General features: G+C 62.3%; 43 protein-coding genes and 4 pseudogenes (2 of these 47 cut by a window edge). 21 read left to right on the forward strand and 26 right to left on the reverse strand.

What is annotated here, in order from left to right:
* The 6 genes from RBRH_RS08240 to RBRH_RS08265 form a co-directional block, all read left to right on the forward strand.
* Positions 1 to 582, forward strand: partial view of a YadA family autotransporter adhesin gene (locus tag RBRH_RS08240; RefSeq protein ID WP_013435710.1) — the 3' end only. 1,611 nt of this gene lie to the left of the window's left edge; only the last 582 of its 2,193 coding nucleotides appear in the window; its start codon lies beyond the left edge, outside the window; it ends in the stop codon at positions 580 to 582.
* Positions 583 to 669: 87 nt separating this feature from the next.
* The gene (locus tag RBRH_RS08245; protein ID WP_157864403.1) at positions 670 to 1,872 is read left to right on the forward strand and encodes a regulator; all 1,203 of its coding nucleotides are present in this window, start codon (positions 670 to 672) and stop codon (positions 1,870 to 1,872) included.
* A 10-nt stretch (positions 1,873 to 1,882) separates the two neighbouring features.
* A complete protein-coding gene (recJ, locus tag RBRH_RS08250) occupies positions 1,883 to 3,586 on the forward strand; it encodes a single-stranded-DNA-specific exonuclease RecJ (RefSeq protein WP_041753681.1) in 1,704 nt (567 codons plus the stop codon).
* A gap of 45 nt (positions 3,587 to 3,631) precedes the next feature.
* Positions 3,632 to 4,736 (forward strand): peptide chain release factor 2 gene (gene prfB / locus RBRH_RS08255; RefSeq protein ID WP_173362423.1). Its coding sequence is split into 2 segments (ribosomal slippage): positions 3,632 to 3,703 and positions 3,705 to 4,736, totalling 1,104 coding nucleotides; the frame shifts between segments, so codons are not numbered across the junction.
* 18 nt (positions 4,737 to 4,754) lie between these two features.
* Positions 4,755 to 6,287, forward strand: a complete 1,533-nt coding sequence (gene lysS, locus RBRH_RS08260) for a lysine--tRNA ligase (protein ID WP_013435714.1) — start codon at positions 4,755 to 4,757, stop codon at positions 6,285 to 6,287.
* A gap of 223 nt (positions 6,288 to 6,510) precedes the next feature.
* On the forward strand, positions 6,511 to 7,239 hold the full coding sequence (locus RBRH_RS08265; protein ID WP_049786467.1) for a glycine zipper 2TM domain-containing protein: 729 nt from the start codon (positions 6,511 to 6,513) through the stop codon (positions 7,237 to 7,239).
* 138 nt (positions 7,240 to 7,377) lie between these two features.
* On the opposite strand, the gene iscX is transcribed toward RBRH_RS08265, so the two are convergent.
* The 12 genes and pseudogenes from iscX to RBRH_RS21340 form a co-directional block, all read right to left on the reverse strand.
* Positions 7,378 to 7,575 (reverse strand): Fe-S cluster assembly protein IscX, encoded by a 198-nt coding sequence (iscX, locus tag RBRH_RS08270; protein WP_041753682.1) that lies wholly within the window; start codon positions 7,573 to 7,575, stop codon positions 7,378 to 7,380.
* A gap of 20 nt (positions 7,576 to 7,595) precedes the next feature.
* A complete protein-coding gene (gene fdx / locus RBRH_RS08275; protein ID WP_013435717.1) occupies positions 7,596 to 7,937 on the reverse strand; it encodes an ISC system 2Fe-2S type ferredoxin in 342 nt (113 codons plus the stop codon).
* A 38-nt stretch (positions 7,938 to 7,975) separates the two neighbouring features.
* Entirely contained in the window at positions 7,976 to 9,841 is a 1,866-nt protein-coding gene (gene hscA, locus RBRH_RS08280; protein WP_041753683.1) for a Fe-S protein assembly chaperone HscA, read from the reverse strand.
* A gap of 64 nt (positions 9,842 to 9,905) precedes the next feature.
* The gene (hscB, locus tag RBRH_RS08285; RefSeq protein WP_013435719.1) at positions 9,906 to 10,436 is read right to left on the reverse strand and encodes a Fe-S protein assembly co-chaperone HscB; all 531 of its coding nucleotides are present in this window, start codon (positions 10,434 to 10,436) and stop codon (positions 9,906 to 9,908) included.
* Between the two features lie 82 nt (positions 10,437 to 10,518).
* On the reverse strand, positions 10,519 to 10,842 hold the full coding sequence (iscA, locus tag RBRH_RS08290; RefSeq protein WP_013435720.1) for an iron-sulfur cluster assembly protein IscA: 324 nt from the start codon (positions 10,840 to 10,842) through the stop codon (positions 10,519 to 10,521).
* 95 nt (positions 10,843 to 10,937) lie between these two features.
* The gene (gene iscU, locus RBRH_RS08295; protein WP_013435721.1) at positions 10,938 to 11,363 is read right to left on the reverse strand and encodes a Fe-S cluster assembly scaffold IscU; all 426 of its coding nucleotides are present in this window, start codon (positions 11,361 to 11,363) and stop codon (positions 10,938 to 10,940) included.
* Positions 11,364 to 11,407: 44 nt separating this feature from the next.
* Positions 11,408 to 12,631, reverse strand: a complete 1,224-nt coding sequence (locus RBRH_RS08300; RefSeq protein WP_013435722.1) for an IscS subfamily cysteine desulfurase — start codon at positions 12,629 to 12,631, stop codon at positions 11,408 to 11,410.
* Positions 12,632 to 12,687: 56 nt separating this feature from the next.
* Positions 12,688 to 13,218, reverse strand: a complete 531-nt coding sequence (iscR, locus tag RBRH_RS08305) for a Fe-S cluster assembly transcriptional regulator IscR (RefSeq protein ID WP_041753684.1) — start codon at positions 13,216 to 13,218, stop codon at positions 12,688 to 12,690.
* Positions 13,219 to 13,368: 150 nt separating this feature from the next.
* The gene (locus RBRH_RS08310; protein WP_041754350.1) at positions 13,369 to 13,851 is read right to left on the reverse strand and encodes a low molecular weight protein-tyrosine-phosphatase; all 483 of its coding nucleotides are present in this window, start codon (positions 13,849 to 13,851) and stop codon (positions 13,369 to 13,371) included.
* Between the two features lie 313 nt (positions 13,852 to 14,164).
* On the reverse strand, positions 14,165 to 15,301 hold the full coding sequence (locus RBRH_RS08315) for an enoyl-CoA hydratase/isomerase family protein (protein ID WP_041753685.1): 1,137 nt from the start codon (positions 15,299 to 15,301) through the stop codon (positions 14,165 to 14,167).
* A complete protein-coding gene (locus tag RBRH_RS21335; RefSeq protein WP_370645083.1) occupies positions 15,294 to 15,560 on the reverse strand; it encodes a lactate utilisation protein LutB domain-containing protein in 267 nt (88 codons plus the stop codon). The genes RBRH_RS08315 and RBRH_RS21335 overlap by 8 nt, the downstream gene beginning before the upstream one ends.
* Positions 15,549 to 15,743: pseudogene (locus RBRH_RS21340) on the reverse strand (heterodisulfide reductase-related iron-sulfur binding cluster); the annotation flags it as partial. The gene RBRH_RS21335 and the pseudogene RBRH_RS21340, both read right to left, overlap by 12 nt.
* Before the next feature lie 223 nt (positions 15,744 to 15,966).
* Here RBRH_RS21340 and RBRH_RS08325 point away from each other — a divergent pair.
* On the forward strand, positions 15,967 to 16,767 hold the full coding sequence (locus RBRH_RS08325) for an IclR family transcriptional regulator (RefSeq protein WP_041754352.1): 801 nt from the start codon (positions 15,967 to 15,969) through the stop codon (positions 16,765 to 16,767).
* Between the two features lie 116 nt (positions 16,768 to 16,883).
* Here RBRH_RS08325 and pbpG read toward each other — a convergent pair whose 3' ends face one another.
* Positions 16,884 to 18,053 carry a D-alanyl-D-alanine endopeptidase gene (pbpG, locus tag RBRH_RS08330; RefSeq protein ID WP_041753686.1) on the reverse strand — a complete coding sequence of 390 codons (1,170 nt, stop codon included), beginning with the start codon at positions 18,051 to 18,053 and terminating at the stop codon, positions 16,884 to 16,886.
* A 601-nt stretch (positions 18,054 to 18,654) separates the two neighbouring features.
* On the opposite strand from pbpG, the gene RBRH_RS08335 reads away from it, so the two are divergent.
* A complete protein-coding gene (locus RBRH_RS08335) occupies positions 18,655 to 19,221 on the forward strand; it encodes a phasin family protein (RefSeq protein ID WP_013435729.1) in 567 nt (188 codons plus the stop codon).
* Between the two features lie 179 nt (positions 19,222 to 19,400).
* On the opposite strand, the gene lpdA is transcribed toward RBRH_RS08335, so the two are convergent.
* The 3 genes from lpdA to aceE form a co-directional block, all read right to left on the reverse strand.
* Positions 19,401 to 21,230, reverse strand: coding sequence for a dihydrolipoyl dehydrogenase (gene lpdA, locus RBRH_RS08340; RefSeq protein ID WP_013435730.1), 1,830 nt, complete (start codon positions 21,228 to 21,230; stop codon positions 19,401 to 19,403).
* Positions 21,231 to 21,273: 43 nt separating this feature from the next.
* Positions 21,274 to 23,034 (reverse strand): dihydrolipoyllysine-residue acetyltransferase, encoded by a 1,761-nt coding sequence (gene aceF / locus RBRH_RS08345; RefSeq protein ID WP_041754354.1) that lies wholly within the window; start codon positions 23,032 to 23,034, stop codon positions 21,274 to 21,276.
* 91 nt (positions 23,035 to 23,125) lie between these two features.
* Complete coding sequence (gene aceE / locus RBRH_RS08350) at positions 23,126 to 25,825, reverse strand: pyruvate dehydrogenase (acetyl-transferring), homodimeric type (protein ID WP_013435732.1); 2,700 nt, start codon at positions 25,823 to 25,825, stop codon at positions 23,126 to 23,128.
* Positions 25,826 to 26,121: 296 nt separating this feature from the next.
* On the opposite strand from aceE, the gene fixL reads away from it, so the two are divergent.
* The 4 genes from fixL (at position 26,122) to RBRH_RS08370 (ending at position 32,428) form a co-directional block, all read left to right on the forward strand.
* Entirely contained in the window at positions 26,122 to 28,635 is a 2,514-nt protein-coding gene (fixL, locus tag RBRH_RS08355) for an oxygen sensor histidine kinase FixL (protein ID WP_013435734.1), read from the forward strand.
* Entirely contained in the window at positions 28,632 to 29,255 is a 624-nt protein-coding gene (gene fixJ / locus RBRH_RS08360; protein WP_013435735.1) for an oxygen response regulator transcription factor FixJ, read from the forward strand. Before fixL ends, fixJ begins: the two co-directional genes overlap by 4 nt.
* Positions 29,256 to 29,408: 153 nt before the next feature.
* On the forward strand, positions 29,409 to 30,260 hold the full coding sequence (gene folD / locus RBRH_RS08365; protein ID WP_013435736.1) for a bifunctional methylenetetrahydrofolate dehydrogenase/methenyltetrahydrofolate cyclohydrolase FolD: 852 nt from the start codon (positions 29,409 to 29,411) through the stop codon (positions 30,258 to 30,260).
* A gap of 77 nt (positions 30,261 to 30,337) precedes the next feature.
* The gene (locus tag RBRH_RS08370) at positions 30,338 to 32,428 is read left to right on the forward strand and encodes a M3 family metallopeptidase (protein WP_013435737.1); all 2,091 of its coding nucleotides are present in this window, start codon (positions 30,338 to 30,340) and stop codon (positions 32,426 to 32,428) included.
* Positions 32,429 to 32,473: 45 nt separating this feature from the next.
* Here the strand turns inward: RBRH_RS08370 and RBRH_RS08375 are convergent, their stop codons facing one another.
* From RBRH_RS08375 to RBRH_RS20240, 5 genes and pseudogenes are all read right to left on the reverse strand, one after another.
* Positions 32,474 to 33,748: an amidohydrolase family protein gene (locus RBRH_RS08375; protein ID WP_013435738.1), complete on the reverse strand. Its 1,275-nt coding sequence runs from the start codon at positions 33,746 to 33,748 to the stop codon at positions 32,474 to 32,476.
* Positions 33,749 to 34,339: 591 nt separating this feature from the next.
* A complete protein-coding gene (locus RBRH_RS08385) occupies positions 34,340 to 34,591 on the reverse strand; it encodes a DUF378 domain-containing protein (protein ID WP_013435739.1) in 252 nt (83 codons plus the stop codon).
* Positions 34,592 to 34,985: 394 nt separating this feature from the next.
* Positions 34,986 to 35,186 (reverse strand): annotated as a pseudogene (locus RBRH_RS21345) (DDE-type integrase/transposase/recombinase); the annotation flags it as partial.
* A 111-nt stretch (positions 35,187 to 35,297) separates the two neighbouring features.
* On the reverse strand, positions 35,298 to 36,017 hold the full coding sequence (locus tag RBRH_RS18935; protein WP_157864406.1) for a hypothetical protein: 720 nt from the start codon (positions 36,015 to 36,017) through the stop codon (positions 35,298 to 35,300).
* 170 nt (positions 36,018 to 36,187) lie between these two features.
* Positions 36,188 to 36,340, reverse strand: a pseudogene (locus RBRH_RS20240) (2-hydroxycarboxylate transporter family protein); the annotation flags it as partial.
* Between the two features lie 389 nt (positions 36,341 to 36,729).
* On the opposite strand from RBRH_RS20240, the gene xth reads away from it, so the two are divergent.
* On the forward strand, positions 36,730 to 37,509 hold the full coding sequence (gene xth / locus RBRH_RS08395) for an exodeoxyribonuclease III (RefSeq protein ID WP_013435743.1): 780 nt from the start codon (positions 36,730 to 36,732) through the stop codon (positions 37,507 to 37,509).
* Positions 37,510 to 37,531: 22 nt separating this feature from the next.
* On the opposite strand, the gene ntrC is transcribed toward xth, so the two are convergent.
* The 3 genes from ntrC to glnA form a co-directional block, all read right to left on the reverse strand.
* Positions 37,532 to 39,091, reverse strand: a complete 1,560-nt coding sequence (ntrC, locus tag RBRH_RS08400; RefSeq protein WP_041753689.1) for a nitrogen regulation protein NR(I) — start codon at positions 39,089 to 39,091, stop codon at positions 37,532 to 37,534.
* Positions 39,092 to 39,165: 74 nt separating this feature from the next.
* Positions 39,166 to 40,296 (reverse strand): nitrogen regulation protein NR(II), encoded by a 1,131-nt coding sequence (gene glnL / locus RBRH_RS08405; RefSeq protein ID WP_049786468.1) that lies wholly within the window; start codon positions 40,294 to 40,296, stop codon positions 39,166 to 39,168.
* Positions 40,297 to 40,466: 170 nt separating this feature from the next.
* A complete protein-coding gene (glnA, locus tag RBRH_RS08410) occupies positions 40,467 to 41,882 on the reverse strand; it encodes a type I glutamate--ammonia ligase (protein WP_041753690.1) in 1,416 nt (471 codons plus the stop codon).
* Between the two features lie 355 nt (positions 41,883 to 42,237).
* Here glnA and RBRH_RS08415 point away from each other — a divergent pair, with 355 nt between their 5' ends.
* From RBRH_RS08415 to RBRH_RS08440, 6 genes and pseudogenes are all read left to right on the forward strand, one after another.
* Positions 42,238 to 42,702: a rhodanese-like domain-containing protein gene (locus tag RBRH_RS08415; protein WP_041753691.1), complete on the forward strand. Its 465-nt coding sequence runs from the start codon at positions 42,238 to 42,240 to the stop codon at positions 42,700 to 42,702.
* Between the two features lie 311 nt (positions 42,703 to 43,013).
* The gene (locus RBRH_RS08420; protein WP_013435750.1) at positions 43,014 to 44,378 is read left to right on the forward strand and encodes an MdtA/MuxA family multidrug efflux RND transporter periplasmic adaptor subunit; all 1,365 of its coding nucleotides are present in this window, start codon (positions 43,014 to 43,016) and stop codon (positions 44,376 to 44,378) included.
* Between the two features lie 48 nt (positions 44,379 to 44,426).
* Positions 44,427 to 47,540 carry an MdtB/MuxB family multidrug efflux RND transporter permease subunit gene (locus RBRH_RS08425; RefSeq protein ID WP_013435751.1) on the forward strand — a complete coding sequence of 1,038 codons (3,114 nt, stop codon included), beginning with the start codon at positions 44,427 to 44,429 and terminating at the stop codon, positions 47,538 to 47,540.
* The gene (locus RBRH_RS08430; protein WP_013435752.1) at positions 47,537 to 50,857 is read left to right on the forward strand and encodes an efflux RND transporter permease subunit; all 3,321 of its coding nucleotides are present in this window, start codon (positions 47,537 to 47,539) and stop codon (positions 50,855 to 50,857) included. The genes RBRH_RS08425 and RBRH_RS08430 overlap by 4 nt, the downstream gene beginning before the upstream one ends.
* A gap of 328 nt (positions 50,858 to 51,185) precedes the next feature.
* Positions 51,186 to 51,458: pseudogene (locus tag RBRH_RS08435) on the forward strand (hypothetical protein); the annotation flags it as partial.
* A 693-nt stretch (positions 51,459 to 52,151) separates the two neighbouring features.
* Positions 52,152 to 53,096, forward strand: a complete 945-nt coding sequence (locus RBRH_RS08440) for a transglycosylase SLT domain-containing protein (RefSeq protein WP_013435754.1) — start codon at positions 52,152 to 52,154, stop codon at positions 53,094 to 53,096.
* 554 nt (positions 53,097 to 53,650) lie between these two features.
* On the opposite strand, the gene RBRH_RS08445 is transcribed toward RBRH_RS08440, so the two are convergent.
* Positions 53,651 to 53,917 carry a hypothetical protein gene (locus tag RBRH_RS08445; protein WP_013435755.1) on the reverse strand — a complete coding sequence of 89 codons (267 nt, stop codon included), beginning with the start codon at positions 53,915 to 53,917 and terminating at the stop codon, positions 53,651 to 53,653.
* A gap of 150 nt (positions 53,918 to 54,067) precedes the next feature.
* Positions 54,068 to 54,319, reverse strand: a complete 252-nt coding sequence (locus RBRH_RS21350; RefSeq protein WP_041753692.1) for a hypothetical protein — start codon at positions 54,317 to 54,319, stop codon at positions 54,068 to 54,070.
* Between the two features lie 109 nt (positions 54,320 to 54,428).
* Between RBRH_RS21350 and RBRH_RS21085 the strand changes: the two genes are divergently transcribed.
* Together RBRH_RS21085 and RBRH_RS08460 are read left to right on the forward strand one after the other, a co-directional pair.
* Positions 54,429 to 54,764 carry a LysR substrate-binding domain-containing protein gene (locus RBRH_RS21085; RefSeq protein WP_041753693.1) on the forward strand — a complete coding sequence of 112 codons (336 nt, stop codon included), beginning with the start codon at positions 54,429 to 54,431 and terminating at the stop codon, positions 54,762 to 54,764.
* 576 nt (positions 54,765 to 55,340) lie between these two features.
* Positions 55,341 to 57,671, forward strand: the 5' portion of a protein-coding gene (locus tag RBRH_RS08460; protein WP_041753694.1) for a hypothetical protein. Its footprint extends 57 nt past the window's final position; only the first 2,331 of its 2,388 coding nucleotides appear in the window; its start codon is at positions 55,341 to 55,343; its stop codon lies beyond the right edge, outside the window.

A 57,671-nucleotide genomic window follows, 5' to 3' on the forward strand; every position in this document is an offset into this window, starting at 1 on the left:
CCAATGCCCGCCGGCGACGTCAGCGCCGCTCGGCATCCGCTCCTGGATAGCGGCGGCCATCCCAAGCCGATGCTCGCGGACGAAGTCGCGTCGGATCGCCACGACATTTCTTCCTGCAATCGGCCCGGCGAGTGCGGGGGCGGATCTGCGCGTGAGCGGCTGCGCGAACTCATCGGGGCTGACCTGCCTTCGCTTGTAGCCGAAAAACTGCATATTCACGTCGACGAGACCCGAGTCTCAGTCGGCGAGCCCGGCCATGAACGCAGAATTACCGACGTCGCACGCGGCACGCAGCTCACCGACGCAGTGAACAAGGCGCAAATGGATGAGGCAGTGGCACAGGTGGACCGCAACGCATCGGCGGGCACCGCGGCAGCCATGGCAGTAGCGGGGCTGCCACAGCCAACCTTGCCCGGCAAGAGTTTGATGACGTTCGCCGGTGCGACTTACCGCGGCCAGTACGGTGTGGCGCTTGGCATATCGCACGTGACGCCGAATAACCGCTGGGTGTTGAAATTTGCCGCCAACGCGAACGGCCGTGGCTACGTTGGAATGGTTGCGGCAGGCGGTTTTCAATGGTGAAGATGTGGCACAAAGCGTGCGCTCGCGCGACAGAGATGACGCGCGAGGGGCAAACGAGATCGATATGACCGGGTGGATTGCCCTACAATGCGCTCCATCATGCATGTCGCACACTCCGTTTCCCGCCTCCACCTACTGCTGCCCTTTGCGTTGCCCACCGCGGCCAGCGCACAGCCGGCGCTGCAGGACCTAGATAAGCCGGCGCTGGACAGGTTGCTCGAACGCGCGACGCTCGTCGAACGCGTGATCGGGGACGATTTCCAGCGCACCTTGCCACACGAGCGATGGGTCGCCCGCTGTTTCGGCGTCGGCCATGCCGCTGCACCTACTGCGTCGCGCCAGCAGGCAGACGATGCCGCATCGAGCGAGCGCGCAGCCCAGTCGGCTGCCGCGACCGACGACGAGGCCCCGCTTGCCCCGTACATGCTGCTTGCGGACGGCGGCGAACCGCGCGATGCCGTCTGGGCATGCGTCGAGCCCGTCCATGTACAGGTCGCGCACGATCATCTGGTGCTAATCGATCCCGCGACGCTGCAGCTTTCGACGGATGACGCGGCCGCGCTACTTGCCGTCGCACGGCCCCTTATCGAGGCGCTCGGCGTAGAGGTGGCTGCCCCAACGCCGCTGCGCTGGTACTTGTCGAGCGAGCAACTCGGCTCGTTAGCCAGCGCGGCGCCCCTGCGCGCCGCCGGCCGCAGCATCGAGATCTGGCTGCCGCATGAGGCCCATACCGGCCGCCGGCCACGCACGTGGATGAAGCTGCAGAACGAGGTCCAGATGGCCTGGTTCGAGCATCCAGTCAACCAGGCTCGGGAAGCACGCGGGTTGCCCGCCGCCAATTCGATCTGGCTTCACGCACAAGGGCGCATGACGCCGGTGTCGCGGCCCTTCGAGCGCGTGCTATCGCAGGCAGCGGCCACGCGTGGGCTCGCGCTCGCGTCCGGCGCGGCGTTGGCGATACCACCTGCCACTTTCGACATGCTGCGGCAGCAAACCGGCGGCCAGACCGCGGCCCGCGCCACAGGTCGCGGCACAGCCGGTGTGACGTTGGTCGAGCTCGATCAACTGAGCGCGCCATTCGTGCAGCAGGACTGGCCACGCTTTCGCGCCGCATTCGCGGCGCTGGAGCGCGACTGGTTCGCGCCGGCGCTCGCGGCGTTGCAACGCCGCGAACTCGCGGAACTCTCGTTGACGCTGTGCAGCGACACCGGCACGACGACGCTCATCATGCGCCCCATCGACATGAAAAAATTTTGGCGACGCCGGTCATTTGCGTCGCTGTTGCCGTGAGCCCGCCCCCATGACCCGAATCGTCACCCGAACCTGCCCGCCCGCCGACGCGCATGCCCTTGCACAGCATGGCATCCATCCGGTGCTCGCGCGGCTGTATGCGTCGCGCGGCATCGGTACGCCCGCCGAGGTGGAAACCGCGCTGGCGCGACTACTGCCGCCAGTGCAGCTTTCAGGCGCCAGCGCCGCAGCCGCGCTGCTGGCCGATGCGATTGCCGCGCGACGGCAGATCCTAGTGGTGGCCGACTATGATTGCGATGGCGCGACCGCATGCGCGGTGGCCGTGCGCGGCCTACGCCTGTTCGGCGCGCACGTCGACTACCTGGTGCCAAACCGATTCGAATACGGCTACGGACTGACACCGGAGATCGTCGAGCTGGCCGCCCGCCGCCCTGGCGCACGCCCCGACCTGCTGATCACTGTCGACAATGGGATCGCCAGCGTAGACGGCGTGGCGGCCGCCAACGCGCTCGGCATCGACGTGCTGATTACCGATCACCACCTGCCCGGTGACACGCTGCCCGCGGCACGCGCGATCGTCAACCCGAACCAACCGGGCTGCGCGTTCCCGAGCAAGCACCTGGCCGGCGTCGGCGTGATGTTCTACGTGCTACTGGCGCTGCGCGCGCTATTGCGCGAGCGCGGCGCCTTCGACGGCCGTCCCGAGCCGCGGCTGGACGGTCTGCTCGACCTGGTCGCGCTGGGCACGGTGGCCGACGTCGTGCGGCTGGACGCGAACAACCGCGTGCTGGTTGCGCAGGGCCTTCAGCGCATCCGCACCGGCAAGATGCAACCGGGCGTGGCCGCGCTTTTCCGGGCGGCCGCGCGCGATGCGCGCAACGCATCCGCATTCGACCTGGGGTTTGCGTTGGGGCCGCGACTGAATGCGGCAGGTCGGCTCTCCGACATGTCGCTTGGTATCGAATGCCTGGTCACCGACGATGCACAGCGCGCCGATGCGCTGGCGCAGCAACTCGATGCAATGAACCGCGAACGGCGTGAAATCGAGGCAGGGATGCAGGAACAGGCGCTGGCCGAACTCGCACAGCTCGATCCGCGCGACGCGGCCACGATCACGCTGTTCAACCCGGCGTGGCACCAGGGGGTGATCGGCATCGTCGCTGGCCGGCTCAAGGAGCGCTTCCACCGGCCGGCAATCACGTTCGCACCGGCCGACGAGTCGGGCGAGCGCGTGAAAGGCTCGGGACGCTCGATTCCGGGATTTCATTTGCGCGACGCGCTGGACTTGATCTCCAAGCGGGAGCCCGGACTGATCGAGCGCTTTGGCGGCCACGCGATGGCCGCCGGCCTCACGCTGCGCACCAGCGACGTGCCGCGCTTCACGGCGGCATTCGAGGCGCTGGCACGCGAATGGCTGAACGAGGACGCGCTCGCGCGACAGATCGAGACCGACGGCGAGCTGGAGGACGCATATCACACACCATCGTTCGTCGAGCTGATCGACAACGCGGTATGGGGCCAGGGCTTCCCGGCGCCGGTTTTTTCAGGGGAGTTCGACGTGCTGTCTCAGTCACTCGTCAAGGAGCGGCACCTGAAGCTGCAGCTTGCCCGCGGGCGCCTGCGCTTTGCGGCCATCTGGTTCAACCACATCGACACGCTTCCGGCACGGGCGCTGTTCGCCTACCGGCTCGTGCGCGACACTTGGAACGGTGTGTCGCGTGTGCAGCTGGTCGTCGAGCATGCGGCGTCCTGATGTCGATCCGCTATAATTTACCCTTTTTGCAAGGCCCCGATCGACATGGAAGCAGAACGTCTGAACGCGATCGAAGCGACCCTCGCCGACCTGCGCAAGCGCGCGGGAGAGCTACGGGGGTATCTTTGACTTCGATGCGAAACAAGCCCGCCTAACGCAAGTCAACACGGCGCTCGAAGACCCGAACGTGTGGAGCGACTCGAAGCAGGCGCAGGCGCTCGGTCGCGAGAAGAAGCTGCTCGACGCGGTCGTGCAGATGCTCTCGGCACTGAACGGCGACCTGACAGACACGCAGGAGCTGTTCGAGCTGGCCAGCGAGGAGCAGGACGATGACACGCTGCTCGCCTGCGAGCGCGACGTGCAGGCCCTGGAGCGCCGCGTGGCCGACATCGAGTTCCGCCGAATGTTCAACAATCCGGCCGATCCGAACAACTGCTTCGTCGACATCCAGGCCGGCGCCGGTGGCACCGAAGCACAGGACTGGGCGTCGATGCTGTTGCGCCAATATCTGCGCTACTGCGAGCGCAAGGGCTTCAAGGCCGAAGTGCTCGAGCAATCCGATGGTGAAGTGGCAGGCATCAAGAATGCCACGATTAAGGTCGAAGGCGAGTATGCCTATGGCTACCTGCGCACCGAGACCGGCATCCACCGCCTGGTGCGCAAGTCGCCGTTTGATTCGTCTGGCGGCCGCCATACGTCGTTCTCGTCGGTGTTCGTGTATCCGGAAGTGGATGAATCGATCGACATCGACGTCAACCCGGCCGACCTGCGCATTGACACGTTTCGCGCATCCGGGGCCGGCGGCCAGCACATCAACAAGACCGACTCGGCGGTACGCATCACGCATTTGCCGTCAGGCATCGTCGTGCAGTGCCAAAACGACCGCTCGCAGCATCGAAACCGCGCCGAGGCGATGGCGATGCTCAAATCGCGGCTGTACGAGGCGGAGATGCGCAAACGCCAGGCCGAGCAGGACAAGCTCGAATCGAGCAAGACCGACGTGGGCTGGGGCCACCAGATCCGCTCCTACGTGCTCGACCAGAGCCGCGTGAAGGACTTGCGCACCAACGTCGAAATCAGCAACACGCGTGCGGTGCTCGACGGGGACCTTGACGATTTCATCAGCGCGAGCCTGAAGCAAGGCGTATAACCGCGGGCGCAACTGACCATGACCGAAAAGAATTTCAATGCCGCGCAAGCCGGCATCGACAGCGGCGACAACGCGATCATCGCAGAGCGCCGCGACAAGCTGCGGGCGCTGCGCGAGCAAGGTATCGCGTATCCGAACGACTTCCGCCCAGAACACAGCGCGGCGGATCTGCATGCTCGCTTCGCCGACACCGACAAGAACGCCCTTGAGGCGCTCGCGCTCAACGTATCGATTGCCGGCCGGATGATGCTCAAGCGCATCATGGGCAAGGCGAGCTTCGCGACCGTGCAGGACGGCACCGGTCAGATCCAGTTCTTCATCACGCCAGCTGACGTCGGTGCCGATACCTACGATGCATTCAAAAAATGGGACCTGGGCGACATCATCGCGGCGCACGGCGTGCTGTTCCGGACCAACAAGGGCGAGCTGTCGGTGCGCTGCACCGGGCTGCGGCTGCTGTCCAAGGCCATCCGGCCGCTGCCGGACAAGTTTCATGGGTTATCCGACCAGGAAACACGCTACCGGCAGCGCTACGTGGACCTGATCGTCACGCCCGAAGCACGCCAGACGTTCCAGGCACGCACGCGCACGATCGCGTCGATCCGTCATTTCATGACGAACGCGGACTTCATGGAAGTCGAAACGCCGATGCTGCACCCGATCCCGGGCGGCGCGGCGGCCAAGCCGTTCATCACGCACCACAATGCGCTGGACATGCAGATGTTCCTGCGCATCGCGCCGGAGCTGTACCTGAAGCGGCTGATCGTCGGCGGATTGAACCGCGTATTCGAAATCAACCGGAATTTCCGCAACGAAGGAGTCTCGCCGCGGCACAATCCGGAATTCACGATGATGGAGTTCTACGCCGCGTACACCGACTACCGCTGGCTGATGGACTTCACTGAGCAGTTGATCCGACAAGCGGCGCTGGACGCGCGAGGTACGACGGCGGTCCACTATCAGGGACGCGAACTGGACTTGGGCAAGCCTTTTCACCGCTTGACGATCACCGGTGCGATCCAAAAGTATGCGCCGCAATATAGCGACGCACAGCTTGCTGACCGCGACTGGCTGCGTGCGGAATTGCACCGGCTCGGCGTCGATACCCACGCTGCGCCGTTGCGCAACGCCGGCGTGGGGGCCCTGCAGCTTGCCCTATTCGAGGAAACCGCTGAAGCGCAGTTGTGGGAGCCGACCTATATCGTCGACTATCCGGTGGAAGTGTCGCCGCTCGCGCGGGCGTCGGACACGGTCCCCGGTATTACCGAGCGCTTCGAGTTGTTCATGACCGGCCGCGAGATCGCAAACGGCTTCTCGGAACTGAACGATCCGGAGGACCAGGCGGCACGTTTTCGCCAGCAGGTCGCGCAGAAAGATGCCGGCGACGAGGAAGCGATGTACTACGACGCTGACTACATCCGCGCGCTCGAATACGGCATGCCACCGACCGGTGGATGCGGTATCGGCATCGACCGGCTCGTGATGCTGCTGACCGACAGCCCGAGCATCCGCGACGTGATCCTATTCCCGCACCTGCGGCGCGAGGATTGACGCGGTAATACGCGCGCACGGTCGGCCGCGAGCGGGTTCGTGCGCCAACGTCGCCCTACGGGCCGGCAAGTTGCCGGCCCTAATTATTTGTAACGAACAGTAAAGCGGCGCGGGTGCGGCGGCTGGTACGCCGCAATTGGTTACAACTTGAAACCGACAACGGACGGGGCATCGCGCAGACTAGGCGTATTCGGAAAGCGCTCCCTTCGTGGAGGTCAACAAAATGGAAAGCCCACGCAAGCTCCATCCGCTGGTCGCGGCCGCCGCGGTCGGGGTCATCATTGCCAGCCTGGCCACGACCGCGGCCGTCACCGGGTTGCTGCCTAACGCATCCAGCAGCAGTGCGCGGAACGATGCCGCACCGATCACCCAAGCCGCGCAGCCGCCGGCCCTGCATTCCGCCGCACCGGCGGCTGCCGTGCAGTCGAGCGCTACGTCGCCCCAGGCGCTCTCGCCCGCACAGCAATCGGCACCGCCCGCCCCACCCGCCGCGTCGTATGCGCCACGTGCACAGCAATCGGGCAGTGCAGCCCTGCCCGCGCCGCCCGCCGACTACGCGCAACATGGCACTGGGTCCGGTGCCGAACCGCCATATGCACCGCCCCGTGTGGCAACCTGCGCATCATGCGGCACTGTGGAGTCGGTCGTTCCTGTCCGGCGCGAAGGCCATAGTACAGGACTCGGCGCGCTCGGCGGCGCAGTGGCAGGCGGCGTGATCGGCAACCAGTTCGGCGGCGGCGGTGGACGTACCGCGATGACGTTGCTCGGCGCACTCGGCGGCGGACTGGCCGGCAACTCGGTCGAGAAACATGTGCGCAGCGAAACGGACTATCGGGTCCACGTACGGATGCAAAACGGCAAGCTGCGCAACTTCACGTACCGGCAGCCCCCCTCCTTCCAGGCCGGTGAGCGCGTACGAATCGAAAACGGCACGCTCAGGCACGCCGGTTGACAAGCCGTGGACTAGGCACCGGCAACCCAGATTGGGGACACCCGTGACGCAGACTGGAGGCACCGGCGACGCAGATCGGGGACACCGGCGACGCAGACTGGAGGCACGGGCGGCACGGATCGGAAGAGTCCATGAAGTTTAGTAGTCAGCGTCCTCGATCCACGCGGCCTGGATCGCCTCGAGAATCTTTTCACTCGAGCGCTCCGGGTCGTCGTCAAAGCCGTCCAGTTCCGTCACCCATCGATGCAGGTCGGTGAAACGCACGTATTGAGGATCAACGTCAGGATAGGCATCGGTCAGTGCCATCGCGATGTCGTTTATGTCGGTCCATTTCATCGCCGCCGCCCTCCTCGGACTCAATGGTTTTCCTTCGCATGATTGATCGAGTATTTCGGAATCTCGATCACCAGATCCGCATTTTGCGGCACCTTGGCCTGACACGACAACCGGGAAGTCGGCTCCAGGCCCCAGGCCTTGTCTAGCAAATCGTCCTCATCCTCCTCGGACGGCGCCAGCGCATCGAACCCTTCGCGCACGATCACGTGGCACGTGGTACACGCGCACGACTTCTCGCACGCATGCTCGATCTCGATGCCAGCATCCAGCAACGCATCGCAGACGCTCTTGCCAGGCTCGGCTTCAAGCACCGCCCCCTCGGGACACAACTCGACATGGGGCAAAACAACAATTTGAGACATGGGAGAACAGTCCTGTAAAGCGGCAGTAGCGGCAACGGTCAGCCGATTTCGTCAAGCTTGCGGCCGGCGAGCGCGCCACGAATACTCTTGTCCATGCGCCGCGCGGCGAACTCGTCGGTCGCGGCCGATAGGGCTTTTGTCGCCTCGTCGATGCGGTCCGCGTCGTCACCGTCGATCACGGCGCGCAGCGCGTTCAATTTGGCATCGACGTCGGCACGCTCGGCGGCGTCGAGCAATTCCCCATCGGCCGCCAGCGCCGCGTCGGTGGCATCCGCCAGACGCCGCGCGTCGATTTGTGCCTCGCGCAACGCCCTCGCCCGCATGTCGCGCTCCGCGCTGCTGAAACTATCCTCGAGCATTCGCGCGATATCGTCGTCACCCAGCCCGTACGACGGCTTGACGACCACTGCCGCCTCCGTGCCCGACTGCATTTCGCGGGCGGACACGGACAACAGCCCGTCCGCATCGACCTGAAACGTGACGCGGATCCGAGCGGCGCCGGCGGTCATCGGCGCAATGTCGCGCAACTCGAAACGCGCGAGCGAACGACAGTCGGACACCAATTCACGCTCGCCCTGCACCACGTGAATGGCCATCGCGCTCTGGCCGTCCTTGAATGTCGTGAATTCCTGCGCCCGTGCCACAGGAATCGTCGAGTTCCGCGGAATAATCTTCTCCACCAGCCCGCCCATCGTCTCTAACCCGAGCGACAGCGGTATCACGTCGAGCAGCAACCAGTCGTCGCCCTCGCGCCGGTTGCCGGCCAGCACGTCGGCCTGGATCGCGGCGCCCAGTGCAACGACCTGGTCTGGATCCAAGTCGGTCAACGGCGCCTTGCCGAAATACTGCTCGACAGCCCGCCGCACACCACGCATACGTGTGGAGCCGCCTACCAGCACGATGCCGTCGAAATCCTGCGGCATTGCTTTCGCATCGCGCAACGCCTTGCGCGTGAGTGCCAGCGTACGTTCGACCAGCGGCTGGGTCAGCGTCGCGAATTCGGCTTCCGTGAGCGTCAGCACGACGCGCCGGCCACAGGATAACGTGACGTCGAGCACGGCCTCGTCCTGAACCGACAGCGTTTCCTTAGCGACACGCACCGCATCCAGCAGCGCCCGCACGTCCTGCGGCGGCAGCGTGCCGAGCGCCGCGCGATTCAGCACATGCCGATACAGCACCTGGTCGAAGTCATCGCCCCCCAGCGCCGAATCGCCCCCCGTGGACAGTACCTCGAACACGCCACGCGTGAGCTTGAGCACCGACAAGTCAAATGTGCCGCCACCCAAGTCGTACACCGCGTATAGCCCTTGTGCACCGCTGTCCAGCCCATAGGCGATCGCCGCGGCGGTCGGCTCGTTCAACAAACGCAACACGTTCAAGCCGGCGAGCTGTGCGGCATCTTTCGTGGCCTGCCGCTGCGCGTCGTCAAAATAGGCGGGAACCGTGATGACGGCACCGACTATGTCGTCACCGAGCGTATCCTCGGCGCGCTGCCGCAATGTCGCGAGGATCTCCGCAGAGACCTCGACCGGGCTGCGCACGCCATCCACGGTTTGCAGCTGGACCATGCCGGGCGCGTCGACGAAGGCGTAAGGTGCGTTGTCCAGGTCCTGCATGTCGGCCTTGCCGCGTCCCATGAAGCGCTTGACCGAGACAATCGTGTTACGCGGATCCAACACTGCGTCTTCCTTCGCCGGATAACCGATCTTGCGCCCACCACCAGGCAGGTAGCGGACGACGGATGGCAGCAACGCCCGCCCTTCGTCGTCAGGCAACACCTCCGGAAGGCTGTTGCGCACCGCGGCCACCAGCGAGTGGGTCGTCCCAAGATCGATGCCGATGGCGATTCGGCGCTGGTGCGGCGCCGGTGCCATGCCGGGTTCGGAGATTTGCAGTAAAGCCATCTTTATCCATGTGGAATACGATGCCGGGCGCATGACGCCCGCGCGTCGCATCGGGCGGCAAGCTTCACGCCGCCTCTAGTTTGTCGATCCGTGCGTCGATTTCGTGCGCGACCCGTTCGATGAACATCAACTGGCGCACCGCTTCGGCCGCCGGCTGGTCTGCGCCGGAATCGAGCCATTCGCCGAGCCGCGTGAGCCGTGCCGATTCCTCGTCCCGCAACTCCTGCAGCAGCGCCTGCAGCGCCTGGACATTGCGCGCCGCAGCCGCATCCTCGGTCCGCTCGCGCCATTCCATTTGCTGCATCAGGAATGCCGGTTCCATCGCGGTATTGTTTTCCGCGCCAACGTCGATGCCACGCAGGTGCAACAGATAGGTCGCGCGTCGCAGCGGTGACTTCAGTGTCCGGTACGCCTCGTTCGCGCGCGTCGCCCATTGCATCGCGATGCGCTTTTGCGCGTCGCCGGCTGAAGCGAAACGGTCCGGATGCACCTGCGCCTGTACGGCGCGATAGGCATTATCGAGCGCGCGCGCGTCCAACCCGAAACGCTCGGGCAACTGGAACAATTCAAAGTGATTCTGGGTTAGCGAACGCATGGTCGGGAATCACAACTAGTGCCCCACTGTATGGTGGCACCGAGGGAATACGCCAAGGGCGCCAAAAACAACATGCGACGAATCAGACGCGGAACGACTCGCCGCACCCGCATTCGTCCTTCACATTCGGGTTGTTAAACCGAAATCCCTCGTTCAGCCCTTCACGAGCGAAATCCAGTTCTGTGCCGTCGATGTACGCCAGGCTCTTCGGATCAACGATGACCTTGATCCCGTGGCTCTCAAACACCATGTCGCCACCGTCCAGTTCATCGACGTATTCGAGCTTGTACGCCAGGCCCGAGCAGCCGGTCGTGCGCACGCCAAGCCGCAGCCCGATGCCCTTGCCACGGCGCGTCAGGTACTTCTGCACATGCTGTGCCGCTTTTTCCGTCAAAGTGATCGCCATCTTCGTTCACCGGTTTGGCCGGCCGTCATTGATCGGTTCGCCCATTGCCGCGCTTGACCGGCCGAACCGGCCGGTCAAGCGGCTCCCCGCGACGGTCAAGCCGCCGCTTCGCCCGCCTGGACAGCAGGTTCGCCGGCTACCGCCACACGTCGCTTCTTGTAGTCAGCCACTGCCGCCTTGATCGCGTCTTCCGCCAGGATCGAGCAGTGGATCTTCACCGGCGGCAGCGCCAACTCCTCGGCGATCTGGGAGTTCTTGATCGAGAGCGCCTGGTCCAGCGTCTTGCCCTTGACCCATTCCGTCACCAGCGAACTGGACGCGATCGCGGAGCCGCAGCCATAGGTCTTGAACTTCGCGTCCTCGATGACTCCATCCGCGCCGACCCGGATTTGCAGCTTCATCACGTCGCCGCACGCTGGCGCGCCGACCATGCCAGTACCAACCGCGTCGTCGTCCTTCGCGAACGATCCGACATTGCGCGGGTTTTCGTAGTGGTCTAGAACCTTGTCGCTATAAGCCATTGCCGTACTCCTTGCTGTATTCGTAGGGGTTCAAGCCATCGCGCTCAATGCGCGGCCCATTGGATCGACGACAGGTCGATCCCTTCCTGATGCATTTCCCACAACGGCGAAAGCTCGCGCAGCTTCGCGATCTTGTTGTTCAACAACGCGATCACGTAGTCCACTTCCTGCTCGGTCGTAAAGCGTCCCACCGTGAAGCGGATCGAGCTATGCGCCAATTCGTCGTTACGGCCCAGCGCGCGCAGCACGTACGACGGCTCCAGCGACGCGGACGTGCAGGCGGAGCCAGACGATACCGCGACATCCTTGACCGCCATGATTAAAGACTCGCCCTCGACGAAGTTGAAGCTCACGTTCAAGTTGTGCGGCACGCGCGCATGCATGTCGCCGTTCACGTACACCTCGTCAATCCGCAGCAGGCCGTCGAGCAAGCGGTCGCGCAGCATCCGCACCCGCTCGTTCTCAGTGGCCATTTCCTCGCGTGCCAGTCGGAACGCCTCGCCCATGCCCACGATTTGATGGGCGGCGAGCGTGCCCGAGCGCATGCCCCGCTCATGGCCACCGCCGTGCATCTGCGCCTCGATCCGCACACGCGGCTTGCGCCGCACATACAGCGCACCGATCCCCTTCGGCCCATAGGTCTTGTGCGCGGAAAACGACATCAGGTCGACCTTTAGCTTCTGCAGGTCGATTTCGACCTTGCCGGTCGCCTGCGCGGCATCAACGTGGAACACAATTCCTTTTTGCCGACAGATCTCGCCAATCGCTGCGATATCCTGGATCACGCCGATCTCGTTGTTCACATGCATCACCGACACGAGAATCGTGTCCGGCCGCAACGCCGCACTGAATGCCTCCAGGTCGAGTAGGCCATTGTCGCGCACGTCCAGGTATGTCACCTCGAAGCCCTGCCGCTCCAATTCGCGCGTGGTGTCGAGCACGGCCTTATGCTCGGTCTTCACCGTGACAATGTGCTTGCCCTTGCTGCGATAAAAATTCGCCGCACCCTTCAGCGCCAGGTTGTCCGACTCGGTCGCGCCCGACGTCCAAATGATCTCGCGCGGATCGGCATTGACCAGCGCGGCCACCTGCTCGCGCGCCTGCTCGACCGCGCGCTCGGCTTCCCAGCCATACGCATGGCTGCGCGAGGCCGGGTTGCCGAATTGCTCACGCAAATACGGGATCATCTTATCCACCACGCGCGGGTCAACGGGCGTCGTCGCGCTGTAGTCCATGTAGATGGGCAAGTGGAACGGGGGATTTTTCATGTGGGGCTCCGCAAGTCTGTGTCTGCTGCCAATACGTGTGTCACGTCGTCGCCTGCTCAGGACTGGGCGATGTTGAATACGGAATTCGGTCCTTTTGGCCCAACGCGGACCGTGTCCGGCGCGACCGGCTCGCCTCGCCGGTCGAGCCGCACCGGCGCTGTACTCTCGCGCAAGCGCTGTTGGTCGACCAAGTCTTGCAGCGACACGGAATCGAGGTACTCGACCATCTTCTGGTTCAGCGTCGACCACAATTCATGCGTCATGCAATGGCCGCCTGGCTGCTTGGTGCCTTCGCATGTGCCCTTGCCACCGCACTGCGTCGCGTCCAGCGGCTCGTCAACAGCGATAATGATGTCGGCTACGGTCACCTCGTCGGCGCGGCGCGCCAGATTGTAGCCACCGCCCGGTCCGCGCACCGACTCAACGATCTCGTGCCGACGCAGCTTGCCAAACAACTGCTCCAAATAGGACAGCGAGATCTGCTGCCGCTGGCTGATGGCCGCGAGCGTTACGGGCCCCTTCTCTTGGCGCAGCGCCAAGTCGATCATCGCGGTAACGGCGAAGCGGCCTTTTGTAGTGAGTCTCATGGTGTGGGGCACCCGTAATTCTCGACAATTTCTGTCAAGTATAAATATCCTAGCATTTTAGTCAAGTACCCCTACCGCGGCCAGGGGCAGCACAGCATGCGTCCCCATGCGACAACGCGCGCCGCCGTCGGCCCGCGCGCTGCGTGCCGCCTAGATCGCGTAGCGATGCCGCAACTGCGCGAGCAAGCCGTCGCAGGCGTCCTCGACTTCGTCAAGCACGCGCTCGAAGCCTTCGTGGCCACCGAAATAAGGATCGCCGACTACGTCGGTATCGTGGCGGCGCGCGAACTCCATCAGCAGACGGATCTTATGCCCATGCTCGGACGGGCAGCGGCGCCGCAGCTCGGCGGCGTTGTCGTGGTCCATCGCGAGCAGCAGATCGAACCGCGCAAAATCGCTGGCGCTGACCTGCCGGGCGCGCAACGCGTCCAACGCGTAACCTCGCGACATCGCGGCGCGGCACGCACGGGGGTCGGGCGCGGCACCCACATGCCAGTCTCCCGTGCCAGCCGAGTCCAAATGGATCGTGTCGGCCAGTCCGGCCTCGTGTACCTTGGCGCGCATCACCGCTTCAGCGGTGGGGGAACGGCAGATGTTGCCCAGACAAACGAAAAGCAGCGCGACGGTTTTCATAGGTTTGAATGTTCGGAGCGCCGCAATTCTACGCTGGAATCCATGCTCGTGCTGGATGCTGGTGCTGAATGCTGGTGCTGATAGGCACGATTGCCGCGCCGCGTCCGGGCCGCCCGACACGCCTGGGCATGGGCTCGCCATTGATGAGCCGATATGAAACGGCACGCGCCAACTCCGCAATTGAACCGCTCCTAGCTGAGCGAACCGAGCCAGCGCGACGCGCAGCCCCGCACGGAAGAGCCCGCAAGACGGATACGCACACTGGCCCTGAGCAGGCGCCGCGGCGGCGTGCGCGATGCGTGAGTTGAGCGGTTCAGTCGTGCAGGTCGGCCAGCGGATGCACATCGGCGCGCCACGGCGAGCACAGCATCGCAGCGACACGCTCTTCGCAGACCTCGGCCAGCGTGGCCGGCGCCCAGCGCGGCCGCTTGTCCTTGTCAATCAGGTGCGCCCGCACCCCTTCGCAGAAGTCGCCTTTGTCGATCGCCTGTGTGGCGATTGCCAGTTCCATCCGCAGGCATTCAGCCAGCGTCATGTGGCGTCCCCGCAGCAACGCCTGCCGCGTTACGTTGAGCATGGTGGGGGAATAGGCGGTCAGCGCATCAAGGGTCGCGCCGAGCCACGCGCGCTCGGCCTCGCAGGGACCGGCCGACAGATGGCCGCGCAGCGACGCGACGATCTGCTCAACCGAGTGGCGAGGATTGAAATGACGCACGGCTAGCGCACGCCAATCGTCCACGGTACTGCATACCTGCCCCGGCTCGGGACCCGGGCCGCCGAACACCTGCTTTAGCGCCCGATCGATGTCCGTGGTGTCCGCCTCACACAGTCGCACGTCGAAATCGCGCAACGCATCGGCGTCAACCAGTCGATCGGCCAATCCAAGCCGCTGCGCATCGGCCCCGCTGAGCGTCACGCCGGTCAATCCAACATACAATTCCAACTCTACCGGCATCACGGCCAGAAACCGCGTGGCCCCTACGTCCGGCACGAAACCGATTCGCGTTTCCGGCATCGCGATCCGGCTACGTTGGGTGGCGATCCGCAGCGAGGCACCCTGCGCCAACCCCATTCCGCCGCCCATCGTAATGCCGTCCATCAGCGCCACCACGGGCTTGGGGAAATGATGCAGCGCGAAATCGAGCCGATATTCATCAATGAAGAACGCTTGCCACGCGCGCTCGCCGGCGCTCGCCAGCTGGTACAGCGCCCGCACATCGCCGCCCGCACAAAAGCCCTTGTCACCGGCACCGCGCAGCACTAGCGTCAAAATCCGGTCGTCCGCCCGGCATTGCTCGACCCATTGCGCCAGCGTGCGCACCATCGAATGCGACAGTGCGTTCAGCGCATCGGGACGATTCAGCGTCACGACCGCCACCCGGTTGATCACCTGATAACTCAAATGCTCGGCTGTCACCGGTGCTGCGCCTGCTACCTGGGCGTCACCCATGGTTCTGGCGCGCCTGGTAAAGCTCACGGAATGTGCGACCGACCGGCGCCGGCATGTCACGCGTGTCGGTCCAGCCGCCGCCGAACGACAGCTTCGAAATCCGGCGCCCAGACCCGCCTAGGCGCTCCAGTATGCGCACACCAGCTCGAGTCAATAACGCGTACAACGCCGGGCGCATCGCGACAAAGCCCCACACGGTGAGCGCCGCGCGCTCGGTCCATGGCCGCAGCCGGCGCTCGACTTGCTTCTCGCGCAGCACCTTCTCGGCGAGTTCGCGGGCGATGCGCCGCTCCCCCGAGTTGTACGCCGGTTGGCCGCAGCAGGTTTGAGCGGCCGGGACGTGGACATCAAACCCGGCATGCTCCAGCAGCTTGATGACGGAGAACCCGATTTCCGGCCGCATTAGATCGACCAGACAAGTGACAAACAAGCCGACGCGCATTCGTTCCCCTGCATGTGTCATCCCGGCCCCCCATTCCGCTGCAAAATGCCCCGATTATGCGCGCATCGCGTCCAAACCGCATCTGCACGCGCCGCTCGGAGCAGGCTATCAGCGGATTCGCGCGAAACGCTAAGCGGCCTCTAAAAGGCCCGTCTCCCCCTGTTCGCACCTTTCATAATACGAGATACAATCAGGCTTCTACTGCAGCATAGCGGTACCCATGATGAGTGACCTGAACGCAGAAGCCAAGACCTCGATCCAGGTAATCGACCGGATGATGCGACTGCTCGACGCACTCGCCGCGCATAGCGATCCTGTCAGCCTTAAGGACCTCGCGCAATGCACCGCGCTTCATCCGTCGACTGCCCATCGGATCCTGAACGACATGGTAACGTGCCGGCTCGTCGATCGTTCGGATCCCGGCACGTACCGCCTAGGCATGCGCCTGCTCGAGTTGGGCAATCTGGTGAAAGCCCGGTTGTCGGTGCGCGACGCCGCGCTCGGCCCGATGCGCGAACTGCACCGGCTCACGGGTCAAACGGTGAACCTATCTGTTCGGCAAAGCGACGAAATCGTCTATATCGAGCGCGCCTATTCGGAGCGCTCCGGCATGCAGGTGGTCCGCGCGATCGGCGGCCGCGCGCCACTGCACCTGACGTCCGTCGGCAAGCTATTCTTGGCTGCAGACGAAGCATCGCGCGTGCGCGCCTACGCGACGCGCACCGGGCTAGCCGGCCATACGCAGAATAGCATCACGGATTTAGCAAAACTGGAGCGCGAACTGGCACACGTGCGCCAGCAAGCGTGCGCACGTGACAATGAGGAACTGGAACTGGGCGTGCGATGTATCGCAGCTGGCATCTATGACGACAGCTCGAAACTGGCGGCGGGCCTGTCACTGTCCGCGCCGGCGGACCGCTTGCAAGACGCATGGATCGCCCAACTCACCCATACCGCGCTGGAAATTTCACAGGCGCTCGGGTACCAACCACCGGCGAGCGCCACCACGGCCGCCGCCGCGTGAAATAAACGATCCCGCCGTCCGCCCAGTATCACCAGCGGACGATGGACCCGCAAACACACGCCGGCCCGGCCAGCGCCAGGGCGCGGATTGGCCGCACACTAGCACACGGGTGCGGTTCAGGTGCCGGCGCCGTTGGTCTGTGCGCTCGTCACGCGTTGCACTCCGCCATTGCCCATCCAATTGCGCAACCGTTGCGCATCGGCAAAACGAGAATACTTGCCGAACGAGTCCAGCAACACCATGATCACGGGCCGGCCATGAATCGTCGCCTGCATGACCAGGCATTCGCCGGCCTCGTTGATGAAGCCGGTTTTTTGCAACCCGATGTCCCACGAAGCGTTGCGCACCAGTGCATTCGTACTGTTATAGGCGAGCGTGCGCTTGCCGGTGAATACATCGTAGCTGCGGTCAGTCGAGAACTGGCGGATCAGCGGATACTGATACGCCGCATTGACCATTTTCACGAGGTCACGCGCGCTGGACACGTTCTGCGACGTCAGGCCGGTCGCGTTCTGGAAATGGGTTTGCGCCATGCCCAATTCGGCGGCCTTGCGGTTCATCGCCACAATGAACCCCGGCCGGCCGCCGGGATAATAGCGCGACAGCGCCGCGGCGGCGCGATTCTCCGAGGCCATCAGCGCAATGTGTAACATATCCTCACGCGACAATGTCGAGCCGATCGACAACCGGGAACCGGTGCCCTTCTCGTAGTCGCGGTCCTCGTCGGTCACCGTCAGCCTCTCATTGAGCGGCGCCTTCGAATCCAGCACAACCATCGCGGTCATTAGCTTCGTGATCGACGCGATCGGCACGACTGACGCCGAGTTCTTGTCGTACAGTACCTCGCCGGTGTGCTGATCGACCATGAAGCCCACCGTCGAGCGCAACGCCACGCTGCCGTCGGACCGCAGCGTGAACGCGCCCAGCGCGGGCCTAGGTTGGTACGCGACCCGGCGCACCGCCGCATGGTGCGCGCGACCCTCTAGGCGCGCCGACACGCGCCGTTTCGACGGCCGTGCGGCAGCCTGACGCACCACCTTGCTCGAGCGCGCAGCGCGAACCCGCTGAGCCTTGGACACGCGCTTCGCGGCCAACACCTTGCCACCTTTGCCGGCGGCAGCATGGCTCGCGCGCGACGCGCGCGCATCCTTCGCGGCGGTGGCGACATACGCGTTGGCCGGCGCGACCAGCACGGCCATCAGTACGGCTGAGCCGGCGAGGGACAACGCCGCGCTGAAGGCAGCAACACGGATGCCTTTCAGCGAAGAAAACAGGGAGCTTTTCATTCGTGTTATGACCGAATTTTCCGAAAGTGTAGCCAAGCCTGGAATGATTAACGACGTTAGGCATTTATCGCCAATACTTAATCCAATATCTGTAAGACGTTCAGGAAAGACAATCGAGCCTCACAGTGTAATTGAGATCAGTAATCAGGCGCGCGCGGCGATTCGCTCCACCGTCGCTGAACGGTATCTACCTCCAACTTAACGGTTCGATGCCACCGACGTTAAACCAGGGTTATGGCGAGAACAGCCTAGGGATGCCCTTTCGCGTCGCGCGCGACGCGCTACGACCAATCAGCGGCCCAAACATCTTAGAAAGGCCCAAACGTTCCAAAAATTGACACACAGCAGTGCCTGTACGCCCAGACCAGGCGAAGCGCAGTGTGCTGAGACGCTGCGTTGAACCTGCCGCACCGGCTACGGCGCCCATCGTCTTGCGTCGCTAAACACTTGTTTATTAAGTTAAAGCCTAATTTGTGCAATGCACAAATTAGGCTTGACACGCGCAAAAACGCTCCTACAATGTGCATCATGCTGCATTGCACAATAGCTCGGCAGTCTTCCCCACTAGCGGCCCCGCCAGGGTCGGATCAGGAGCGCAAGCATGAATCTGTTGACCCCGGAGCAAATCGCTGTCGCCCAGAAGGCGAATCTGGAAACATGGTTTGGTCTGACGAACAAAGCGTTCGAAGGCATCGAAAAGTTCGTTGAACTGAACCTGCAAGCGGCAAAGTCGACACTGGCCGAATCACAGGAAAACGCGCACCGCGCGCTGTCGGTGAAGGATGCGCAGGAGCTGTTGTCGTTGCAAGCCAGCCTGGCGCAGCCTGGTGCGGAGAAGGTCTTGTCGTACGGCCGTCAACTATACGAGATCACGTCGGCCACACAAGCCGAATTCGTTCGCGTTGCCCAAGCGCAGTACGACGAGCAAAGCCGCAAGGTGCAGGCGTTGGTCGACAACGTCGCGAAGAACGCACCGGCTGGCTCAGAAACCGCCGTCTCGGTATGGAAGTCAGCGATCACCGCCGCGAACACGACGTACGAAACAGTGCAAAAGGCCACGAAGCAGGCGGTTGAGATCGCCGAAAGCAACTTCAACGCCGCCGCCACCGCCGCGTCGAAGGCTGCTCAGCAAGCGACCGCACAGGCATCGCACGCCGCAAAGAAGTAACGGCTACCGGCTCGGCGTCATGAAGCCGGCAGCGCCCAAGGCAACGGTGCGGTGCATGAGCCCATGCCAGCGCAAGCCTGCATGGGACGATGGTATCGATTCCACGTTGCGCTGGCGCCCTGCGCCGCGCACTTTCGCCGGTGCGCCACGCGTTCACCGCGAACCGGCAACGGCTCGCGCTACTTCTTGCGCTGCGGCGGCAGATCGGTGCAGACACCCTCGTACAGTTCCGCGGCCATCCCAACCGATTCGCCGAGCGTCGGGTGTGGATGGATTGTCTTGCCGATATCCGTCGCGTCCGCACCCATTTCCACGGCCAGGCAAATCTCGCTGATTAGATCGCCCGCATTGAGTCCAACGATACCGCCGCCGATCACGCGATGGGTCTGTTCATCGAACAGCAACTTCGTGAAGCCCTCATCCCGGCCGTTCGCAATCGCACGCCCGGAGGCGGCCCACGGAAACACGGCCTTGCCATACTGGACGCCCTCGGCCTTCAGTTGCGCCTCTGTCTTACCGGCCCATGCGACCTCGGGGTCGGTGTACGCCACCGAAGGAATCTGCAGCGCATCGAAGTAGGATTTTTCGCCGGCGGCGGCCTGCGCAGCCACATGCCCTTCGTGGACCGCCTTGTGTGCGAGCATCGGCTGACCCACGATATCGCCGATCGCATAGATGTGCGGCACGTTGGTACGCATCTGCTTGTCGACGTCGATGAAACCACGCTCGGTCACCGCAACGCCAGCACGCTCAGCGCCAATGCGCTTGCCGTTTGGACTGCGCCCGACTGCGACGAGCACTAAGTCGTAGCGCTGCGGACCCGTTGGCGCATGCTCGCCTTCGAAACTCACATAGATGCCGTCCGGCTTAGCCTCGGCAGCCGTGGTCCGGGTCTTCAGCATCACGTTTGCGAAGCGCTTCGCGTTAAACTTCTCCCATACTTTGACGAGGTCTCGATCCGCGCCCTGCATCAAACCATCGAGCATCTCGACCACGTCGATGCTCGCGCCGAGCGTCGAATACACCGTGGCCATTTCGAGCCCGATGATTCCGCCGCCAATCACCAGCATCCGCTGCGGGATTTGGGGCAACTCCAACGCGCCGGTGGAGTCGATGACGCGTGCGTCGTCGGGCAGGAACGGCAGTTTCACGGCTTGCGAGCCGGCCGCGATGATCGCCTGCTTGAACCGCACGATCTGCTTGCCGCCATCGGCCTGCACCTCGAGATGATAAGGGTCGACGAACGCCCCGACGCCGGACACCACCTGCACCTTGCGCGCCTTGGCCATACCGGCGAGCCCGGTCGTGAGCTTACGCACCACGCCGCTCTTGAACTCACGCAGCTTGCCTAAATCGATCTGCGGCTTGCCGAGCGTGATTCCATGCGCTGCCAGCGCCGCCGCCTCGTCCACGATGGCGGCGGTGTGCAGCAACGCCTTTGACGGAATGCATCCGACATTCAAGCACACGCCGCCCAGTGTCGGGTAGCGCTCGACGAGTACGGTTTTCAGGCCGAGATCGGCGGCGCGAAACGCAGCCGAATATCCGCCCGGGCCGGCACCGAGCACCAGCATGTCACATTCGATGTCGACGCTGCCACGATAGGCCGCAGCCGGCGCCCCGGAGGCGGGCGACTGTCCCGACGTCAGCGGCGACGCGGTCGCCGGCCGCGTACCTGATGCGGTGGGCGATGTCAGCGTCGAGGCGGGAGCCGAGACGAACGCAACCGGCGGTCGCGCCGCGACGTAACCGTCGTCGTCACCCACCTGGGCAGCAACCTCCAAGATCGCGATCACGGTGCCTTTGGACACGCTGTCGCCGAGCTTGATCTTGACTTCCTTCACGGTGCCAGCGTAGTCGCTCGGTACCTCTATCGACGCCTTGTCGGTTTCCAGCGTCAACAACGACTGCTCCTTGTCGATCGTATCGCCAGCCTGGATCAATACTTCGATCACGATGGCATCATTGGAATCGCCGATGTCGGGCACTTTCACTTCAACGAGACTCATCCACGTCCCCTTCTTGTTCGCGCAACGGGTTGATATCGTCCGGTCACAGCATCACGCGACGGAAATCCGCGAGGATCTGGCCCAGGTAGGCGTTGAAGCGCGCGGCCTGTGCACCGTCAATCACGCGATGGTCGTACGACAGTGACAGCGGCAGCATCAACCGCGGGACAAATTGCTTGCCATCCCAGACCGGCTTGTAAGCGCTTTTGGACAGGCCGAGGATCGCCACTTCCGGTGCATTGATGATCGGCGTGAAATGTGTGCCGCCGATGCCGCCAAGCGACGAAATCGAGATCGAGCCGCCCTGCATCTGGTCCGGCTTCAGCTTGCCTTCGCGAGCCAGTCTCGCCAACTCCGCGGTTTCCTTCGCGATGTCGAGCACACCCTTGTGGTCAGCCTCCTTGAGCACCGGCACGACGAGCCCGTTCGGCGTATCGGCTGCAAAGCCAATGTTGAAATACTGTTTGAACACCAAGTTGTCGCCGTCCAAGCTGGTGTTGAAGGTCGGGAATTGCTTCAACGCGGCAACCACCGCCTTGATCACGAACGCGAGCATGGTCACCTTGATGCCCGCTTTCTCGTTTTCCTTGTTCAGTTGCACACGCAACGTCTCAAGCTCGGTAATATCGGCTTCGTCGTTGTTCGTCACGTGCGGGATCATGACCCAGTTGCGATGCAGGTTCGCTCCGGAGATCTTTTTGATCCTCGACAGCGGCTTGGCCTGCACCGGGCCGAACTTCGCAAAGTCGACCTTCGGCCAGGGCAGCAGGTCTAGCCTCGCGCCGCCCGATGCGGCAGCCCCGCCCGCAGGCATGCCGCGCTGTCCGGTCATCACGCCCTTCACATAGGCGGTTACATCCTCGCGCGTGATCCGGCCCTTCGGGCCCGTGCCCGGCACGCGCGCGACCTCGACACCCAGCTCGCGCGCGAACTTGCGCACCGACGGGCTCGCGTGACTAGCACGGTGTTCGCCAGCAATCGGGATCGCCGGCGCCTGCGCAAGCGCCGACGGCTCGCCAGCGCCACTCGCCGGCGTTGGCGCAACCGGCAGATCTGAAGACTGCTCGGCCGACCTGGACGCCGTAGCCGGCTGCGCGGCCGGCGCCTGCTCGGACGCCGCGCCACCGGCGCTATCCAGTACGACGATCAGCGTGCCTTCCGACACCGTGTCGCCAACGTTGACTTTCAGTGCCTTCACCCTGCCCGCGGCCGGGCTCGGCACGTCCATCGTCGCCTTGTCCGACTCGAGCGTGACCAGCGATTGCTCCGGCTCGACAACGTCGCCCACCTTCACATGCACTTCGATCACCGGCACGTCCTGGTAGTCACCGATATCGGGGACCTTGACCTCGCGGACACCGCCGCCGGCCCTACCCGACGCGGCAGGCGATGTGACCCGGGCTGAGTCCGGAGCCGCAGCGGCGGGCGGCGCGGACGCGGCAGCGGGCGCTGAGCCTGAGCCTGAGCCTGAGCCTGAGCCTGAGCCTGAGCCTGAGCCTGCGGCCGGCGCAGCGGCTACGGCGGGTTGCGCCGCACCGTGACCGCTAGGCGCCGAGGCGTTGCTCGCGCGATCGAGAATCACGATCAGCGACCCTTCGCAAACCGTATCACCCTGCTTGACCTTCACTTCCTTAACGACACCGGCGCTCGGGCTCGGCACGTCCATCGTCGCCTTGTCCGACTCGAGCGTGACTAGCGATTGCTCCGGCTCGACGGCATCGCCCGGCTTGACCAGCACATCGATCACCGGCACGTCCTGGTAGTCGCCGATGTCCGGCACCTTCACTTCGATCGCTTCACTCATTGATTTTGTCTCCATCAGCCACGCGCGTGCGACGGCTGGCCATGGCCGTCGCACACGGGGCAGCGCGTTCGCGCGATGCGGGAAAATGGCGTTAGACGGTCACCGGGTTCGGCTTGGCCGGATCGAGCTGGTATTTCTGCAGCGCTTGCGCCACCCGCTTGCGGTCAATCGTGCCTTCGTCGGCCAGCGCGTGCAGCGCGGCCACTGTGACCCAATAGCGGTCAACCTCGAAGAAGTGACGCAGTTTCTCGCGCGTATCGGAACGACCGAAGCCATCGGTGCCCAGCACCACATAGCGACGCGGCACGAATGCGCGGATCTGCTCGGCCAGCGAGCGTACATAGTCGGTCGCCGCAATCACCGGCCCTTGCGTGTCCTTCAGCAAGGTCTGCACGTGTGACAGTTTGGGCTCAGCGAGCGGGTTGAGCAGATTCTGGCGCTGTACCGCCTGCCCTTCGCGGGCCAGTTCAATGAAGCTCGGCACGCTCCACAGGTCGGCGGCCACGCCCCAATCGTTCTTCAGCAACTCGGCTGCAGCAATCACTTCGTTCAGGATCGTGCCGGCACCGAGCAATTGCACACGCGGAGCGTCGTTATCCGCATCAGCCTTGCGCAATGAATACATGCCCTTGATGATGTGCTGCGCGACATGCTCACCCTCGGGCATCGCCGGATGCTCGTAGTTTTCGTTCATTACCGTCAGGTAATAAAACACGTCCTGCTGCTCCTGCACCATACGGCGCAAGCCGTCCTGGATGATCACCGCAAGCTCGTAGCCAAATGTCGGATCGTAGCTAACGCAATTGGGGATCGACGACGCCCACAACAGCGAATGCCCGTCCTCATGCTGCAACCCTTCGCCATTGAGCGTTGTGCGCCCCGCAGTGCCGCCGAGCAGGAAGCCACGCGAGCGCATATCACCGGCGGCCCAGGCCAGGTCACCGACGCGCTGGAAGCCAAACATCGAGTAGAAGATGTAGAACGGCACCATGATCTCGTTGTGCGTCGAGTACGATGTCGCCGCCGCGATCCAGTCGCAGAGGCCACCCGCCTCGTTGATGCCTTCCTGCAAGATCTGTCCGGTCGTCGATTCCTTGTAGAACATCAACTGGTCGGAATCTTCCGGCACGTACTTCTGCCCTTCCTGGTTCCAAATGCCGATCTGGCGGAATAACCCCTCCATGCCGAACGTGCGCGACTCGTCCGGCACGATCGGCACAATCCGCTTGCCGAGCGCCTTGTCCTTGAGCAGGATGTTCAAGATCCGCACGAACACCATCGTCGTGGAGATCTCGCGTCCCTCGCCGGTGCCCTTAAGCACCGGTTCGAACGCGGACAGCGGCGGCACGTCCAGCGACATATCGGCCTTCATCCGTCGCTGCGGCAGATAGCCGCCGAGCGCCAGCCGGTGCTGGCGCATGTACTCAAGCTCTTTTGAGCCCTCGTCAAACTTCAAGTAAGGCACATCAGCGATCTCGTCGTCCGAGATCGGCAGCCGGAACCGGTCGCGGAACTGCTTTAGTTGGTCCACCTGCATTTTCTTCTGCTGGTGGGTAATGTTCATCGCCTGCCCGGCCTCGCCCATCCCGTAGCCCTTGATCGTCTTTGTCAGGATCACGGTCGGCTGGCCGACATTGTGCTGCGCCGCGTGAAATGCCGCGTAGATCTTATGCGGGTCGTGGCCGCCTCGGTTCAAATTCCAGATATCATCATCGGACCAGTCCGCCACCAACGCCTTGAGTTCCGGGGTGTTAAAGAAATGCTCGCGCACATAGGCACCGGACTCCGACTTGTACGTCTGGTATTCGCCATCGACCACTTCCATCATCCGGCGCATCAACGCGCCCGTCTTGTCGCGCGCAAACAGCGAATCCCAGCGGCTGCCCCAGATCACCTTGATCACGTTCCAGCCCGCACCGCGGAATTCGGACTCCAACTCCTGGATAATCTTGCCGTTGCCTCGCACCGGCCCGTCCAGCCGCTGCAGGTTACAGTTGATCACGAACACGAGGTTGTCCAGCCTCTCACGCCCGGCCATGCCGATCGCGCCGAGCGATTCCGGCTCGTCGGTCTCGCCGTCGCCGAGGAAAGCCCAAACCTTGCGCCCCGCGGTCTTCGCGATGCCGCGCGCCTCCAGGTAGCGCATGAAACGCGCCTGGTAGATCGCCATGATCGGACCCAAGCCCATCGACACCGTCGGGAACTGCCAGAAATCCGGCATCAGCCACGGGTGCGGATACGATGAGATGCCCTTGCCTCCGACCTCCTGCCGAAAGTTGTCCAGTTGCTCCTCGGTTAGCCGACCTAACAGGAACGCGCGTGAATAAATGCCGGGGGACGAGTGGCCCTGCACGAACACCAGGTCACCACCATGCTCGGCGCTCGGCGCGTGCCAGAAATGGTTGTACCCGACGTCATAAAGGGTGGCGGCCGACGCAAACGATGCAATGTGCCCACCGACGTTCGTGTGCTTGCCGGCGCGCAGCACCATCGCCAGCGCATTCCAGCGCGTGTACGAGCGAATCCGATGTTCGATGTCTTGATCGCCGGGGCTCTTAGCCTGCGCGGACACGGGGATCGTATTGATATACGGCGTGTTCGCGGAAAATGGCAGATGCTCGCCATGGACCCGCGCAAATTCGATCTGCTTTTCGATCAAGTAATGTGCGCGCTCGGGGCCCACAGCCGACAGCACGCCATCTAACGCCTCGAGCCATTCGGCGGTTTCCTGCGGGTCGTTGTCTTTTTCGGCGGCGACATACTTCATCACTTCCTCGGGTACGGCGGACATGAGCGTCTCCTAGTCCTGGTATGGGGAACGTGCAGCACAAGCTGACCAGCTACCGCGTGCGCGGTTCCGCCTGCGGGATCGCGCGGCCGGAAGCGGCATCCTGGCCGGGCGGCCACCGAATTGTAAAGACCCGGTCTGAGCCTGCGCAACAAAATTTTCAAATGACGAGATGATTTCCCACAATACGAAAAATTGCTGCAGCGCAACCCGAAAATCCGGCATCTGACTGGATTCTATCGCTGCTTTGCCGCGAACAGCTCGCTTTGTGCTTTTAACCCTGCGCTACAATTTGCTTCATGTTGACTGAACGGCTTCTCGCTCGTGCAGCGCGGCCCGGGCCGACGCCGCCGCCTAACCGCTGGCATCACGGCCCGTGGTGGTCCAACTCTTACTTGCTCACGCCGCTCGTGTCGATCGTGGTGTTCCTGATCGTGATGAGCCTAATTCTATGGAGCCTGAACCGGCGCGAGCAACAGCAGCAAGAAGACACGCTGTATCGCAACGTCGCGTGGGCACAGCAACAGATCCGTCTGTCAATGACGAGCACGCAGGAACACATTGCTGCCCTCGCTCGCGACATTGCCGCCGGTCATGGTGACGCGCGGACCTTCCAAACGGCCGCCGGTGCCGTGATGCAAAGCCATCCGGAAATCATTTACATGAACTGGCTCGACGGCTCGCAGACGCCACACTGGGCCAGCACCCCGGAGTCGCACGTCGGCTCGCGGCTGGCCAAGCCAAACGAGACGCAATTGGACGATGCGATCCACGCTGCGTTCACTGAGGCACGTGCTTCGCGCCGGCAGATCTACTCGGCGCTGCTCTACGACGACTTACGCAATGGCTACGTGACACTGCAAACGCCGATCTTTCGCGAGCGTGAGTTCCTCGGCACGGTGGCCGCCGTGTTCTCGGTCGAAGGCATGCTCAAGCACGACATTCCAGCCGAGTTGTCCGCCAAATACAAGATCTCGATCATCGATCTGGGTCACCGCGAGCTATCCACTACGTCCACCCGCCCGAGGCTGCCGCGCGATGCGTATTACGACCTGCCGCTCGATCCACCGGGCCATGGCCTGGCGGTGCGCGTGTACTCGTATCCGCAACTGACCAACTTTACGAACAAGACGCTGGTGTGGCTGGTCGCCGGCCTGTCGTGCTTCGTGCTATGGAGCCTGTGGAGCTTATGGAAGCACACTCGGCAGCGCTTCGAGGCGCAACAGGCGCTGTACGCGGAGGCGTTCTTCCGGCGCGCGATGGAAAACTCCGTGTTGATTGGCATGCGCGTGCTCGACATGCAAGGACGCATCACGCACGTGAATCCGGCCTTTTGCCGGATGACCGGCTGGGACGAAAGCGACCTGGTGGGCAAGACCGCTCCGTTCCCGTACTGGCCGCGCGAAGCTCACGCGGAGATGCATCGGCAGCTCGACATGACGCTGCGCGGCAAGGCGCCCTCGTCGGGGTTCGAGTTGCGGGTGCGCCGCAAGGATGGCTCGATTTTTCACGCGCGGCTGTATGTATCGCCGCTGATCGATAGCTCCGGGCGCCAGACCGGCTGGATGTCGTCGATGACCGACATCACCGAGCCCAAGCGCGCGCGCGAGGAGCTGGCCGCCGCCCATGAGCGTTTCACCACGGTACTCGAGTCGCTGGACGCGGCAGTCTCGGTGCTGGCGGCAGACCAGGCCGAGCTGCTGTTTGCCAACCGCTACTACCGGCATCTGTTCGGTATCCGCCCGGACGGGCACCTGGAATTGGCAGGCTCGAGCTTCGATGCGGCGACCCAGGCGTCGAACGACTCGATCGATCTAGTCGATACCTACGCCGGCCTGCCAGCTGCCGCGCTGACCGAAAGCACATCGGACGCGCGCGAAATCTACGTGCAGAGCATCCAAAAGTGGTTCGAGGTGCGTCGGCAATACATTCAGTGGGTCGATGGCCACCTCGCGCAGATGCAAATCGCCACGGATATCACGCAGCGCAAGCAAGCGCAGGAACTGGCGCAGCAACAGGACGAGAAGCTACAGTTCACCAGCCGCTTGATGACGATGGGTGAAATGGCCTCGTCACTGGCGCACGAGTTGAACCAACCGCTGGCGGCGATCAACAACTACGCATCGGGCACCGTGGCGCTGGTAAAGTCCGGCCGCGCGTCGCCGGAAAATCTGTTACCGGTGCTCGAGAAAACGTCGCAGCAAGCGGTGCGCGCCGGCATGATCATCAAGCGCATCCGTGAATTCGTCAAACGCAGCGAACCGAAGCGTCAACGCACGAAGATCAGCGACATCATTGCGGATGCGGTCGGCCTAGCCGAGATCGAAATGCGCAAGCGGCACATCCGCATCGTCACCGACATGCGCGCGCGGCTACCGGTCATCAACGTCGATCCGGTACTAATTGAACAGGTACTCGTGAACCTGCTGAAAAACGCCGCCGAAGCGATGGCCGATGCCCGTCCAAACGCGGTCGATCCCGTGATCCGCGTCGAGGTACGCATCGTCGATGAGGGGCCGTGCGTGCGCATCAGCGTGGTTGACCAGGGACCCGGCGTGGACGAGGCCAGCACCGAGCGCCTGTTCGAGCCGTTCTACAGCACCAAGTCCGACGGCATGGGCATGGGGCTGAACATCTGCCGCTCGATCATCGAGTCTCACCGGGGCCGTCTGTGGGTCGTCAACAATGTCGAGCCCGACGGCCTCGTGACCGGCTGTACTTTTCATTTTACGTTGCCATTTGGCGAAACCGAAGAACCTACGCAGCATGGGCCCGCAGCGGCCGCGCCGCAAACTGTCACGGGAGATCTATGAGCAGCCCATTCACCACACAACAGGAAACCGTCTTCGTCGTCGACGATGACGAGGCAGTGCGTGACTCGCTGCGCTGGCTGCTCGAGGCCAACGGCTACCGTGTCCAGTGCTTCTCCAGCGCCGAACAGTTTCTCGATGCTTACCAGCCGTCGCAGCTCGGCTGCCTGATTCTGGACGTGCGCATGTCCGGCATGAACGGGCTCGAGCTACAGGAAAAGCTGATTGCTGAGCATGCAACGCTGCCGATCATTTTTGTCACGGGCCACGGCGACGTGCCGATGGCCGTGTCGACAATGAAGAAAGGCGCGATGGATTTTATCGAAAAGCCGTTTGACGAAGCCGAGTTGCGCCAGCTGGTCGAGCGCATGCTCGAGCGTGCCCGCACCGAGAGCTCGACCGCGCAGCAGCAGCGCGCGGCCGCCGAGCGCCTGTCCAAGCTGACCGCGCGCGAGCAACAAGTGCTCGGGCGCATCATCGCCGGACGGCTGAACAAGCAGATTGCCGACGATCTTGGCATCTCGATCAAGACGGTCGAGGCGCACCGCGCGAACATCATGGAAAAGCTCAACGTGAACACGGTGGCCGACCTGCTGCGCCTCGCTCTATCGAAAAAGCAGTAGCGGCGCGTCAAGCCACGGGCGCGCGCACGAAGCCGGCCGCCCGTGGCGGTATAATCAGCCCTTTCGGTCGCGTGCAGCCGCTTGCCATGCAAGCGCAGTGTAGCATGCGCCGTCCACCGCTTTGCGCTTCGATAATCCGACCCACCACCTGCCATGACAGCCAGAATCATCGACGGCACCCTCCTTTCCAAACAGCTGCGCGCCGACGTAGCGCAACGTGCTGCCACGCTTACCACACGTGGCCACCGGCCCGGCCTGGCCGTGGTGCTCGTCGGCGACAACGCGGCCAGCCAGGTCTACGTGCGCAACAAGATCAAGGCGTGCGAGGACAACGGATTGCATTCGGTCTATGACCGCTATCCGGCTGAATTCAGTGAAGCCGACCTGCTCGCCCGCATCGACGCGCTAAACCGCGATCCACAGATTCATGGGATCCTCGTGCAATTGCCACTGCCGCCGCATATCGACGCGCACAAGGTCATCGAGGCAATCGCACCGGAAAAGGACGTCGATGGCTTCCATGTCGCCAACGCGGGCGCGTTGATGACCGGCAAGCCGCTGTTCCGCCCTTGCACGCCGTACGGCGTGATGAAAATGTTTGAATCGGAGCGCATCCCGCTGGCTGGCGCCAACGCAGTGGTGATCGGCCGCTCGAACATTGTCGGCAAGCCGATGGCAATGCTGCTGATCGAGGCCGGTGCCACCGTGACAATCTGCAACAGCAAGACGCGGGATCTGGCCGCCCATACGCGCCGCGCGGACATCATCGTCGCGGCAACGGGCAAGCGTAATTTGCTGACAGCCGACATGGTCAAGCCCGGTGCGACCGTCATTGACGTCGGCATGAACCGCGACGACGAGGGCAAGCTGTGCGGCGACGTGGATTTCGCCGGCGTACGCGAGGTCGCCGGCTATATCACGCCCGTGCCCGGCGGCGTCGGTCCGATGACGATCACGATGCTACTGGTCAACACGATCGAGGCGGCCGAACGCGCCGCCGGCTGACGACGCAACGACACGCGACGCCGCTGAGCGATGCGGCGCGCTGATCCGCCACGCTTTCGGAATCCGATAGGAACACCATGCCTCACACCGCCGCTAACAACCCGCTGCTCGATTTTTCCGATCTACCACGCTTTGCATCGATCCGCCCCGAGCACGTCACGCCGGCGCTGGATGTATTGTTAGACGCTGCCAACGACGCGATCGAGCGCGCCAGCGCGCCGCACACCCCGGCCACTTGGGAAGCGGTCATTGACCCCGTTGAGGCGGCGACCGAGCCGCTGTCGCGCGCCTGGGGCGTGATCGGGCACCTGAATGCGGTGGCCGACACGCCGGCGTTGCGCACGGCGCACGCGCAGAACCTGTCGCGCGTGACCGAATTCTGGTCCAATGTGGGCCAAAACCTGGCGCTGTACGACAAGTACAAGGCGATTGCGGCAAGCAGCGCCTATGCGCAACTGAGTGACGCGCGCAAGAAGATCCTAGACAATGCGCTGCGCGATTTCCGCCTGTCCGGCGCCGAATTGCCGGAAGCCAGCAAGCCACGCTTTGCACAATTGCAGGATCAGCAAGCGACGCTAGCAAAGGCGTTTTCCGACCATGTATTGGACGCGACCAACGCATACGCGTACTTCGCGACCGATTCCGCACAACTCGCCGGCCTGCCTGCCGACGCGGTTGACGCGGCACGCCATGCAGCGGAAAAGGACGGCAAGCCGGGCTGGAAGTTCACACTGCATTTTCCGTCGTATTTCCCGGTGCTGCAGTACGCCGAACACCGCCCAATGCGCGAGGCAATGTACCGCGCCTACGCGACCCGCGCGTCCGAGTTGGGGGCCGAATACGGCAACGGCAAGCCCGAGTGGGACAACACCGCCAACATGGCCGAGCAATTGAAGCTGCGCGCGCAAGAAGCGTCAATGCTCGGCTACCGGAATTTCGCCGAAGTGTCGCTCGAGCCGAAAATGGCCGACTCTCCGGACCAGGTGATCACGTTTCTTGACGATCTGGCCCGGCGCGCGCGGCCCTATGCGGAAAAAGACTGGGCGCAGCTTCGCGCATTCGCTGCCAACGAGCTTGGCCTGGCACAACTCGCGCCATGGGATATCGCGTACGCGTCCGAAAAGCTGCGGCAAAAACGCTATGCGTTCTCCGAAAACGAAGTCAAGCAGTACTTCCCGGAACGCGTCGTACTGCAGGGGCTGTTTCGCGTCACCGAGACATTGTTCGGCGTCTCGATCAAGCCGGACACCGCCGAGACATGGCATCCCGATGTGCGCTTCTTCCGCGTCGAGAACGCGGATGGCAACCTCGTCGCGCAGTTCTACCTGGACCTATACGCGCGCGAAGGCAAGCGCGGTGGCGCGTGGATGGACGATGCGCGTTCGCGCCGCAAGCGCGCCGACGGTAGCCTGCAAACCCCGGTTGCCTACTTGACGTGCAACTTCTCGGCGCCGGTCGGCGACAAGCCGGCGTGCTTCACGCATGATGAAGTGATTACGCTGTTCCACGAGTTCGGCCATGGACTGCATCATATGCTCACGCGCATCGAAGAGTTGGGCGTGTCAGGCATCAACGGTGTTGAATGGGACGCAGTTGAATTGCCATCGCAATTCATGGAAAACTTTTGCTGGGAGTGGGACGTGCTCACCGGCATGACGTCACACGTGGACACCGGTGCGCCGCTGCCGCGCGAACTGTTCGACAAGATGCTGGCGGCCCGCAACTTCCAAAGCGGGCTTGCGACGCTGCGGCAAATCGTCTTCTCGAAGTTCGATATGCTACTGCATACCGGTTACGATCCGGATGGCGCCGTCAGCGTGAATGCACTTGCCCGACAGATCAACGACAGCTGCCACGTCGTGCCCCAGGCGCCGTTCTCGCGTTGGCCGAACACATTCAGCCACATCTTTGCTGGCGGCTATGCGGCCGGCTACTACAGCTACAAGTGGGCAGAAGTGCTGTCGGCTGATGCGTACGCGGCGTTCGAGGAAGCGGCAAGCACGAGCGGCAGCGTGCTCGACAGACAAACGGGGGCGCGCTACCGTGCGGAGATTCTTGAAGTCGGCGGCAGCCGTGCTGCGATGGCGTCGTTCAAGGCATTCCGCGGGCGCGAGCCGAACATCGAAGCACTGCTGCGTCACAACGGGATGGCTGGGGAAGCGGCCTAACGAGGCGTGAGTAATGGCAGGCCCAAGCGCTTAAGGCTCGGGCTGTCAACGACGCAACTTGAAATCCACGGTATCGGGCCGACCAGCGAGCGCCAACGTCGCGTGCGCTGCCGGCTGGCGGCTGACCACCTGGCCGCGCCGTATCACGGCCAGACGTGCCGCGCGCAGCCGAATCGCCTCGATCGGATCGCGAGCATCGAGCAAGACGAGGTCGGCGTAGCAGCCCGGCGCCAATCCGTACCCTTCCAGACCCAGTATCCTGGCAGGCGTCTGCGTAACCGCGGTGAAGCAAGCGCGACTCGCGTCGATGCCAGTCATCTGCGCGACATGCAGCGCCATATGCGCGACCTCGAGCATGTCGCCGGAGCCCAGTGCGTACCACGGATCCATCACGCAATCGTGACCCAACGCGACATCGATGCCCGTGGCCAGCATCTCGGGCACGCGCGTCATGCCCCGTCGCTTCGGATAAGTGTCGGCACGGCCTTGCAGCGTAATGTTGATTAGAGGGTTCGCGATGGCGGCCACGCCCGCTTCGTGCATCAACGGGAGCAGCTTGCTGACATAGTCATTATCCATCGAGTGCATCGACGTCAGATGCGAGCCAGCGACGCGCCCGTGCAGCCCAAGCCGGTGCGTTTCAGCCACCAGCGTCTCGATGTGGCGTGACATCGGGTCATCGGATTCGTCACAGTGCATGTCCACCCGCAGCCCTTTCTGCACCGCAAACTCGCACAGCAGCCGGATGGATTCGGCGCCGTCGGCCATCGTCCGCTCGAAATGCGGGATACCGCCGACGACGTCCACGCCCAGAGCAATCGCGCGTTTCAAGTTGTCGAACGCGCCGGGACTGCGCAACAGGCCATCCTGCGGGAACGCGACCAGTTGAAGATCCAGGTAGGGTGCGACGCGTCGCTTGACCTCGAGCAGCGCCTCGACAGCCAGCAGCCGCGGGTCACAGACGTCTACGTGCGAGCGGATGGCTAGCAATCCACGCGCGACCGCCCAATCGCAATATTGCAGCGCGCGCTCCAACACGGCCTGTTGCGTGAGCGTGGGTTTGAGTTCTGCCCATAGCGCGATGCCTTCGAGCAAGGTGCCCGACGCATTGACCCGCGGCAACCCGTACGAGAGCGTCGCGTCCATATGGAAATGGGCGTCGACGAACGGCGGTGTGACCAAGTTGCACTGCGCATCGATTTCGTGTGATGCGGTCGCCGCCAGCGCGGGCTCTACCGCGACGATGCGCGCGCCGTTTATGCCGATGTCGATTTGCGTACGCCCGTCGGGCAACGATGCGTTACGGATAATTAGATCCATCCGAAGCTCCTCTGTGTCAGGGCGTGCCGGCGTTGCATGTTGGTTAGCAACACACGCACCGCGGTTTCATGCAAGAGGTCACCACGACGCGCGATGCAGGCAGCGCGAAATTGACAGCCAGCGTGTACCATATGAGACAAGTTTGAAGACACAAGCCGAAGAAAAATTGGGCGTGCCGCGCCACTACGAGGCCATAAGGTTCAAGCTAGAGAACTTCGCCATGCTTGTTCACCCCAGACAGGGCTTTATGAAACGGGAGTTGGTGAGCAGCAATGCACCCGTTCCGTTGGCGAATCACCTCATCGTTTTTACTACCCGCTCGCATGGCGCCCGGTCATAAATACACGGACTAGCCTCATGAGGTTCAACCCAATATAGAGTACTGGTTGATAAATACCACGCTTCTTACTATTTTTTAAATCGCTAAGCGTTAAAATAAAACAAATTGGGGCCTTCCGCGTAGTAGACAGATAGCGTTTGGCATGTTACGGAAGACAGTTACACAAAAGCACCGAAAGATACTTTGCATTGCAACTAAGTTGAAGTAACCCGCGGTCAGCCATTCTTTCATCGGCGTGACCGCACGTATGGTCAATGCGTCCGATCATCGGACGCTGTAACCTTGGCTGCAATGCAAGCCCTAACCAGGCAGTAAATCCCCGATAATCCCACCAGCCCGTAAATAATACGGGACGCAACCGATCCGACGCCGAGGATCGCCGCGACGAGATCAAACTGAAACAGCCCGACCAGCCCCCAGTTCAGAGCGCCAATGATGACAAGTGCGCCGGCAATCCAGTCGAGTAGGTTGGAACGTGCGCCAAAGGTGGTCACGATAGTCATAGCAATCTCCTAAGGAAATGCAACGAAACGGGGTGAACTAGCTACCTACGTTTAGCGCAAACAGCGTGCCTACACAGGTTCCTATAAAAGTGACCGACAAAATCGGACCGACGAATAAGCGAGACGTGCTGGAACGAGGTAGCAATAAAGCCGACAAGAAAACTGGAAGATGACGCAGACAGAGAAGCGGGCGCATTGAGCAGCATCGAGACAAAGGTGCCCCTTGCGGCGATCAAAAGAGTCCGGACACAGGCCGATTGGCACAGCAGTTCGATGTGCGACCGAGTCAAATCACTTAATGGAAACGGCAGTTGCAAAAGCGCGTGGCAAACATGTTCGGCGCGGCGGATTCGTCGTCGCGCGAGTGTGGCGCAGCACCCAATGATGAGCAAGTCTATCTGAATGCGTACGAGTCGGTCTCAGTGACAATTCTGCATGGCACGGTAGCCGAGCACAGCGCGCTTTTGAAGACGCTTTTGACGGCGGATTTAGCACGGCAATTTTGCCGCAGCACATCCAGTTCGGCTCCACGCTCATCGGCGACGCGCCACAGTGCATACGGCCTGCCGCGCAGATTCACGAACATTTCATCAAGGTGCCACGTCGAGCCGGGCTTACCCTGTACGGCTTTCGTTGGCGGGGCAAGCTGCCCGCCGGATGGGTTGCGCCAGCGCGCGCCGACTCATACGTCACCTTCACATTGCGCTCAAGCAGCAGCCCCTGGACGGAATCTTTCTAAAAGCTCATGCCTGCCCCATGGCATAACGCTTTTTTTACCGTTTTCGTCTTCGTGAATGGCGTATCCATTCCTAGCACACGCAATCAACTCTTTTGCAAAAACACTGCTTCGATGTTGCCAGTTTTCCGCTGCATTGCTCAAAATTTCTTTATATTGATTAATGTTTTCTTCATTCGGATTTTGAGCGGCATTGTTATGCGCAGCAACAAGATGTTCAGGCACGTCAGTTAACAAGCGGAACATATGACCTCTATCAAACGCTCCCTGTATCCAACCTTGATTGATTGAACCAGACCAATCTGAGAACGGGTTGATATTAAGGAATTCGCCTGCCGTTGGCTCTCGACCTGCTGACCTATTCCTATTTAGCCAGTTATTTACACCGTTTATCATATCCCCTCCACTCTCACCTCCCAAGCGTCCTAACACGCGCACCGGCACCTGTTGCCGTCGATCACTCTTTACCCACTCATCGATAGCTGCAGCACGCTTGTCGATTTCGCGCATCGCTGGGCTTGGACGAGCGGTTGCGCCGAAATGCGAGGCAACGGTGTTGAGTATTGTTTGAAGTTCATCGTAATACCGCTGCATCCACGCGAATGAACTGAGTTCTCCCTCATGTTCATGTAAAATCCTTGCAACTTTAGCTTTTTGTTGCGCTTTGACTTTCATCGCTCGCTTTCTCATTGCCATCCTCCCTTGTTTCCATGGTCAGTGATCAGCACGCGCCCATAGCAGGCCCATCCTCATAGACTAACGCTTTCATAATTTCTCAGCCTTGTCAAGGCCGTAATTCGTGTCTTGCCTTAAGCGTACAAGAAGCATTATTGGTCAATGGCCACGCAATTTGTCTGAAATCACTGACACCGGCAAAACACTTTTATTTTTGCGCGTCGAACCCATTGACCCAACCATAGCAGAGCCACCATCACCGCAAGTGCTCCGCCAATCCGGGTGGCAAGTTGCGCAAACGGCATCAGTGGCAAACGGTTGGCCGCGGTGACCAACGCCCAACGAGAAAACCGATTGCCATCAGTATCAGCACCGTGACAAGTGCTGTGGCAAGGTGCGCCTCCCTCCTGCGCCGTTTCCACAAGCCGAGGATCGAAGCACGGCATCGTGATCCTGCGACAGAGCTTTACGATGACCGGCTCACGTGCCGAAAGCCAAAGTTGCCCAGACGTGCTTAAGTCTGCTGTCGCCTGACGAATTGGCCGCAGGGCCCGCACCGTTGCCACCCAAGAGCCGCGAGGGTCAAGCAGCGGACTAAAGCTATCATAAGCGGCCTCCATCGTTTTCTCTCCCACCTCCAAGGTGGGTAGCGAGATGGATAGCCAGATAGTCAACTACCATTTAAACATAGCCGCAAAGCCAGTCCTGTCGCGGCACTGACTCAAACATGAAAATCGCCACGTGGAACATCAATTCTCTGAAAGTCCGCTTGCAACACGTCATCGACTGGCTCGCCATGAGTCGTGTCGACGTATTGTGCTTGCAGGAACTAAAGCTGCCCGACGACAAGTATCCGCGCGCGGCACTCGAAGCGGCCGGCTACCGCAGCTGGTTTTCCGGACAAAAGACCTATAACGGCGTCGCGATCCTCGTACGCGACGGTTTGCCCGTCGACGAAGCGGTCGTCATACGAAACATTCCCGGCTTTGACGACCTGCAGCAGCGCTTGATTGCCGCAACCATCGACGGCGTGCGCGTAGTCAGCGCTTACTTTCCCAATGGGCAGGCGCCGGGCACCGACAAATTCGCGTACAAACTGTCATGGCTGGCTGCACTGCGTGAATGGGTCGCCGCCGAAATGCGTGCACACCCACAGTTCGCGCTAACGGGCGACTATAATATCGCGCCGGAAGATCGCGACGTGCACGACCCACAAGCGTGGGAAGGACAGAACCTCGTGTCGCCCGAGGAGCGCGATGCCTTCCGATCGCTCGTCGAACTCGGGCTCGTCGATGCCTTTCGCTGCTTCGAGCAGCCTGACAAGTCGTTCTCGTGGTGGGACTACCGAATGCTGGCCTTTCGCCGCAACGCAGGATTACGCATCGATCACATTCTGCTGTCGCCGTCACTCGCGCAGTGCTGCAGCGCGTGCGAGATCGACAAGACTCCGCGTCGCTGGGACCAGCCATCGGACCATGCGCCGGTCATCGCGACGCTAGAGCGCTAAGCGGGCGGCGACCCGATCGCCATCACGATTCCAAACGCAGGTCCTGGATCTTGCGGGTGATCGTATTGCGTCCAATGCCAAGCCGCTCGGCGGCTTCGACCTTGCGGCCGCGCGTGAAGTCCAGCGCCTCGCGAATCACCGCGGCTTCGAAGCGGCGCGCCAGCCCATCCATCACCTCGGGCGCGTTCTCGCGCAGCAGTCGCGCCACTTCGGCGCGCAAGCCAGCCTCCCATGCACTGACGTGAGACGATACCGGCGCCAGCGCGCCACGAGCAGGGCCACCCAGCGGCGTCACGCCGCTGCACGCCAGTGCAGCGGTGCGGGCATCGCCGGATGGGGACGCCGCTGCTGCGCCGGCGGCGACGTCGACAGTCTCGCCAATCAGTAGCCCTTCATCGGACACGGCGTGCGGGGCCGATTGCCGCTCTGTGACCAGCTCCGGCGGCAAGTCCTTGATCTCGATGGTCTGCGCGGGCGCCATCACGGTCAGCCAGTTGCACAGGTTCTCCAGTTGACGTACGTTACCGGGAAACGGCAGGAGTGCCAGGTACGCCAGCGTCTCGTCAGTGACGCGCTTGGGCTCGACGCTAAGCTCGCGGGCACTCTTTTGCAGGAAATGCCGCGTGAGCAGCGGGATGTCCTCGCTGCGCTCGCGCAATGGCGGCAGCCGCAACCGGATTACGTTGAGCCGATGATAGAGATCCTCGCGGAACAATCCCTGCCGCACCCGCGTCTCCAGATTTTGATGCGTCGCCGCAATCACCCGCACGTTCGCCCGCAAAGGGCGGTGACCGCCGACGCGGTAGAACTGCCCGTCCGAGAGCACGCGCAACAGTCGCGTCTGTAGATCGAACGGCATATCCCCGATTTCGTCCAGGAACAGTGTGCCGTTCTCGGCCTGCTCGAAGCGGCCCTGCCGCATCGCCTGCGCGCCCGTGAACGCCCCGCGCTCGTGCCCAAACAGCTCTGACTCGAGCAAGTCTTTCGGCATCGCCGCCGTGTTCAATGCGATAAACGGTCCATTGGCGCGCGGGCTGTGTCGATGCAGCGCATGGGCCACCAGTTCCTTGCCGGTCCCGGACTCGCCAGTGATCAGCACCGTCGCCGCGGAATGAGACAACCGGCCGATCGCACGGAACATGTCCTGCATCGCCGGGGCCTGCCCAAGCATTTCCGGCGCCTCAGCGAGCCGGTCATCGCAGCCGGACTCGCCGCGCATGCCCTCGTCAACGGCGCGGCGGATCAATTCGACCGCCTTATCGACGTCAAACGGCTTGGCCAGATACTCGAACGCCCCGCCCTGAAAAGCCGCGACGGCGCTGTCCAGGTCCGAGAATGCCGTCATGATGATCACCGGCAACCCCGGCCACCGCTCGCGCACCACATTGAGCAGTTCAAGTCCCGAACCGCCCGGCATTCGAATGTCCGATACCAGCACCTGCGGCGGCTGGTCCTGCTCGAATGCGGCCAGCACGTCGCGTACACTGGTAAAGCTACGGGTCACGAAGCGCTCGCGCGCCAGTGCCTTTTCGAGCACCCAGCGTATCGACTGATCGTCGTCAACTATCCAGATTGGCTTCATAGATTTCAAATTGGCTTCAAGATTGATCGAGCGGTTTCCTTCAATATCTGCGTGCGCGCACCTGTCGCCTACAGTCATCGAGCCAGCGGCAACAGGATCTGAAATTCGGTATGGCCGCAACGGCTTTCCACTTCGATCAACCCTGCGTGCTGCTGCACAAAGGTCTGCGCAAGCGTGAGTCCAAGCCCGCTGCCATCTTCCCGTCCCGACACCAGCGGATAAAAAATCCGGTCACGGATCGCCTCCGGTATGCCGGGGCCGTTGTCGGTTATCCGCAAGTCCAATGCCAACTTGTACAACCGCTTGGCGATCGTGACCTTGCGCGCGACGCGCGTGCGCAACGCGATATGCGCGTCACCTTGCGAGATGCGCTCTTTGAGCGCCTGCGTTGCGTTGCGCGCGATGTTCAGCAACGCCTGGATCAGTTGCTCCTTATCGCCGCGAAACTCTGGCACGCTCACGTCGTAGTCGCGCTCGATCGTCAGCCCCCAGGGGAACTCGGCCAAGATCACCGCGCGTACCCGTTCACAGACCTCGTGGATGTTCACGTCACCAACAATGTGCGGATGACGGTGGGGCTCCAAAAGCCGGTCCACCAGCGTCTGCAACCGATCGGACTCCTTGATAATGACCTGCGTGTATTCGCGCAGGTCGTAGCGCGCCTCGCGCTCGCCTAACTCGGACTCAAGCAACTGCGCCGCGCCGCGAATGCCGCCAAGCGGATTTTTAATCTCGTGCGCCAGATTGCGGATCAATTGCTTGTTGACCGACGTCAAGTCATGGATACGTTCCTCTCGATCGCTGCGCAATTGCTGGTCGTTGGCGAACAGCTCGAGCAATACGTAGTCCGATGCTGTCTCGAGGTAGCCCACGATCACGTGCACGCGCAACGGCTCGCGCAGCTGGCGCTCCAGTGTGGCGTCCAAGTGCGTCGCCTGGAACCGGTTGTCAGCAATCGCTGCGATGGTCGTCACTAACTCGTCGCCATTGGAGAACAGATCCGGCCACGTGGTCTGCTCCAGTTGCCGGCGCGACATCTCGAGCATCGACTCGGCCGATGGATTCGCATACGCCACTCGCAATGTCCGCTTATCCAGCACCAGCACGGCCGTTGGCAGCGCGTCGAGCCCAGGCAGCAGCCCAGAGCATGACAACGCTGAATCGTCCGGCGTATCGGATGGGCTTCGTTTCGCAGCGTATCGCATTGGCTTCGTTTCGATTTGACCAGGCTCTTCAATATCCTCGGGCCGGTCCAATAAAATAGGGACGGCGCAAGGCCATCCCCATTTCCTACCGGTCACCTCGCGGGCGCGGGCGACAACGCGCATAGGCGCGCCGCACGGCCTGCCGGCTGCCGGACAGCACGCGCCATCGCTCAGAGCGAGTAGTACATCTCGAACTCGATCGGGTGCGTGGTTTGACGGAAGCGTTGCAGCTCCTGCGTCTTAAGCTCGATGTACGCATCCAGCATCGAATCCGTGAACACGCCGCCGCGCGTGAGGAACTCGCGATCGGCATCGAGCGCGTCCAGCGCGGTGTCCAGGTTCTCGCAGACGGTCGCGATCTTCGCGTCCTCTTCCGGCGGCAGGTCGTACAGGTTCTTGTCCGCGGCCTCGCCCGGATGGATCTTGTTTTGCACGCCATCTAGGCCGGCCATCATCAGCGCCGAGAAGCACAGATACGGGTTGGCCATCGGATCCGGGAAACGCGTCTCGATCCGGCGCCCCTTTGGGTTCGACACGTGCGGAATGCGAATCGACGCGGAACGATTGCGCGCCGAATACGCGAGCTTGACGGGTGCTTCGAAGTGCGGCACTAGCCGCTTATACGAGTTCGTGGTCGGGTTCGTGATCGCGTTCAACGCACGGGCGTGCTTGATGATGCCCCCGATGTAGAACAGCGCGAACTCGGACAGGCCCGCATAGCCATTGCCTGCGAACAGGTTTTGGCCATCCTTCCAAATCGACTGATGCACGTGCATGCCGGAACCGTTGTCGCCCACCACCGGCTTGGGCATGAACGTCGCGGTCTTGCCGTACGTATGGGCCACGTTATGTACAACGTACTTCAGGATCTGCGTCCAGTCAGCGCGTTGCACCAATGTCGAGAATTTTGTGCCGATCTCGTTCTGGCCGGAACCCGCGACCTCATGGTGATGCACTTCGACCGGCACGCCCAGTTGCTCGAGCAACAGGCACATCTCCGAGCGCATGTCCTGGAACGAATCGACCGGGGCAACCGGGAAATAGCCGCCCTTAACGCCCGGACGGTGACCGCTGTTGCCGTGCTCGAATTCCTTGCCCGACGACCAAGCAGCCTCTTCGGAGCCGATCTTCACGAAGCAGCCCGACATATCAATGTTCCACTGCACCGAATCAAAAATGAAGAATTCGGGTTCCGGGCCAAAAAACGCGGTATCACCCAAGCCCGTGCTCTTCAGGTACGCCTCGGCACGCTTGGCGAGCGAGCGCGGGTCGCGCTCATAGCCCTTGCCGTCCGACGGCTCGATCACGTCGCAGGTAAGGACCAACGTCGATTCCTCGTAGAATGGGTCGATATACGCGGTGTTCGGATCCGGCAACAGCAGCATATCCGACGCTTCAATTCCCTTCCAGCCGACAATCGAGGAACCGTCGAACGCGTGGCCGGCTTCGAACTTGTCCTCGTCGAACGCCGACACCGGCACCGACACGTGTTGTTCCTTGCCGCGGGTGTCGGTGAAGCGAAAATCGACGAACTTGACGTCCTCGTCCTCGACGAGCTTGATGACGTCGGCCACGGTTTGAGCCATTCCTTTCTCCTGATGAACAATGGGGGCGATACCACTTCCCGATTCCGGCTTCTCGGTTATGCAACGGGATCGGGTCCGAACAAAGCACACTCCATGCCAAATTATGACGCAGGGACGCCGGGCACGCTCCATTGCAGGGCTTATGACCTACCATGACCTACGAGCAGCGTATTACCCGTCCTAGTCGCAGCGCCTTGCGCACAATATTAGTGCAACTTCGATTGGCGGCACCGAACAAGCACGCGATCGGTGCAAAAAGACGATAATGCACCAAGGTCGTGCTCCATGCCGCTGCCTAGGCGGGTCATTCTACGACGACGCTAAAATTAAACCATTGCGCTTTTTGGACACAGTGATGACTTCCCGTGACGCGATTTATGCAGCGGCCGAGCGGCGCCGCACGCAACACCAGTTGCAGTATGCCGGCGCGCTGGCGCCAGGTGAGGCATTCGAGTTGTTGGCGCTCGAACCGGGGGCCCGGCTGGTTGACGTACGCACCCGCGCGGAACTGGACTGGGTCGGCCGCCCGGTCGTCGGGGATGGCCAGTACGTACACATCGAGTGGACGCGATACCCGGGCGGCGTTCCCAACCCGGAGTTCGTCGAGCAACTGTCCCAAGTGGCGATGCCGCACACACCGATCCTGCTGCTGTGCCGCAGCGCCGCGCGCTCGAAGCTGGCCGCAGTGGCAGCGGCGAACGCGGGCTTCATGCACGCCTACGATATTCTGGAAGGTTTTGAGGGCGACAAGGACGCTCGAGGCCACCGTAAGACGGTTGGCGGTTGGTGTTTCCGTGGCCTACCCTGGGTGAGCGCCTAGGCTCGGAGACACTACTTTGGGAACACCGCGCCATAGGAGGTCGCGGCCGGATGGTCCCACACGCGGAACGTGCACGACCCCGGACGCGGCGGCCTGACGTGCCCCCTCACTGCCATGCCGCACGCCCGTCGCGGTTGCCGCAGGCGGTGGGCGCAGTAACGTTCCGAAAAAAAGGGCGCTGGACTGACACGGTCGACGCACGTAGGATTTCGTGCAGTTTCCAATGATGGTCCGACAAACCAGGCATCCCACCACGTCGGCTCGTCGTCGCAGCCCTTCCCCACCATCGCGTCCCAACGATTGGCTCGACCATGCAGAAAGACGAACAACAACAAACCCGATCATCCGATGCAGCGCCGCGCGCCGTGGCCAGCCGCACCCGCACGCGCGTGCTGCGGCTGGCCACGGGGCTCGTCGCTGTCGTCGTCGTGCTGCTTTGGTGGCATCCGTGGCAACGTAATGCCATGCGCGGCACGGCGGGCGCCCACGCCAGCGGCACAGCCACGGGCAATGCCGGCAAGCCGCCTGGCGCGAAACGTGGCAGCCATGGTGGCGGCGCGTTCGCGGACATGCCACAGCCGATTAAAGTCGCGACCGTGGTCCATGGCGAAATGCCAATCATGATCAATGCGCTGGGCACCGTGACACCGCTCGCGACGGTGACCGTGCGCACGCAGTTGAATGGCACGCTGATGTCGGTCAATTTCCAGGAAGGCCAACTCGTCAAGCGCGGCGATGTACTCGCACAAATCGATCCACGCCCCTACGAAATTTCACTGCGCAACGCCGAAGGGCAACTGGCGAAAAACCAGGCGCTGCTGCGACAGGCAGTGTCGGATCTGAACGCGTACCAGGCGTTGTTCAAGCAGGATTCGATCTCGCGCCAGCAGGTCAACACGCAGGCCTCGCTCGTCGAGCAGTACCGTGGCCAGGTAAAGTCGGACCAGGCGACGATCGATACGTACAAGCTGGACTTAACCTACGCGCGGATCACCGCGCCGGTGACTGGCCGAGTGGGACTGCGTCAGGTGGATCCGGGCAACTACGTGACCACCAGCGATACAAACGGCATTGTCGTAATCACGCAGATGCAGCCCATGAGCGTCGTGTTCACCACGTCCGAGGACAACCTACAAGCCATCCTTAAGCAATGGACCGCCGGCGCCAAGATGTGCGCGACCGCATACGACCGCACCAACAGCCGGCCGCTGGAAACCGGCGAGTTGCACACCCTCGACAACCAGATCGATACGACCACCGGCACCGTGAAGCTGCGCGCGGTGTTCCAGAACGCGGGGCAGGCGTTGTTCCCGAATCAGTTCGTCAACGTGCGGCTACGCGTGGACACGATCCGCAACGCGACCATCGTACCGACTTCCGCGGTGCTCAATGGCTCGATGGGAACATTTGTCTATGTGGTCAAAGCCGACAATACAGTCACCGTGCGCCCGGTGAAAACGGGTCCGGTCGATGGCGAGCGCACCAGCATCGTCTCCGGTCTAGTGGTGGGAGAGCGTGTCGTCATCGACGGCTCAGACCGATTGCGCGAAGGCGCCAAAATCACGATTCCGGCCGCGATCGCTAGTGGCCGCCCCGCCGCGTCGGCAGGCCAAGCGGCGCGTGGCGCGCGTCACGCGTCGGCCACGCACGGCCACGCGCACCAACCGCAGCCTTGATTCCGGCCGGGACCTGCCCCGGCGCCGCGCTCCCGGACCATTCGACGCATGAATCCATCCCGCCTCTTTATTCTCCGCCCAGTCGGCACAGCACTGCTGATGGCCGCCATCATGCTGGCCGGCCTTGTGTCGCTGCAGTTCCTGCCACTGTCCGCGCTGCCAGAAGTGGACTATCCGACGATTCAAGTGCAGACCTTCTATCCCGGTGCCAGCCCCGAGGTGATGACCTCGTCGGTGACTGCGCCGCTGGAGCGCCAGTTCGGTCAGATGCCGGGGCTGAATCAGATGTCGTCGCAAAGCTCGGCGGGCGCATCGGTCATCACGCTGCAGTTTTCGCTGGACTTGCCGCTGGACATCGCGGAGCAAGAAGTGCAGGCGGCCATCAACGCGGCAGGCAACCTGCTGCCGTCCGATCTGCCAGCGCCGCCGATCTACGCAAAGGTCAATCCGGCCGACGCCCCCATTCTCACGCTGGCGATCACTTCTAAGACGCTGCCGTTGACCCAGGTGCAGGACCTGGTCGATACCCGGCTCGCGCAGAAAATCTCGCAAGTGGGCGGCGTCGGGCTGGTGAGCTTGAGCGGTGGACAGCGGCCCGCGATCCGCATCCAGGCCAACCCGCGCGCGCTCGCGGCGTACGGCCTGAATCTGGACGATCTGCGCACCACGATTTCGAACCTGAACGTCAACACCCCAAAAGGCAACTTTGACGGTCCGACACGTGCCTACACGATCAATGCCAACGACCAGTTGACCGATGCCAGTGCGTATCACAGCGCGGTAGTCGCCTACAAGAACGGCCGTCCGGTGATGCTAACCGACGTCGCGCAGATCGTCTCCGGCCCGGAGAACACGAAGCTAGGCGCGTGGGTCGATACCGAGCCGGCGATCATCCTAAATGTGCAGCGGCAGCCGGGCGCCAATGTGATCCAAGTGGTCGACAACATCAAGGCGCTGCTGCCGCAGTTGCAGCAAAGCCTGCCCGCATCGGTCGAGACCCGCGTGTTGACCGATCGCACCACGACGATCCGCGCGTCGGTACGCGACGTGCAGTTCGAGCTGGTAACGGCGGTCGTGCTGGTGGTGCTGGTGATGTACCTGTTCCTCGGCAGTTGGCAGGCGACCGTGATTCCCAGCCTGTCCGTGCCACTGTCGCTGATCGGCACGCTGGCGGTGATGTACCTGTACGGATTTTCGCTGGACAATCTGTCTTTGATGGCGCTGACCATTGCCACGGGCTTCGTCGTCGATGACGCGATCGTGATGATCGAGAACATCACCCGCTACGTTGAGGACGGCGACACGCCGTTGCAAGCCGCGCTGAAGGGCTCCAAGCAAATCGGCTTCACGATCATTTCGCTGACCGTGTCGTTGCTCGCGGTGCTAATCCCGTTGCTGTTCATGGGTGATGTCGTCGGCCGGCTGTTCCACGAGTTTGCGATCACGCTTGCCGTGGCGATCGTGTTCTCTGCAGTGGTGTCGCTCACGCTCGTGCCGATGCTGTGCGCCAAGCTGCTCCGGCACAGTCCACCGAAGGAAAGCGGCCGCTTCGAGGCCCGGGCCCGTGCGTTCTTCGATGCGGTGATCGCCGCCTACGCAAAGATGCTCTCGCGGGTGCTCGATCACCAGCCGCTCACGCTGCTCGTTGCACTGCTCACGCTGGTGCTCACGATCATGCTCTACATCGTAGCGCCGAAGGGCTTTTTCCCGACGCAAGACACCGGCATCATCCAAGGCATCACGCAGGCCTCGCAAAGTGTGTCGTACGCGGCCATGGCCGAGCACCAGCAAGCGCTCGCCGCCGAAATCCTGAAGGACCCGGATGTCCAGAGCCTGTCGTCGTTCATCGGCGTAGACGGCACCAATCTCACGCTGAACAGCGGCCGTTTGCTGATCAATCTGAAGCCGTTCGACGAACGCAGCCGCGACGCGCAGCAAATCATCCGCTCGTTGCAGCAGCGCGTCGCGCAGATACCCGGCATCTCGCTGTATATGCAGCCAGTGCAGGACCTGACGATTGACTCGACGCTCAGCGCGACGCAATACCAACTCATGCTGACCGACGCGAACGCCCAAGCGTTTGCTGACTGGGTGCCGAAGTTTGTCGCGCGGCTCAAGCAGGCGCCGGAGTTGGCTGATGTCGCCAGCGACTTACAGCAAAACGGGCTCTCAACCTATATTGAGATCGATCGCAGTACCGCCGCGCGCTTCGGCATCACGCCGGCGACGGTCAACAACGCGCTGTATGATGCCTTTGGGCAGCGCATCATCTCGACCATCTTCACTCAATCAAACCAGTATCGCGTGATCCTGGAGGCGGACCCGAAGATGCACGAGTCCCCGGACGCACTGGGCACGATCTACCTGCCATCGGCCACCGCGCCTGGCGCCCAGGTCCCGCTGTCGTCCATCGCGACCTTCCATCAGCAAAACGCGCCGCTGCTGATCTCGCACTTAGGCCAGTTCCCGTCCACCACCCTCTCGTTCAACCTCGCGCCGGGCAAATCGCTCGGCGCGGCGGTGAAGGCCATCGAGCAAGCGAAGGACGACATCGGTCTGCCGCCCTCGTTCCAGATCCGCTATCAGGGCGCGGCGCTGGCATTCCAAGCATCGCTGTCCGACCAGGTATTCCTGATCCTGGCCGCGATCGTCACGATGTACATTGTCCTTGGCGTGCTATACGAGAGCTTCGTCCATCCCATCACAATCCTGTCTACGCTGCCCTCCGCCGGCGTCGGCGCGCTGCTCGCATTGAGCGTCACCGGGCATGACCTGGATATCATCGGCATCATCGGCATCGTGCTGCTGATCGGCATCGTCAAAAAGAACGCGATCATGATGATCGACTTTGCGCTTGAAGCGCAGCGAGAACAAGGCAAGCGCCCTCGCGACGCGATCTACCAGGCTTGCCTGCTGCGCTTTCGGCCGATCCTGATGACGACGATGGCAGCGCTGCTCGGTGCGCTGCCGCTGATGCTGGGCACGGGCTCCGGTCACGAGTTGCGCCATCCGCTAGGCATCGCGATCGCCGGCGGGCTGGTCGTCAGCCAGTTGCTGACGCTGTTCACGACGCCGGTGATTTACCTTGGCTTTGACCGGCTCGCCTCGGCGCTGCGCGAACGCTTGTCGCGCGATGCCAGCGGCGAAGGCAGCAGACAATGAACCTTTCCCGCCCTTTCATCGCGCGCCCCGTCGCCACCACACTGCTGACCGTGGGCATCGCACTGGCCGGGTTATTCGCTTTCGTGAAGCTGCCGGTGTCGCCATTGCCGCAGGTGGACTTTCCGACCATCTCGGTGCTGGCAACACTGCCTGGCGCCAGCCCGGAGACCGTGGCCACCAGCGTGGCCAGCCCACTCGAGCGACATTTGGGCGCCATTGCGGACGTCACCGAGATGACGTCCACGAGCGGCATCGGCAATACGCGGATCGTGCTGCAGTTCGGGTTGAACCGTGACATCGACGGGGCGGCTCGCGACGTACAAGCCGCGATCAACGCCGCGCGGGCAGACCTGCCAGCCAGCCTGCGACAAAATCCAACATACCACAAGGTCAACCCGGCCGACGCGCCGATCCTCGTCCTTGCGCTGACGTCGAAAACAATGACGGCCGGACAGATGTATGACGCGGCCTCGACCGTGCTGCAACAGGCGCTGTCGCAAATCGACGGAGTCGGGGAAGTCAACGTGAGCGGCGCAGCCAATCCGGCCGTGCGCGTCGAAATCAATCCGACCGTGCTGTTCCACTACGGGATCGGACTGGAAGACATCCGCGCCGCGCTCGCGTCAGCCAATGCGAACAGCCCGAAAGGCGCGATCGAGGCCGGCCGCCGGCACTTGCAGCTATACACGAACGACCAAGCGCGGCGCGCTGACCAATACCGTGACCTGGTGATTGCTTACCGTAACGGCTCCGCGGTGCGGCTTTCCGACGTCGCGCAGGTCGTCGATTCGGTCGAAGACCTGCGCACCATGGGCATAATGAACGGCGAACGCGCGGTGCTCGTGATCCTGTACCGGCAGCCTGGCGCCAATATCATCGAGACGGTCAACCGCGTCAAGGCGAGGCTGCCCCAGCTACGCGCGGCACTGCCCGCAGCGATCGATGTAACGCCGACCGCCGACCGCACAATGACGATCCGTGCTTCACTGCGAGACACCGAGCGCACGCTGTTGATCGCGGTGATCCTGGTGGTAATAGTCGTGTTCCTGTTCTTGCGCAACTGGCGTGCGACGCTCATCCCCAGCGTTGCGGTGCCCGTATCGATCATCGGTACGTTTGCCGGCATGTACCTGCTCGGCTATTCGATCGACAACTTGTCGCTGATGGCGCTGACGATCGCCACCGGCTTCGTCGTCGATGATGCGATCGTCGTGCTCGAGAACATCTCGCGGCACATCGAGGCCGGCATGCCGCGCATGCGCGCAGCGATCGTTGGCGCACGCGAAGTCGGCTTCACGGTATTGTCGATCAGCGTCTCGCTGGTCGCGGTATTTCTGCCGATTCTATTGATGGGCGGCATCGTCGGTCGTCTGTTTCGCGAGTTTGCTGTCACGCTGTCGCTGGCGATCTTCGTGTCGCTGCTCGTGTCACTGACGCTCACGCCAATGCTGTGCGCCAGACTGCTCAGGCCCACCTCTGACGTGCGCGGCGAAGGCCGGCTCGCGCGCTGGCTCGAAGCCGGCTTCGCCCGCTTGCAGCGCGGATACGAACACTCACTCGGCTGGGCGCTGGACCACGCGTTGCTGGTGCTGGCCGTGCTGGTCGCCACCATCGGCTTGAACGTGTACCTGTACACGATCGTGCCAAAGGGCTTCTTTCCGCAACAGGACACCGGCCGACTCGTCGGCGGCATCCTGGCGGACCAGAGCACGTCGTTCCAATCGATGCGGGTGAAATTTTCGCAGATGATGGACATCGTCAAGCGCCACCCGGCAGTCGATTCCGCAGTCGGTTTCACCGGCGGGCGTCAGACCAACGCGGGTTTCATGCTCATCTCGCTGAAGCCGCTCGCCGAGCGCGGCGTGTCCGCGGACCAGGTCATTGAGCAACTGCGCGCGCCGCTGGCCGAGGTCGCCGGCGCCAGAACGTTCTTGCAAGCGGTGCAGGATATCCGCGTGGGTGGAAGACAATCGAACGCGCAGTATCAGTTCACGCTGCTCGGTGATTCGACCGCTCAGTTGTACAAATGGGCACCGATCCTAACCGAGGCGCTGCAAAAGCGGCCCGAGCTTGCCGATGTAAACTCGGACCAGCAGCAAGGCGGTCTGGAGGCGAACGTGATCATCGACCGGCCAACTGCTGCACGCTATGGCATCACCCCTGCGCAGATCGACAATACGCTGTACGATGCCTTCGGCCAGCGGCAGGTGTCGACGATCTACAATTCGCTGAACCAGTATCATGTCGTGATGGAAGTGGCGCCCCGCTATTGGCAAAGCCCCGACATTTTGAAGGACATCTTCATTAGTCAATCCGGCGGCAGCGCATCAGGCACCGCGAGCACCAACGCGACGGTCGGGACCGTCACCCATGCATCGGGCGCGAAAAAGACGGTCGGCGTGTCGACGTCCAATGCCGCCAGCCGTGCAGCGAGCGTCGCACTTGATTCGGCACGCAATCAGGCGATCAACTCGATCGCCGCCAGCGGCAAGTCCAGCTCATCGTCCGGCGCCGCGGTATCCACCGCCAAGGAAACGATGATCCCGTTGTCGGCCATCGCGCGCTTCGCCCCGGGCAATACACCGCTGGCGGTCAGCCATCAGAACCAATTCGTCGCGACGACGATCTCCTTCAATCTGCCGGTGGGCACCTCACTGTCGGACGCGACCGCCGCGATCTACCAAACCATGGCCGACATCGGCATGCCCGGCACCCTTCACGGCAGTTTCTCCGGCACGGCACACGCCTTCCAGCAAGCGTTATCGAACCAGCCGCTATTGATTCTCGCGGCGCTCGCCGCGGTCTACATCGTGCTGGGCATTCTGTACGAGAGCTATATCCATCCGCTCACGATCCTGTCCACGTTGCCGTCGGCTGGCGTCGGCGCGCTACTGGCGTTGCTGCTGTTCCGTATCGAGTTCAGCATCATTGCGCTGATTGGCGTGATCCTGCTGATCGGTATCGTGAAGAAGAATGCGATCATGATGGTGGACGTCGCGATCGACGCCGCGCGCACCGGCATGAGTTCGCGCGAGGCCATCCGTCAGGCCTGCTTGCTGCGCTTCAGACCGATTATGATGACCACCTGCGCCGCGCTGCTCGGTGCATTGCCGCTCGCATTCGGCCACGGCGAAGGACACGAGATGCGCGCGCCGCTGGGCATCTCCATCGTCGGCGGACTGATTGTCAGCCAATTGCTAACGCTCTATACCACGCCGGTGGTTTACCTCTACATGGACCGGCTCCGTACTTGGTGGGGCGCACGGCACGGCGGCGAGCACGTCCCGCCGCGCCACGTGTTCGGCAGTGACGAGTAACGCTGCCGGGCGACGGCGCCCCGTGTGACGGTGTCCCGGCATGATGTCGCTACGTCCTGGCCAGCACGAAACGCCGGCGCACGCGGGAGCCGATAGCGGCGATGCGCCGCCGACGGCGTGCAACGCCGCCTCGTAGGAGTGGATAATCGTGCCTTGCTCGTCAGCCGCTGCCGGGAACTTGCTGCGGCACTCGCTAGCCGAGGATCGTCGTCGAGACACCCCTTCGAAGCAGGTAGAATACGGCCCCCGCAACGAGTGCGATCGCGCGCCCGCGCAGCTTGCGCATCGCCCGATGCACGCATTCCCCCTGCTTCAACTGCATATCTTCATGGCCAAACTCTTGACAGACCAGGAATTCCATCGCTTCAACGAATTGCAACAGAAACAAGCGGCATTCACGATTTCGAGCGACGAAGCCGATGAACTACGCGATATTGTCGCGCGCGCCCAGCAGCGTCGCGACGATCGTGCACAAGCGATGCAGACGATTGAGAGCCACATTCGCACGTTCAACATCACGCCCGACGAACTCTTCTCCCCGGAGCAGATCTCCGAGGCGGCGCGCGCCTTCGGCCTGATCCCGTTAGCCAAGAAGCCACGCAAGGGTACAGACGCCAAGCCGGCCGAGCCCAAGGCGAGCGCCGTCGCACCGGCGAGCTCTGTCGCGGCACCGACGGGTCCTATCGTGGCGCCGGCGGGTTCCGTCGCGACGCCCGCGCTCGCGGTCGATGCCTCGCGCAAGTCGAAGCTGCCTGGCGCCGGCATGGACGCGTGCACGGCCGCCGACCATGCGGATAGCCACCCGGCCCCTGCACCGGGCGCCAAGACCGCCATCCCGGCGGCCGTGCAAGCCGGAACCGAAGCGCGAGCCAGCGCTGAAACAGGGACCGAAGTCCGGACCGAGCCTGCATAAGCCCGCCCGCGCCAACCGGCGATGACGTGCCGTTCAATACGACCTTCTCGCACGGGTAACGTCCAATAAGCACAGCGCGCGTCGCACCGGCGCGCCTGCCCACCTGCTTGCCCAGCCCCCGTCCGGGACGCCGCTCAAGTCGCCCGTCCGGTTTATCGGCGACAGGGTATTCTCATCTTTTTTTCTCCATACCTGCTTAGCGAACGCCATGGTGAGCGGCCACCGTTCGTCTGCTCGCCCCGCCGAGCATCATCGGCCACGCCCGACCAGGTTCGGGCCATCGGGTTCGCTTGCGGCACCTCCCGTTCGCGTCCAGCTTAGCGAGCCAGCCAAATGCCTATGAAATAACGACATATTTGTTTATTTCAGACGAGGTCTTGCATGACAACCACGATCACAATCATCCAAACCGATTCGCCGTCTTCCAACTGGTCCCAATGGCCCGGGCTTTACGATAACGACACGCCGGGAATCCATCACAAGCGGGCAGGAGACGGGCACACCTCGACGCCATCGGACGGACAGTGGTCGAACACCGACGATTTGCTCAATCAGCTAATCCAGTTGTTGATGCAGTTCAACGGTAACAGTAACGAGGGCAATACCGGCGATGGCCCGGACTCGGATGGTGCCATCGGCCGGCATCACGGCGGCGGCGGATGTCACCATCACCATTGCGACGCGCCAGAGGATGGCACGAGCGGCTCATCCAGTAAGACCCACGGCACCTCATCCGACGGCGACACCACCGACTCGACCCAAGCGAGCAGCCGGTCCGGCGAGGACCAACCCGCGCTGGACGGTCCGACAACGCCAGGCAAGGCATACACGCCAGGCAAAAATCCGAAGATCGACCGGTGGGAAAACGACATCAACTTGGCCGCGCGGCTGACGGGGCTAGATGGCAACCTGATTGGTGGACAGATGTGGGCCGAATCGCGCGGTAATCCGAAGGAATGGTCGAGAAACAGCGACGGCACGCCGGACCTGGGCCTGATGCAGATCGGCCAGCGGCGCTGGGAAAAGGACGTGCTGCCGGAACTGACGAAACAAGACAAAGAAAACATCAAGAAGTTGACTGGCAAGGATCCGAAGGACCTGGACATGCACAATCCGCACGACAACGTGATTGCGGGAGCCTTCGAACTGAAGACCCACATCATCGAGCACGGCGGTGATCGCAACAATCCGATGGCCAACGAAAAGGCGCTGAAGAAGGGGCTCGAAGAATACGTTGGAGTGGGCGACGAAGGGAAATACGCAAGAAACGTCATCACCAACTACAACGTATTGAACCAGCACAAAGAGCTGGACGACAGCCAATAATGCGCAGAGGTGCCGGCGCCCTGCCTCGATAAAGCGAGGTTGCCCGGCACAATCAGCGCATATGTCCCAGGAGCGCAGTTGCCGCTGCAAGCGACCGGGTTAACACTGCGCCAACCCAATCCCAGGTGGACTGACAACGGAACCCGAGCGCGCCGCTAGGCACCATGGCGAGCCGTACTGACAGTGGTTTTCCAAAATAACGGCGCGCTGCCCAACAAGGAGCACAACATGACCATTACCATTTCCATCACTCAAACGGATTCGCCCTATTCGCCGTTCGACCCGGGTAGCCCGAGCCACACGTACGGCACAGCCCCGGACGCTGCGCACCACAAGCGCGCGGATCAAAGCGATTCCATGTCGTGGCCGGCGAACGGTACTTCATCGGACGACTCCGATTTATTGCAAAAACTCATCGAGCAATTGCTGGCCCTGCTGCAGAATTCGCATAGCGACGACGACGACGATTCGTTCGATGACGACGGCACGACGTGCGGACATCGCTCTCCAGCCCCATCAACGGATGGCGACTGTGAATGTCCATGCTCACCGCATCATAGGCACTCGACTGCGGATAGCACCCAGCACGATGGCAAGGCGCCGGTCACTAGCGGCGGCTGGGGCACGATCACTGATCCGGGCACTAGCGGCGGCTCGGGCACAACCACGAAGCCCGTAACCAGCGGCGGCTGGGGCACAATCACCGATCCGGTCACTAGCGGCGGCTCGGGCACGAGCACCAGCCCGGCGTCCAACGGCGACTCAAGCACGAGCACCCATCCGGGAAGCAGCAACAGCAAGAACGCGTCGACGAGCCCCACCGAGTCCGCAGACCCTTTTCATCGCGATAGTTCGTCCGACAATAACGGCTTTGACCCCTCCGGCGTCAGCAATCAGAAGGCCTCCGGCACGTACTTTTACCAATAGTCATCATACGGCGTCCGCCACACTGTTGCGGCGTTGCGCGGCCGCTACGCGCGTGCCGCGCCCACCACCCGGGGTGGTACGTCAACGGTCGCATCGTCGATCGGAAAGTGCAACATCGCCGCGACAAAGCCCGCCACCACGGTGGCAGCCCAACGCTGCTGCCGCAACCGAGGCAGCAGCGGCAGCAGCCACCGTGATGCAAGCGTCGGTGCACAGCTGATCGCGATCGCATGGCTGCCGCGGCTGTGCGTTAACCTTTGCGTGCCAAGCTGGGGGTAACGTTCGCGACATGCCAATACGCATTGCGCTGCGCTGGCAGCACGCAGCGCTCGCTGACATCGCCGTCGAACAAGGCGGCATATAACCCCGCCCATCCTGGCGAATCTGCAGCGATCCGTCCCACCCGTGCGAGGATACGATCAGCCGCCACTTGCCGCACTTGTCCGCATCGCTGATACGGGCTTGCTGATACCGCGGCTCGGCGCTCTTGACATTTGGACACCTCCAGCAAAATGCACGGGTCGCGACGCGGCCGTTGCCAAGTTCGGCATCGTGCTGCGGCCTCGCTTCATCGTGGCACCGGCGTTGGACCGTAGTCAACTCGTCACCGTGCTAGAGCCGTTTGCGCCAGTTCCATTGCCGCTGAGCGTCGTCTATCCACTGCATCGGCAGTTGTTTGCCACCTGTTGGGCATTTGTCAGGTTCATTGAGGAACGCTTACGCACGCGCCTTCCCCAATGATCAAAGCCACTGCGGCTATATTGCTTGCAACCCCGTCAACACTGTATTTCGGGAACTTCCCGCAGTGTACGCCCCTGGCAACGGGGCTTCGTGCGCCTTCATGGTCACGCGTTGCAAAGCGTCCTAGAGTGACAACGTCAGCACTACCAGAGAGTACCCAATATGACGTTGAGCCCATTACTTCATCAGCGAAATCATGATGCAGACCTAACAATAGATTTCGGCGAACGCCTCGCGCAGCTAGTTGGCGCCCCACCACGGCTGAAGACGGCGCCGTCCAGCCATGCGCATCACCACGGCCGGATCGAAAGCCTGCCTCACGCGTGGAAAAAACAGCTTGCGGCACGCAGCCGCGCGATGACTCAATTAGAAGGCCTGCCCCACGACGGGAACGTGCGTTCAGTGCCTGTGTCAGCGGTAGACAGACCTTCAGCGCAAACCCTGCCCACCTCCGATAGCACCTCATCCTCGCTGAGCTTGGTCGAGATACACGACCTTGCTCGGAATTGCCGGAACCTGATAGCCCGCATCACGCGGTCCCCGTCCGAGCAGCGGACCGTTTCGACGGAAAGATCCGTGGCAGGTGCGTCGCAACGCGATGTCCGCCTGCCGCGCGCCATCACGCGGATGGGCTTAGGTACCGCCATGCGCGGCGTGTATGCCGCGATGGCCACCCCAATTCAGGTCTTCAAAGGTTGCACGCAAACCACTTCCGACGGTCTTGATCAGTCTTCCGAATTAATAGAAGCTGACCCACTGGACACCCTCAAGCAAGCAGGCATCTCCGAGGAAATTTTCAGCCGGAACGAGAAAATCGGTGCCGACGGCACGTTGGCCTTGCTGGCGGTCATGGAGATCAAGTCAGGCATTCAAGAAATGGCGCATGCCGCCAGGCACCACAAGGAACTGAAGCACTCGATCAAGCAACTCGAACAAGAGGTCGCCTGTCTTGAGCGGCTCGCCGGCGTTGCCGGCTCAACGCGGGATCACAACCGTCCCGCGCAAGCGGCTTCGGTCCGACTGTTCACCGACGCGCAATCAATGATGACATGCTTGCGCGCCGTCATGGAAGTCAAGCGCCAGGTGATGACGTTTACGCGACAGCAAAACCGTGCCGGCGCCGCATTAGGGGCATGCTCGATCGCTTCCGGCAGCACCGTGCTGGCCAAGGCTTCAGTCGGCATTGCCGCCAAAGCTGCCCTGTGCGCATCGGACAGCCCTGCCGCAGCAGCACTGGATCATGTCGCAGGCCTCGCAACGCTGGGCCTGGAGCCGCTTGTCGGTGCCACGGCGCTCGCCAGTGGTGCATACAAGGTTCATCGTTCGCGCCAGCAACTCAGCGCGTTCCGCGCCGCCAAGGCCGCAACCGACACACGCTTGAAAGACGCACATATCGATGCCCTGATCGGTCAATTGCGTCAGAACGGGCACCCTCTAGACCCTGAAGACGTCGAATGGCTGCACCGCTACGCGCGATTCCAATCACTCAAGTCGGAACAGCGGGATCAGTTCTTTACAAGCTATGCGCGATGGAACAACAGCTTCCTCGCTGGCAGCGCCCTCTATGCCGCCAGCACGCTGACCAAGGCCGGCGTGGCGGGCGCCATCGCCGCCGGTACAGCAGGCGCCGCGATAGCCCATCCCGCCGTCGCCGGGGGCCTGCTGGCCGTGACAATAAGCGGGCTGCTTATAATGAGCGCATCCTCGCAGCGCACGCTCTTCGACTACCGCAAGCAGCGGCGCTATCAAACCTACTACACCGACGATGACCCGGAATTGAATCGTACGTTCCTGGAATCCATGGACGTGCTCAATTGGGGCAGCAGCATTGCAACGCCGTTGGACGGCTTGCTGCTGCAATCAGCATTCTACAAACAGATATACCAGCGTGAAGACCGACGTCAAACATTTCTAAGCCAGGTCGCGGACCAACTCGGCAAACGCTACGACGACAAATATGTCTACACCGGCGATTCCGACGCGCGTGGCACTAAGCCGTCCACCCAGCAATTTATCGCGAGCACGGCCCGACGCACGGCGCAAGACTCATTGGGACGGCTGAAGGCAGCATCATCGTTCCTGGCTCACAGTGCCAAGCTAAACTCCCCGCACAGCGCGACGCGCGCCGCCCAGCAAGCTTGGAACGGCTCGCGCGAGTATCTGACCCGAAGCAGCTTGAAAACATGGCTCGCCCAACCGACACGAGAAGCGCAAGCGGCCCAGATTGAGTTGCTTGAAGACATGCTAGACACTCAGGCCACTTATCTGCGCAGGAAACTCGAGGCTAAAATACAGACCTATCAGCACGTGGTGAACAAGTTGAGCGGCACGCCCGCCCCCTCTGCAGACGGGCACGCCATCGAGGACGTCAGGCTCAGCACCGTGGACGCCACCGACAACACGTCGCACGAACACCAATTCAAGGCAATATTCGCCCCACTCGATGCGACTATCACGCACGTCGAGGATGTCCGCATCGAGAACCATCCGGCCGACATGCCGCGCAACCTCGCGCTGAAAGAAATCCTGGTGGGGCTAGACAAGGATCTAGAATATGATCAGCGACTGTATCGCGACGCATTGGCCGTACGGGCGCAATGCCGGAAGCTGAAGCGCCAGCTGCCGTTGACGAATGCACACGAGCGGCAACTGGCCATTACCATCGACCAGTTCATCTCAGTGCAACAGGGTGAACTCGTCGATCCGCACGCGCGCCACGCCGACTTGGCAACAAGCCACGACAAGCTCGCGAACTATCTGATGAAAAGCGCGCCGAAACGCTACCGTGATCTGCGTGGCAAGCTGATTGAAACGCTGATGCAAGCGACGCGGCAGATCGACCTGTGCCGTGCATGGCACGATGGCGAAGCGGCTAAGACGCGAGATCCAGACGCGTCGGATGCGGCT

Source organism: Mycetohabitans rhizoxinica HKI 454 (assembly GCF_000198775.1).
Classification (GTDB): Bacteria; Pseudomonadota; Gammaproteobacteria; order Burkholderiales; family Burkholderiaceae; genus Mycetohabitans; species Mycetohabitans rhizoxinica.

Bases quoted from the DNA above. Each gene is read 5' to 3' on its own strand.
- fixL (WP_013435734.1), top strand. From the start codon at position 26,122: ATGTTGACTGAACGGCTTCTCGCTCGTGCAGCGCGGCCCGGGCCGACG.
- RBRH_RS08420 (WP_013435750.1), top strand. From the start codon at position 43,014: ATGCAGAAAGACGAACAACAACAAACCCGATCATCCGATGCAGCGCCG.
- recJ (WP_041753681.1), top strand. From the start codon at position 1,883: ATGACCCGAATCGTCACCCGAACCTGCCCGCCCGCCGACGCGCATGCC.
- RBRH_RS08370 (WP_013435737.1), top strand. From the start codon at position 30,338: ATGCCTCACACCGCCGCTAACAACCCGCTGCTCGATTTTTCCGATCTA.
- iscR (WP_041753684.1), bottom strand. From the start codon at position 13,218: ATGAGACTCACTACAAAAGGCCGCTTCGCCGTTACCGCGATGATCGAC.
- aceE (WP_013435732.1), bottom strand. From the start codon at position 25,825: ATGTCCGCCGTACCCGAGGAAGTGATGAAGTATGTCGCCGCCGAAAAA.
- RBRH_RS08375 (WP_013435738.1), bottom strand. From the start codon at position 33,748: ATGGATCTAATTATCCGTAACGCATCGTTGCCCGACGGGCGTACGCAA.
- lpdA (WP_013435730.1), bottom strand. From the start codon at position 21,230: ATGAGTCTCGTTGAAGTGAAAGTGCCCGACATCGGCGATTCCAATGAT.
- RBRH_RS08245 (WP_157864403.1), top strand. From the start codon at position 670: ATGCGCTCCATCATGCATGTCGCACACTCCGTTTCCCGCCTCCACCTA.
- hscA (WP_041753683.1), bottom strand. From the start codon at position 9,841: ATGGCTTTACTGCAAATCTCCGAACCCGGCATGGCACCGGCGCCGCAC.
- aceF (WP_041754354.1), bottom strand. From the start codon at position 23,034: ATGAGTGAAGCGATCGAAGTGAAGGTGCCGGACATCGGCGACTACCAG.
- RBRH_RS08385 (WP_013435739.1), bottom strand. From the start codon at position 34,591: ATGACTATCGTGACCACCTTTGGCGCACGTTCCAACCTACTCGACTGG.
- RBRH_RS08430 (WP_013435752.1), top strand. From the start codon at position 47,537: ATGAACCTTTCCCGCCCTTTCATCGCGCGCCCCGTCGCCACCACACTG.
- iscX (WP_041753682.1), bottom strand. From the start codon at position 7,575: ATGAAATGGACCGACATAAACGACATCGCGATGGCACTGACCGATGCC.
- RBRH_RS08415 (WP_041753691.1), top strand. From the start codon at position 42,238: ATGACTTCCCGTGACGCGATTTATGCAGCGGCCGAGCGGCGCCGCACG.
- fdx (WP_013435717.1), bottom strand. From the start codon at position 7,937: ATGTCTCAAATTGTTGTTTTGCCCCATGTCGAGTTGTGTCCCGAGGGG.
- RBRH_RS08310 (WP_041754350.1), bottom strand. From the start codon at position 13,851: ATGAAAACCGTCGCGCTGCTTTTCGTTTGTCTGGGCAACATCTGCCGT.
- glnL (WP_049786468.1), bottom strand. From the start codon at position 40,296: ATGCGATACGCTGCGAAACGAAGCCCATCCGATACGCCGGACGATTCA.
- RBRH_RS18935 (WP_157864406.1), bottom strand. From the start codon at position 36,017: ATGAGAAAGCGAGCGATGAAAGTCAAAGCGCAACAAAAAGCTAAAGTT.
- RBRH_RS08325 (WP_041754352.1), top strand. From the start codon at position 15,967: ATGAGTGACCTGAACGCAGAAGCCAAGACCTCGATCCAGGTAATCGAC.
- RBRH_RS08265 (WP_049786467.1), top strand. From the start codon at position 6,511: ATGGAAAGCCCACGCAAGCTCCATCCGCTGGTCGCGGCCGCCGCGGTC.
- pbpG (WP_041753686.1), bottom strand. From the start codon at position 18,053: ATGAAAAGCTCCCTGTTTTCTTCGCTGAAAGGCATCCGTGTTGCTGCC.
- lysS (WP_013435714.1), top strand. From the start codon at position 4,755: ATGACCGAAAAGAATTTCAATGCCGCGCAAGCCGGCATCGACAGCGGC.
- glnA (WP_041753690.1), bottom strand. From the start codon at position 41,882: ATGGCTCAAACCGTGGCCGACGTCATCAAGCTCGTCGAGGACGAGGAC.
- fixJ (WP_013435735.1), top strand. From the start codon at position 28,632: ATGAGCAGCCCATTCACCACACAACAGGAAACCGTCTTCGTCGTCGAC.
- RBRH_RS08425 (WP_013435751.1), top strand. From the start codon at position 44,427: ATGAATCCATCCCGCCTCTTTATTCTCCGCCCAGTCGGCACAGCACTG.
- xth (WP_013435743.1), top strand. From the start codon at position 36,730: ATGAAAATCGCCACGTGGAACATCAATTCTCTGAAAGTCCGCTTGCAA.
- ntrC (WP_041753689.1), bottom strand. From the start codon at position 39,091: ATGAAGCCAATCTGGATAGTTGACGACGATCAGTCGATACGCTGGGTG.
- RBRH_RS08335 (WP_013435729.1), top strand. From the start codon at position 18,655: ATGAATCTGTTGACCCCGGAGCAAATCGCTGTCGCCCAGAAGGCGAAT.
- folD (WP_013435736.1), top strand. From the start codon at position 29,409: ATGACAGCCAGAATCATCGACGGCACCCTCCTTTCCAAACAGCTGCGC.
- hscB (WP_013435719.1), bottom strand. From the start codon at position 10,436: ATGCGTTCGCTAACCCAGAATCACTTTGAATTGTTCCAGTTGCCCGAG.
- RBRH_RS08315 (WP_041753685.1), bottom strand. From the start codon at position 15,301: ATGGGTGACGCCCAGGTAGCAGGCGCAGCACCGGTGACAGCCGAGCAT.
- RBRH_RS08300 (WP_013435722.1), bottom strand. From the start codon at position 12,631: ATGAAAAATCCCCCGTTCCACTTGCCCATCTACATGGACTACAGCGCG.
- iscA (WP_013435720.1), bottom strand. From the start codon at position 10,842: ATGGCGATCACTTTGACGGAAAAAGCGGCACAGCATGTGCAGAAGTAC.
- iscU (WP_013435721.1), bottom strand. From the start codon at position 11,363: ATGGCTTATAGCGACAAGGTTCTAGACCACTACGAAAACCCGCGCAAT.
- RBRH_RS08440 (WP_013435754.1), top strand. From the start codon at position 52,152: ATGACAACCACGATCACAATCATCCAAACCGATTCGCCGTCTTCCAAC.